This window comes from Kocuria rhizophila DC2201, from assembly GCF_000010285.1.
Lineage (GTDB): Bacteria > Actinomycetota > Actinomycetes > Actinomycetales > Micrococcaceae > Kocuria > Kocuria rhizophila_A.
In genome coordinates this window covers 1,438,706-1,496,376 of the sequence record NC_010617.1, presented here as the reverse complement: position 1 = coordinate 1,496,376, position 57,671 = coordinate 1,438,706, and the positions used below count along the sequence as shown (strand labels likewise).

Annotated in this window: 45 protein-coding genes (2 of these 45 running past the window's edge); 36 read left to right on the top strand and 9 right to left on the bottom strand. The window is 69.9% G+C overall.

All coding sequences use genetic code 11. The annotated features are described in order from the left end of the window. The 10 genes from gmk to KRH_RS06460 all read left to right on the top strand — a co-directional run. Window positions 1-365 carry the 3' portion of a guanylate kinase gene (gene gmk / locus KRH_RS06505; protein ID WP_041297367.1) on the top strand. It extends 211 nt beyond the left edge of the window, so 365 of the gene's 576 nt are visible here — the last part of the coding sequence; its start codon lies off the left edge, out of view; it ends in the stop codon at window positions 363-365. Between the two features lie 73 nt (window positions 366-438). Continuing rightward, complete coding sequence (gene rpoZ, locus KRH_RS06500; RefSeq protein WP_012398396.1) at window positions 439-909, top strand: DNA-directed RNA polymerase subunit omega; 471 nt, start codon at window positions 439-441, stop codon at window positions 907-909. Next, complete coding sequence (locus KRH_RS06495; RefSeq protein WP_012398395.1) at window positions 906-2,324, top strand: bifunctional phosphopantothenoylcysteine decarboxylase/phosphopantothenate synthase; 1,419 nt, start codon at window positions 906-908, stop codon at window positions 2,322-2,324. The genes rpoZ and KRH_RS06495 overlap by 4 nt, the downstream gene beginning before the upstream one ends. A gap of 9 nt (window positions 2,325-2,333) precedes the next feature. After that, the gene (gene metK / locus KRH_RS06490) at window positions 2,334-3,539 is read left to right on the top strand and encodes a methionine adenosyltransferase (RefSeq protein WP_012398394.1); all 1,206 of its coding nucleotides are present in this window, start codon (window positions 2,334-2,336) and stop codon (window positions 3,537-3,539) included. After that, window positions 3,536-5,941: a primosomal protein N' gene (locus tag KRH_RS06485; protein WP_012398393.1), complete on the top strand. Its 2,406-nt coding sequence runs from the start codon at window positions 3,536-3,538 to the stop codon at window positions 5,939-5,941. The genes metK and KRH_RS06485 overlap by 4 nt, the downstream gene beginning before the upstream one ends. Before the next feature lie 253 nt (window positions 5,942-6,194). Then, the gene (locus KRH_RS06480) at window positions 6,195-6,734 is read left to right on the top strand and encodes a DUF4242 domain-containing protein (RefSeq protein ID WP_012398392.1); all 540 of its coding nucleotides are present in this window, start codon (window positions 6,195-6,197) and stop codon (window positions 6,732-6,734) included. Window positions 6,735-6,821: 87 nt separating this feature from the next. Further along, entirely contained in the window at window positions 6,822-7,907 is a 1,086-nt protein-coding gene (locus KRH_RS06475; protein WP_012398391.1) for an acyl-CoA dehydrogenase family protein, read from the top strand. Continuing rightward, window positions 7,883-8,674, top strand: a complete 792-nt coding sequence (locus tag KRH_RS06470; RefSeq protein ID WP_226905874.1) for an ABC transporter ATP-binding protein — start codon at window positions 7,883-7,885, stop codon at window positions 8,672-8,674. Before KRH_RS06475 ends, KRH_RS06470 begins: the two co-directional genes overlap by 25 nt. Beyond that, window positions 8,671-9,849: an ABC transporter substrate-binding protein gene (locus KRH_RS06465; RefSeq protein WP_012398389.1), complete on the top strand. Its 1,179-nt coding sequence runs from the start codon at window positions 8,671-8,673 to the stop codon at window positions 9,847-9,849. Before KRH_RS06470 ends, KRH_RS06465 begins: the two co-directional genes overlap by 4 nt. Window positions 9,850-9,989: 140 nt before the next feature. After that, window positions 9,990-10,727: an ABC transporter permease gene (locus tag KRH_RS06460; RefSeq protein ID WP_041297366.1), complete on the top strand. Its 738-nt coding sequence runs from the start codon at window positions 9,990-9,992 to the stop codon at window positions 10,725-10,727. Window positions 10,728-11,189: 462 nt separating this feature from the next. Here KRH_RS06460 and KRH_RS06455 read toward each other — a convergent pair whose 3' ends face one another. Together KRH_RS06455 and KRH_RS06450 are read right to left on the bottom strand one after the other, a co-directional pair. Continuing rightward, window positions 11,190-12,293 (bottom strand): glycosyltransferase family 4 protein, encoded by a 1,104-nt coding sequence (locus KRH_RS06455; protein WP_012398387.1) that lies wholly within the window; start codon window positions 12,291-12,293, stop codon window positions 11,190-11,192. After that, window positions 12,290-13,345 (bottom strand): alpha/beta fold hydrolase, encoded by a 1,056-nt coding sequence (locus KRH_RS06450; protein WP_012398386.1) that lies wholly within the window; start codon window positions 13,343-13,345, stop codon window positions 12,290-12,292. Before KRH_RS06450 ends, KRH_RS06455 begins: the two co-directional genes overlap by 4 nt. A gap of 182 nt (window positions 13,346-13,527) precedes the next feature. Between KRH_RS06450 and leuS the strand changes: the two genes are divergently transcribed. The 8 genes from leuS to holA all read left to right on the top strand — a co-directional run bounded on the left by leuS (window position 13,528) and on the right by holA (window position 28,763). Next, window positions 13,528-16,038, top strand: a complete 2,511-nt coding sequence (leuS, locus tag KRH_RS06445; RefSeq protein ID WP_012398385.1) for a leucine--tRNA ligase — start codon at window positions 13,528-13,530, stop codon at window positions 16,036-16,038. Beyond that, a complete protein-coding gene (locus KRH_RS06440) occupies window positions 16,038-17,258 on the top strand; it encodes a DegV family protein (RefSeq protein ID WP_012398384.1) in 1,221 nt (406 codons plus the stop codon). The genes leuS and KRH_RS06440 overlap by 1 nt, the downstream gene beginning before the upstream one ends. Window positions 17,259-17,595: 337 nt before the next feature. Further along, on the top strand, window positions 17,596-18,603 hold the full coding sequence (locus tag KRH_RS06435; RefSeq protein WP_012398383.1) for an IS481-like element ISKrh3 family transposase: 1,008 nt from the start codon (window positions 17,596-17,598) through the stop codon (window positions 18,601-18,603). A 33-nt stretch (window positions 18,604-18,636) separates the two neighbouring features. After that, complete coding sequence (locus KRH_RS06430) at window positions 18,637-21,129, top strand: DEAD/DEAH box helicase (protein WP_012398382.1); 2,493 nt, start codon at window positions 18,637-18,639, stop codon at window positions 21,127-21,129. A gap of 1,263 nt (window positions 21,130-22,392) precedes the next feature. Next, on the top strand, window positions 22,393-23,412 hold the full coding sequence (locus KRH_RS12055; RefSeq protein ID WP_012398380.1) for a ComEA family DNA-binding protein: 1,020 nt from the start codon (window positions 22,393-22,395) through the stop codon (window positions 23,410-23,412). Then, on the top strand, window positions 23,409-26,150 hold the full coding sequence (locus KRH_RS11765) for a ComEC/Rec2 family competence protein (RefSeq protein WP_012398379.1): 2,742 nt from the start codon (window positions 23,409-23,411) through the stop codon (window positions 26,148-26,150). The genes KRH_RS12055 and KRH_RS11765 overlap by 4 nt, the downstream gene beginning before the upstream one ends. A 151-nt stretch (window positions 26,151-26,301) precedes the next feature. Further along, window positions 26,302-27,399, top strand: coding sequence for an NADH:flavin oxidoreductase/NADH oxidase (locus KRH_RS06415; protein WP_012398378.1), 1,098 nt, complete (start codon window positions 26,302-26,304; stop codon window positions 27,397-27,399). Window positions 27,400-27,749: 350 nt separating this feature from the next. Next, the gene (holA, locus tag KRH_RS06410; protein ID WP_012398377.1) at window positions 27,750-28,763 is read left to right on the top strand and encodes a DNA polymerase III subunit delta; all 1,014 of its coding nucleotides are present in this window, start codon (window positions 27,750-27,752) and stop codon (window positions 28,761-28,763) included. A gap of 259 nt (window positions 28,764-29,022) precedes the next feature. On the opposite strand, the gene rpsT is transcribed toward holA, so the two are convergent. Both rpsT and KRH_RS06400 read right to left on the bottom strand, forming a co-directional pair. Continuing rightward, the gene (rpsT, locus tag KRH_RS06405) at window positions 29,023-29,283 is read right to left on the bottom strand and encodes a 30S ribosomal protein S20 (RefSeq protein WP_012398375.1); all 261 of its coding nucleotides are present in this window, start codon (window positions 29,281-29,283) and stop codon (window positions 29,023-29,025) included. 296 nt (window positions 29,284-29,579) lie between these two features. Then, window positions 29,580-30,176, bottom strand: a complete 597-nt coding sequence (locus KRH_RS06400) for a type II toxin-antitoxin system PemK/MazF family toxin (RefSeq protein WP_012398374.1) — start codon at window positions 30,174-30,176, stop codon at window positions 29,580-29,582. A gap of 84 nt (window positions 30,177-30,260) precedes the next feature. Between KRH_RS06400 and lepA the strand changes: the two genes are divergently transcribed. Next, window positions 30,261-32,117 carry a translation elongation factor 4 gene (gene lepA / locus KRH_RS06395; protein WP_012398373.1) on the top strand — a complete coding sequence of 619 codons (1,857 nt, stop codon included), beginning with the start codon at window positions 30,261-30,263 and terminating at the stop codon, window positions 32,115-32,117. Beyond that, complete coding sequence (hemW, locus tag KRH_RS06390; protein WP_012398372.1) at window positions 32,117-33,361, top strand: radical SAM family heme chaperone HemW; 1,245 nt, start codon at window positions 32,117-32,119, stop codon at window positions 33,359-33,361. The genes lepA and hemW overlap by 1 nt, the downstream gene beginning before the upstream one ends. An 87-nt stretch (window positions 33,362-33,448) precedes the next feature. On the opposite strand, the gene KRH_RS06385 is transcribed toward hemW, so the two are convergent. Both KRH_RS06385 and KRH_RS06380 read right to left on the bottom strand, forming a co-directional pair. Further along, window positions 33,449-33,889 (bottom strand): DUF4870 domain-containing protein, encoded by a 441-nt coding sequence (locus KRH_RS06385; RefSeq protein ID WP_041297365.1) that lies wholly within the window; start codon window positions 33,887-33,889, stop codon window positions 33,449-33,451. A 103-nt stretch (window positions 33,890-33,992) separates the two neighbouring features. Next, the gene (locus KRH_RS06380) at window positions 33,993-34,871 is read right to left on the bottom strand and encodes a DUF3097 family protein (RefSeq protein ID WP_012398370.1); all 879 of its coding nucleotides are present in this window, start codon (window positions 34,869-34,871) and stop codon (window positions 33,993-33,995) included. A 174-nt stretch (window positions 34,872-35,045) separates the two neighbouring features. Here KRH_RS06380 and hrcA point away from each other — a divergent pair, with 174 nt between their 5' ends. The 3 genes from hrcA to KRH_RS06365 all read left to right on the top strand — a co-directional run bounded on the left by hrcA (window position 35,046) and on the right by KRH_RS06365 (window position 38,026). Next, window positions 35,046-36,059 (top strand): heat-inducible transcriptional repressor HrcA, encoded by a 1,014-nt coding sequence (gene hrcA / locus KRH_RS06375; RefSeq protein WP_012398369.1) that lies wholly within the window; start codon window positions 35,046-35,048, stop codon window positions 36,057-36,059. A 66-nt stretch (window positions 36,060-36,125) separates the two neighbouring features. After that, window positions 36,126-37,268: a molecular chaperone DnaJ gene (dnaJ, locus tag KRH_RS06370; RefSeq protein ID WP_012398368.1), complete on the top strand. Its 1,143-nt coding sequence runs from the start codon at window positions 36,126-36,128 to the stop codon at window positions 37,266-37,268. Continuing rightward, window positions 37,265-38,026 carry a 16S rRNA (uracil(1498)-N(3))-methyltransferase gene (locus KRH_RS06365; RefSeq protein WP_012398367.1) on the top strand — a complete coding sequence of 254 codons (762 nt, stop codon included), beginning with the start codon at window positions 37,265-37,267 and terminating at the stop codon, window positions 38,024-38,026. The genes dnaJ and KRH_RS06365 overlap by 4 nt, the downstream gene beginning before the upstream one ends. 298 nt (window positions 38,027-38,324) lie before the next feature. On the opposite strand, the gene KRH_RS06360 is transcribed toward KRH_RS06365, so the two are convergent. After that, window positions 38,325-39,266: a GerMN domain-containing protein gene (locus KRH_RS06360; protein WP_105590517.1), complete on the bottom strand. Its 942-nt coding sequence runs from the start codon at window positions 39,264-39,266 to the stop codon at window positions 38,325-38,327. A gap of 297 nt (window positions 39,267-39,563) precedes the next feature. On the opposite strand from KRH_RS06360, the gene KRH_RS06355 reads away from it, so the two are divergent. The 8 genes from KRH_RS06355 (at window position 39,564) to KRH_RS06320 (ending at window position 49,065) form a co-directional block, all read left to right on the top strand. Next, entirely contained in the window at window positions 39,564-40,673 is a 1,110-nt protein-coding gene (locus tag KRH_RS06355) for a PhoH family protein (RefSeq protein ID WP_012398365.1), read from the top strand. Next, window positions 40,670-41,176, top strand: coding sequence for an rRNA maturation RNase YbeY (ybeY, locus tag KRH_RS06350; RefSeq protein WP_012398364.1), 507 nt, complete (start codon window positions 40,670-40,672; stop codon window positions 41,174-41,176). The genes KRH_RS06355 and ybeY overlap by 4 nt, the downstream gene beginning before the upstream one ends. Window positions 41,177-41,228: 52 nt before the next feature. Then, entirely contained in the window at window positions 41,229-42,275 is a 1,047-nt protein-coding gene (locus tag KRH_RS06345) for a GTPase Era (RefSeq protein ID WP_012398363.1), read from the top strand. Between the two features lie 69 nt (window positions 42,276-42,344). Then, entirely contained in the window at window positions 42,345-43,946 is a 1,602-nt protein-coding gene (locus tag KRH_RS06340; RefSeq protein WP_012398362.1) for an LCP family protein, read from the top strand. 170 nt (window positions 43,947-44,116) lie between these two features. After that, window positions 44,117-45,871 carry a 2-isopropylmalate synthase gene (leuA, locus tag KRH_RS06335; protein WP_012398361.1) on the top strand — a complete coding sequence of 585 codons (1,755 nt, stop codon included), beginning with the start codon at window positions 44,117-44,119 and terminating at the stop codon, window positions 45,869-45,871. 293 nt (window positions 45,872-46,164) lie between these two features. Next, entirely contained in the window at window positions 46,165-46,923 is a 759-nt protein-coding gene (recO, locus tag KRH_RS06330; RefSeq protein WP_012398360.1) for a DNA repair protein RecO, read from the top strand. Between the two features lie 81 nt (window positions 46,924-47,004). Beyond that, window positions 47,005-47,796, top strand: coding sequence for an isoprenyl transferase (locus KRH_RS06325; protein WP_012398359.1), 792 nt, complete (start codon window positions 47,005-47,007; stop codon window positions 47,794-47,796). A 177-nt stretch (window positions 47,797-47,973) separates the two neighbouring features. Continuing rightward, window positions 47,974-49,065 carry a quinone-dependent dihydroorotate dehydrogenase gene (locus KRH_RS06320; protein WP_012398358.1) on the top strand — a complete coding sequence of 364 codons (1,092 nt, stop codon included), beginning with the start codon at window positions 47,974-47,976 and terminating at the stop codon, window positions 49,063-49,065. Window positions 49,066-49,238: 173 nt separating this feature from the next. On the opposite strand, the gene KRH_RS06315 is transcribed toward KRH_RS06320, so the two are convergent. Further along, window positions 49,239-49,796, bottom strand: coding sequence for a DUF3043 domain-containing protein (locus tag KRH_RS06315; RefSeq protein WP_050738047.1), 558 nt, complete (start codon window positions 49,794-49,796; stop codon window positions 49,239-49,241). 125 nt (window positions 49,797-49,921) lie between these two features. On the opposite strand from KRH_RS06315, the gene KRH_RS06310 reads away from it, so the two are divergent. The 5 genes from KRH_RS06310 to KRH_RS06290 all read left to right on the top strand — a co-directional run bounded on the left by KRH_RS06310 (window position 49,922) and on the right by KRH_RS06290 (window position 55,057). Continuing rightward, window positions 49,922-51,334 (top strand): dipeptidase, encoded by a 1,413-nt coding sequence (locus KRH_RS06310; protein ID WP_012398356.1) that lies wholly within the window; start codon window positions 49,922-49,924, stop codon window positions 51,332-51,334. Window positions 51,335-51,420: 86 nt separating this feature from the next. Then, window positions 51,421-51,789 carry a HesB/IscA family protein gene (locus KRH_RS06305; RefSeq protein WP_012398355.1) on the top strand — a complete coding sequence of 123 codons (369 nt, stop codon included), beginning with the start codon at window positions 51,421-51,423 and terminating at the stop codon, window positions 51,787-51,789. Window positions 51,790-52,117: 328 nt separating this feature from the next. Then, window positions 52,118-52,924 carry an aa3-type cytochrome oxidase subunit II gene (gene coxB / locus KRH_RS06300; RefSeq protein ID WP_012398354.1) on the top strand — a complete coding sequence of 269 codons (807 nt, stop codon included), beginning with the start codon at window positions 52,118-52,120 and terminating at the stop codon, window positions 52,922-52,924. Window positions 52,925-52,934: 10 nt separating this feature from the next. After that, window positions 52,935-54,656 carry an aa3-type cytochrome oxidase subunit I gene (gene ctaD, locus KRH_RS06295; protein ID WP_012398353.1) on the top strand — a complete coding sequence of 574 codons (1,722 nt, stop codon included), beginning with the start codon at window positions 52,935-52,937 and terminating at the stop codon, window positions 54,654-54,656. Then, complete coding sequence (locus tag KRH_RS06290) at window positions 54,653-55,057, top strand: cytochrome c oxidase subunit 4 (RefSeq protein ID WP_012398352.1); 405 nt, start codon at window positions 54,653-54,655, stop codon at window positions 55,055-55,057. The genes ctaD and KRH_RS06290 overlap by 4 nt, the downstream gene beginning before the upstream one ends. Before the next feature lie 1,350 nt (window positions 55,058-56,407). Here KRH_RS06290 and KRH_RS06285 read toward each other — a convergent pair. Then, a protein-coding gene (locus KRH_RS06285; RefSeq protein ID WP_012398351.1) for a cytochrome bc1 complex cytochrome b subunit crosses the window boundary here: on the bottom strand, window positions 56,408-57,671 show its 3' portion. The gene runs 404 nt beyond the window's last position; 1,264 of the gene's 1,668 nt are visible here — the last part of the coding sequence; its start codon lies beyond the right edge, outside the window — the gene reads right to left on this strand; it ends in the stop codon at window positions 56,408-56,410.

The window sequence follows — 57,671 nt, the reverse complement described above, 5'->3', positions numbered from 1 at the left end:
TCGAGTGGGCTGTGGTGCACAACCTCAGCCGCTACGGCACGCCGCGCCACAAGGTCGAGGAGGCGCTGGCCGCCGGGCGCAGCGTGCTGCTGGAGATCGACCTGCAGGGCGCACGCAGCATCCGCCAGGCCATGCCCGAGGCGCAGTTCGTGTTCCTGGCCCCGCCGAGCTGGGACGAGATGGTGCACCGGCTGGTCGGCCGGGGCACCGAGACCCCCGAGCAGCAGCAGCGCCGGCTGGAAACGGCTAAACTGGAACTCGCGGCGCAATCGGAGTTCGACCACACGGTGGTCAACGACACCGTGGAACGCGCCGCCGCCGAACTCGTGGCACTCATGGGACTGCCGGGTGAGCAGGGGCGCTGAGCGCTCCGCCACCTGACGCCGAACACCGCGCGGCACCCGCACGCCACCGACATCCACGTCCACCACAGGAGTCATGACACACGTGAGCACGAACAACGAAGGCATCGTCAACCCGCCCGTCGATCGGCTGCTCGACAAGACGGATTCCAAGTACGGACTCGTGATCTTCGGCGCCCGCCGGGCCCGCCAGATCAACGCGTACTACTCGCAGTTGCACGAGGGCCTGTTCGAGTACGTGGGACCGCTGGTGGACACCAAGCTCAACGAGAAGCCCCTGTCCATCGCGTTCCGCGAGATCGACGAGGGCCTGATCGAGGCGGACCACGTCGCGGACGCCGGGTTCACCCCCAACGGCCAGATGGTCAGCGACGAGCCCACCGCCACCGAGATGTTCACGGGCGACTTCTTCGCCCAGGGCGAGGAGCAGGACTCCACGGCCATGTTCTCCGACGGTGCCCAGCTACCGGCCGCCGAGGAGACCGTCGAGACCACGGAGACCGTCGAGGAGACCACCGAGGCCCCCTCCGAGTCCTCCGAGCAGTGACGCAGCCGCACTCCGGCCACGCCCCCGCTCCCGTCCGGCCCGCGCCCCTGCGCGTGGTGCTGGGCGTGGGCGGGGGCATCGCCGCATACAAGGCCGCGCTGGTCTCGCGGCTGCTGTCCGAGGCGGGCCACCACGTGGTGCCCATGCCCACGCGGGCGGCGCTCGAGTTCGTGGGCGCACCCACGTGGGAGGCGCTCACGGGGGAGCACGTCTCGGAGTCCGTGTTCGACCGCGTGGACACCGTCAACCACGTGGCGCAGGGCCAGGCCGCGGACCTCGTGGTGATCGCCCCCGCCACCGCGGACCTGATGGCGCGCCTCGCCCACGGCCACGCGGACGACCTGCTGAGCACCACGGTGCTCGCCACCTCGGCCCCGGTGCTGCTCGCCCCGGCCATGCACACCGAGATGTGGCTCAACCCCGCCACGCAGCGCAACGTGGCCCTGCTGCGGGAGCACGGCCACACGGTCATGGAGCCCGCCACGGGCCGTCTCACCGGCACGGACAGCGGCCCCGGCCGGCTGCCCGAGCCGCCGCAGATCGTCGACGCCGCACTGGCCCTTGCCGAGCGCGCGGCCCGTGCCTCCGGGACGGGACCGTCCGGTGCGGCCTCGTCGTCCGCCGGGACCCCCACGGACTCCGCCGCGGCCGGGTCCGCGGGTTCTGTCGCTCCCGCGCACGACGCCGCTGGGGCCCCTGCCACGGGCGGCGACGCCCCGCGCTCCGGTGCCCTGGCCGGGCGGCGCGTGCTGGTCACGGCCGGCGGCACCCGCGAGGCCCTGGACCCCGTGCGATTCCTGGGCAACCGCTCCTCGGGCAAGCAGGGCGTGGCCCTGGCCCGCGCGGCCCGCGAGGCCGGTGCGGACGTCCACCTGATCGCGGCCCACGTGGAGACCCCCCTGCCGGAGGACCTGCGGATCACCCGGGTGTCCTCCGCGCGCGAGCTCGAGGAAGCGACGCTCACGGCGGCGGCCGAGAGCGACGTCGTGGTCATGGCGGCCGCCGTGGCGGACTTCCGCCCGGACACCGTGGGCGAGCACAAGATGAAGAAGTCCGAGGACGGCACGGACCCCGTGATCCGGCTGGTGCGCAACCCGGACATCCTGCGCGCCGTGGTCGCGCGACGGGACGAGCGCGGGCCGGACCAGCTCGTGGTGGGCTTCGCGGCGGAGACCGGGGACGGCGAGCACTCGGTGCTCGAGTTCGGTCGCGCCAAGCTGGCCCGCAAGGGCTGCGACCTGCTCGTGGTCAACGAGGTGGGCACCGACAAGGTCTTCGGCCGGGACGACACCGAGGTGCTCGTGCTCTCCGCCCGCGGCGGGGAGGAGACTTCCGTGCGGGGCAGCAAGGACGAGGTCGCGCGTGCGGTCGTGCAGCGCATCGCGCGCGAACTGGGTGTCGGCGACGCCGGGTAATGTGGTGGCGTGAGCGCATCGACTGAGCACCTGAGAATCTTCACGTCCGAGTCCGTGACCGAGGGCCACCCGGACAAGATCTGCGACCAGATCTCGGACGCCATCCTGGACGCGCTGCTCAGCGAGGACCCCCAGTCCTCCGTGGCCGTGGAGACCATGGTCACCACGGGCCTCGTTCACGTGGCCGGCGAGGTCAAGACGGACGCCTACGTGGAGATCCCGCACATCGTGCGCAAGACCCTGCTGGACATCGGCTACAACTCCTCCGTGCACGGTTTCGACGGCGAGTTCTGCGGCGTGTCCATCAGCGTGGGGGAGCAGTCCAACGAGATCTACGACGGCGTCTTCAACTCGCTCGAGGAGCGCACCGGGATCGCCAAGGACCCGCGGGACGCCCAGGGCGCCGGGGACCAGGGCATCATGTTCGGCTACGCCTCGGACGAGACCGACGCCCTGATGCCCGCCCCGATCCTGCTCGCGCACCGGCTCTCCGAGCAGCTCACGCGCGTGCGCAAGACCGCCGTGCTGCCCGAGCTGCGCCCGGACGGCAAGACCCAGGTGACCCTGGGCTACGACGGCCAGACCCCGGTCTCCGTGGACACCGTGGTGGTCTCCTCCCAGCACGCGGAGAACTACGACCTCGACCAGCTCACGAGGGACATCACCGCGAGCGTGATCACCCCCGTGCTGGAGGACTCCGGGCTGGACCTCTCCGGCACGCGGATCATCGTGAACCCGGCGGGCAACTTCGTGCGCGGCGGGCCCGTGGGGGACGCCGGGCTCACCGGGCGCAAGATCATCGTGGACACCTACGGCGGCATGGCCCGACACGGCGGTGGCGCGTTCTCGGGCAAGGACCCCTCCAAGGTGGACCGCTCCGCGGCGTACGCGATGCGCTGGGTGGCCAAGAACGTGGTCGCGGCCGGGCTCGCGCGCCGCGCGGAGGTCCAGGTGGCGTACGCGATCGGCCAGGCCCACCCGGTGGGTCTGTACGTGGAGACCTTCGGCACCGAGACCGTGGACCCGGTGCGCATCGAGAACGCGATCACCGAGGTCTTCGACCTCCGCCCGCTCGCCATCATCGAGGACCTGGACCTCAAGCGCCCCATCTACGCCAAGACCGCGGCCCACGGGCACTTCGGCCGCAACGACCCCGACTTCACGTGGGAGCGCACCGACCGGGTGCAGGAGCTGCGTTCCGCCGCGGGGCTGTGAGCCCCGACCCCGCTGGGACGGAGCCCGCCACGCCGGGGTCTCCCAGGCTGGAGTCGACGGGCACCGCGCGCCCGGACTCCGCGACTGCGGGTTCCGTCCCCGCGGACCGGGACACCCCCGAGCGGGACACGTCTGGTGAGCAGCTCGCGCTCGCGGGTCTGCCCGAGGCTGCACCCCCGCTCCAGCCGCGTACTTCGCCCCGAAAGGCCCTGGGCTCCGAGGGCCGCGCGGCGCACGACCCCGTGGCCAAGGTCCTGCTCGAGGCCTACGTCCCGCACCTGGACCGGGTCTTCGACTACCGCGTGACCGCTGCCCTCAATGACCAGGCGGTCGTGGGGTCCAAGGTCTCGGTGGTTTTCGCGGGCCGGAAGATGTCCGGGTGGGTCGTGGATCGCGTGGCCCACACGGACGTCCCCGAGGACCGATTGCTGCCCATCCGCCGTGTGCTCACGCCGCTGCCGGTGGCCCGCCCCGAGATCGTCGAGCTCGCGCAGGCCGTGGCCGAACGCTGCGCGGGCACGGTCGCGGACGTCCTGCGGGTCGCGATCGCCCCGCGGGTCGCGCGGGTGGACAAGGAGTTCGCCGCTCCCGAAGCCGCCGAGACCTCCGAGACGGGCGTCGTGAATGCGGACGACGACGCCGTGGTGCCGGTCGGCATATCAGCGGGCCCCGCTTCCGACGGCGCCGCCGATGCGGACCCGACCGCGGCCCCCGAGCTCGAACACGCGTCGTCGTCCACCGGGGAACCCGTGACGACCGGCTGGCAGCACTACGCGGGCGGGCCGGAGTTCGTGGCGTCCGTGGGGCGCGGTGAGCCGGCGCGCGCGGTCGTGGAGGTACTGCCCTCGGCCGAGGACCACGACTGGGCAGGGCTGACCGCGAGCGCCATGGCCACCGCGTACGCCGCTGGCCGTGGGGCTGTGGGCGTGGTCGCGGACCACAAGGCACTGGAGCGGCTCGAACGGGCGCTGTGCGAGCTGGTGGGGGAGGACGCCGTCGTCCGCCTGCACGCCGACGACGGACCCACGCCCCGCTACCGGGGGTTCCTCGAGCTCGCGCTCGGGAAGAAGCGCCTGGCTGTGGGCACGCGCTCGGCCGCGTATGCGCCGGTGCAGGACCTCGCGCTCGTGTGTTGTCATGACGACGGGGACGTGAACTTCGTGGAGCAGCGCGCCCCCTACCAGCACACGCGGGACGTGTTGTTGCTGCGCACCCAGCAGCAGGGTCTGGCCGCGCTGTTCACGGGGTACGCGGTGAGTCCCGAGGCGCTGCGGCTCGTGGCCACAGGGTGGGCGGCGCGCGTGGCACCAGATCGCGCGGACCTGCGCCGGTTCTCCCCGCGCATCGAAGCGACCTCCGATTCCTACAACACTGCCCTCGACCCGCTCGCGGCCCGCGCCCGGTTGCCGCGCGAGGCGTTCCGGGTGGCACGCGAGGCCCTGAAGTCCGGGCCCGTGCTCGTGCAGGTGGCGCGCAAGGGCTATGCTCCCGTGCTCGCCTGCCAGCGGTGCCGTACGCCCGCGCGCTGCCAGGCATGCGACGGGCCCCTCGCGCTGGATTCCGCCCACGCCGTGCCGGTGTGCACGTGGTGCGGGCGTCACGCCCATGACTGGCGGTGCGTGGAGTGCGGGTTCACCCGGGTGCGATTGAGCACCGTGGGGGCGTCCCGGACCGCGGAGGAGCTGGGCCGTTCGTTCCCGCAGGTGCCCGTGATCTCGTCGAGCGACCGCACCGTGCGGCCCCGGGTGGGGTCCGCCCCGGCGCTCGTGGTGGCGACGCCGGGAGCGGAGCCCGTCGCGGACGACGGCTACGCCGCCGCGCTGCTGCTGGACGGCAACCGGATGCTTGCCCGGCCGTGGCTGCGTGCGGAGGAGCAGACCCTGCGCCGGTGGTTCAACGCCGCCGCCCTGGTGCGGGCGTCCTCCGACGGGGGCACCGTGGTGGTCACGGCGGACCAGGACCGTGCCGTCTCGGCGCTCGTGCGCTGGGACCCGGCTGGGCACGCAGAGCGAGAGCTGCGGGAGCGTCACGAGCTGGGTCTGCCACCGGCTGTGCGGACAGCGGCGCTGACCGGCCCGCGGGATGCCGTGGACGCCACCCTGCGGGACCTCGCCTTGCCCGAGCGCGTTCGTGTGGTTGGCCCCGCACCGGTGGAGCAGACTCCCGGCAATGGCGCCGACCTTGTAGAGGCCGTCACCAACGACGCCGCCACTCTGGACGGTGCCGACGCCGCCCGCTCCTCGGAGCGCGGCGGGAACCGGCCCTACCGTGCGCTGCTGTTCTTCGGCTTCGGGATCGCCCCGCGGGTCACCAGTGCCCTGCGGGCGGAGAAGGCGCGCGCTTCGGCGCTGCGCGAACACGCACCCGTCACGGTGCGCTGCGACGTCGCCGACCTGCTGTAGGGCGCGTCACAGCCGTCGTCGGCGAACCCTGACGTGCCGCGGATCGCGAGGCGGGGCCCGGACCGCACGCGTGCACCAGGACTGGCTGACCTGCTCAGTCAAATGTGTCGAACTGTTAATCCTCGTGCACGGGGTGGACGTGGCAGTCCTACGTTGGAGGGCACGTTCACGCGGGGTGGCACCGCGCACCGGGGCAGAGAGTCCCGGCGTGCGCCCGAGTCATCACCGCAGACCCGTTCCCGAAAGGATCCGCATGTCGCTGCAGCTCATTGAAATTGTTCCCGCCGTGGCCGAGAAGGAGGCCGTGCGCTCGATCATCGACGCGACGTCGAGCGCTGTCACGCAGGCCTCTGCCGAACTCATCGAGTCCCAGGTGACGGCGGACCACGCTCGCGTGTTCGTCATCGTGGAGACGCAGCAGGACACGCCCGAGGGTCTTGCGCAGACCGTGCGCACGGCGCTGGGGGATTCCGTCACCGAGGTCACCGGCCCGGACGAGGTGCGCCTGGTGGGCGCGGAGCTCGATGACATCAAGAAGCTTCGTGGCCAGACCGACTACCTCGTGGAGTGGGACATCCCCGCCGAAATCACCATGGAGCAGTACCTCACCCGCAAGAAGGCGAACTCGCCCAAGTACGCCGAGGTTCCCGAGGTGTCGTTCCTGCGCACCTACGTCCGCGAGGACACCGCCAAGTGCCTGTGCTTCTACAACGCACCGGACGAGGACGCCGTGGCGCGCGCCCGCGCGGCCGTGGACACCCCCTTCGACCGGATGTTCAAGCTCGAGGTCTGAGTCCCGCGCCCACCCATCACCACCACCGGGTGCCGCAGCCCACCACGGGCCGCGGCACCCGGCGCACGCCCCGTCAGAACGGAACCCATGTCCCAGCCCAGTGCTTCGGCAACCCTCGAGACTGCCTCCGACCAGGAACTCCTGGCCCCACTGACCGACTACCCGGAACACGGCCTGGTCCGGGCACGCGCGGCCGAGCGTGCCAGGGCCACCGACGAGGCGGACACCACCCCGTTCGAGACCCTGCGCGAGCTCGGGCAGCGGGGCCTGCTGGACCTGGGTCTCGGGGGCGGTGACCTGCGTGGACAGGCAGCCGTCGTCTTCGACCTCGCGTCCGAGTGCACGGCCACGGCGTTCTCACTGTGGGGCCACCGCTCTGGCCTCGAGTACCTCGACGCGGTGGGGGCGCCCGTCGCGTCTGAGCTGCGCACCGGTGACGTGCCGCTGTGCTCCGCCATGGCACCGGCGTTCAAGGCTGCGGCGGGCATCGGTGAGATCCCCGTGACGCTCACCCGCCGGGGGGACCACCTGGTGCTCGACGGCACCGTGCCGTGGGCCTCGAACCTGTACCCGGACGCCGTCGTGATCCTGCCGGTCGTCCGGGAGGACGGACGCCCCGCGATCGTCCGCACCCGCGTGGCGGCCCGCGGGGTCAGCGTGCGGCCGCTGGAGAACCTCATGGCGCTCAACGCCACGGCGTCCGGCATCCTGCGCCTGGAGGGCGTGGAGATCGACGCGGAGCAGGACGTCCTCACCGAGGACGTCCCCGGGTTCCTGGCCACGGTCCGCGGACCGTTCCTGCTGCTGCAGACCTCGTTCTGCCTCGGTCTCTCCGCGGCGGCGCTGACGAGCGCGCGGGAGAACCTGGGCGGCGTCGGCGAGATGTTCCGCGAGGACCTGGACGACGCCGTGGCGGAGCAGCAGCGCCTGCGCACAGACCTCGTGCGCCTGGCACGCGAGCCCCGCGCCGCCGCCCCTCGTGAGTTGCTGCAGCTGCGCCTCGACGCCGCGCTGCTCACGGGTGGAGCCACCCGGCTGGAGTCGAAGATCGTCGGGGGCCGCGGCTACGCCCTGACCTCGCCCACCGCCCGCCGCGCCCGGGAAGCCGCGTTCCTGCCGGTCCAGTCACCCACGGAGGGTCACCTGCGGTGGGAACTGCGCAGGCTCGGGTGATCCCCTCGCAGGGGCACGACGGCACCACGGGAGCCACAGGCTCGACCGGTGCCGCACTGTGCGTGCGCGGTGTCCGCAAGACCTATCCGGGCGCTGGGCGGCCCGCCCTCGACGGCGTGGACCTCACCTTGCACCGGGGCGAGACTCTCGCCGTGCTCGGACCCAGTGGCTCCGGTAAGTCCACCCTGCTGCGCGCCATCGCCGGCCTCGAAACCCTCGACGAGGGCACCATCGAGTTCGGAGACCCGGATGCCCGCCTGGCCGTCGTGTTCCAGTCCCCGGCGCTGTTCCCATGGCTGTCCGTGCGGCGCAACGTCGCCCTCGGCGGCAGGTACCGCCGCAATCGCGATCGCTTCGACGAGGAGCGCGTGGGCGAGCTGCTCGAGGTCCTCGGCCTCGACCAGCTCGCCCACACCCCCGTTCAGGAGCTCTCCGGCGGCCAGGCGCAGCGGGTGTCCGTGGGTAGGGCACTCGCCGTGCACCCGGACGTGCTGCTGCTCGACGAGCCCTTCAGCGCGCTGGACCCCGCCACCCGTGAGGACCTGCAGCAGTGGCTGCGGCAGCTGACCACTGACCTCGGGCTGACGGTCTTCCTGGTCACGCACGACGTCGCCGAGGCAATGTCCCTGGGGGACAGGATCGGGTTCTTCGCCGGGCCTCGGGGTTTCCGCCGCCAGTGGGTTCCCTCCCGGGACGCCACCACGGCCGAGCAGATCCTGGCAACGTACCGCGGTGTCGACGACGAAGCGGGAACCTGGGAGATATGAGCGGACCGCTCACCACTCGACGGGCCGTGCTGCATGCCGGGGCCATCGCGGCCACGCTGACGGGCGCGGCCTGGGGCGCGGGGTCCCTCTATACCGGCACCCGCGCTGTCAGCGGCGCGGACGGTGCCTCGCGGCCCGTGCGCATCGGCTACCTGCCCATCAGTGATGCCGCGCCCCTGCTGGTGGCCCACGCCAACGGCTACTACGAGGACGCCGGGGTTGCCGTCGCGCGGCCCGTCCTGTTCCGCAGCTGGTCCTCGCTGTCCGAAGCCTTCGTGGCCGGCAAGGTGGAGGCTATCCACATGCTCATGCCCATGGCCCTGTACATGCGCTACGAGCTGCAGGCGGACGTGCGGATCACGGCGTGGAACCACACGAACGGCTCGTCGCTGACTGTGCACCCGGAGATCACGGACCTGGCGGGGCTTGCCGGCCGCACCGTGGCGATCCCCGCGTGGTGGTCCATCCACAACGTGGTGGTGCAGAAGATGCTCCGCGCCGAGGGTCTGACACCCGTGATGCGTGAAAGCCCGTCCACGAGCGCCCGGACCGTGGCGCTGGTCCCGATGGCCCCCTCGGACATGCTGCCCGCACTGAACAACGGGGTGATCGGCGGGTACGTGGTCGCGGACCCGTTCAACGCGGCCGCAGAGGCGAAGCACGTGGGCACGATCCACCGGTTCCTGGGGGACGTGTGGCGGGACCACGCCTGCTGCGTGACCATGCTGCGCGGGGAGCTGCTGAGAGATCGTCCCGAGCAGGCGGCTGGTTTCATGGACGCGCTGGTCCGGGCCCAGGCGTGGGCGCGGACGAACCGCCCCGAGACCGCGGCGGTGCTGGCCTCCGGCTACCTCCCGCAGCCGAAGCCCGTGATCCAGCGGGCCCTGACCTACACCGCGGCCGCGCATGCCGACGCCCTGCACCACCCTGACTGGCACGGCGAGTCCCTGGACTTCCGGCCCTACCCGTACCCGAGCTTCACGCAGGAGCTGGTGCGCGCGATGCAGGACACGGTGGTGGATGCCCCCGCCGGGTTCCTCACCGGGCTCGATCCTGCCACCGCGCACCGCGAGCTGGTGGACGACGCACTGGTGACCCGGAGCATCGCAAGGGCAGGCGGCTGGGGTGCGTTCGGGATGCACGGCACCACACGCACCGAGGAGATCCAGGCATGAGTCCCACATCCCGCAGCACGCCCGAGAGCACCGGCACGGATCTCGCCGCCGCGCCGTCAGCGGGTGCGCACAGTGACCGGGCGAGTTCGCCGTCCCCGCCCCGGGGACGGGCGGGCGGGGGCGCCGGACGAGGTGCGGCCGTGGCCTGGGGCACGTTCGGCGTCCTCGTGACCGTGGCGGCGTGGTGGGCGTTCACCTACGCGGCCGCCGGCGGGTCCACGATGATCGCGGCCTTCCGCCCCGAGCAGCTGCCGGGTGCCGTTGGTTCGCTCCTGGAACGCGGAGTTGTGGTCCAGGACGCGGTCACGAGTCTGTGGCGCCTGCTCGGCGGTCTGTTGCTGGCGACGGCGATCGGCGTACCGCTGGGACTGGTGATCGGTTCCTGGCAACGGGTGCGGTGGGCGAGCGCGCCCGTGGTGCAGTTCCTGCGGATGGTCTCGCCGCTGTCGTGGGCACCGGTGGCCGTGGCCCTGTTCGGAGTGGGCAGCGCGCCGGTGGTCTTCCTCGTGGCCGCCGCCGCCGTGTGGCCGATCACCCTGAACACCGCGGCGGGAGTCGCCGCGCTGGACCCGGCCCACCTCCGCGTGGCACGTACCCTGGGCGCGACGCCGTTCGAGCGGCTGCTCACGGTGGTGTTTCCGAGCATCCGTCCTTACGTCATGACCGGGGTGCGCCTAGCGCTGGGCATCTCGTGGGTCGTGCTGGTGCCCGCGGAAATGCTGGGGGTCAGCACCGGGCTGGGCTACGAGATCCTCAACGCGCGGGACCGTCTGGCCTACGACGAGATGCTCGTGGTGATCCTCGTCATCGGGCTGCTCGGCATCGCGCTGGACGCCCTGGCCCAGTGGCTGCTGCGGGAACGGGTGGTGCGCGCCTGAGGGGGCCGACGACGTCGCCCCCGGTCACCACTCGGAGCGCTGTCTGCTCACACGTGCAGGGCTGAGTCCCCCAGGGCCGAGTACCGGGGAGCGGAGCACCGCGTCGCGTCACCCCGGACGGGACCCCGCGCTGTGGCGCGGAGAGGTGGTACCCATCGCCGAGGTGCAGGGGCCTGCCGGGGAATAAGACGGTCCGCAGCCACTCGGAAGTGAGCCCCAGGTAGTACCGCTGGTACATCTGCAGCATCTAGCACGCCAGCGAAACCAGCACGCGGGCGAGAAGAAGCAGCGACCACTTCACAGGGTCGGGCGGCGCACCCACCCGGTGCCGGGGCCGGTGAGTCACCTCACCATGGCCGGTCCTTCGACGGCCCGGACCACCACGGCCACCCGGGGTAGTAGACAGAAAACAGGACCCGGTTCTCGTGCCCCGGCCCACGCCGCGGGTGTTCACAGCCCAGCTCAGGTGCGTTGGTGCAGCTCCCACGCCAGGTCCAGCAGGTCCCGCGCGGAGTCCTCCCAGGTGTGCTCGCAGATCCGCTCCAACCCCGCGAGCACGCGCTCGTGGGCCACGGCAGGGTTCGTGAGTTCGCGCACCCGGGCGGCGAACGCGGCGTCGTCGTCCACCGGGGCGTAGCCCGCGGCGTCCCCGGCGACCTCGCGGAAGATCGGCAGCTCGGAGCAGACCACGGGCGCCCCCTCGGCGAAGGCCTCCACGAGCGGCAATCCGTAGCCCTCCGCGCGGGACGCGGTGACGAGGGCGGCGCACGTGGACAGCAGCTCGCGGTACTCGGCCTCGCCCACTCCGCCGTGGAAGACCACGCGGGCCCCGGCCGGGACGAGGGCCTGCAGCTCGGCGCGGCGCGCGGGGGAGATGCGCGAGAGCAGGTGCAGGGTGTGGCCGGGCAGGTGCGCCATGGCCCGCAGCAGGGTCTCCACGTTCTTGTACGGCAGGAACGAGCCCATGTACACGAGGTCCGTGCCGCGCTGCGGAAGCCGCGCGAGTGCCTTGTCCTCGGGGATTCCCGCCCACGGCGCCGCGTTGGCCACCACGCGCACGTCGCGCTTCGTGAGGCGGTGGGCCAGGATCTGCTGCCGGGAGGTCTCGGAGACCGTGGCCACGGCGTCCGCGCGGTTGAGGGTGAGCCGCTGCGGCCACCAGGCCCTGTGGTAGGCGCGCCAGCCCCACTGCACCGGTAGCGGCAGGTCGCCCGGGGGCTGGGGGTGCTCGTAGTAGATCAGGTCGTGCAGTGTGAGGATCAGCCGGTACCGGCGCCCCAGGGAGCCCATGGTCTGCATGGGGGAGAACACCACGTCCGGGTCGAAGCGGTTGGCCGCGAGCGCCGTGAGGACCTCGGCGGGGGAGGTGACCGGGGGTCCCGTGACCGTGGCGACGTCCTCGGGCACGAACGCCCGCTGGGCAGGGTCGCTGACCAGCGCGCACAGCCGCACCCGCGGATCCTGCCGCGCCGCGCGTGCGGTGGCGGCGAGCAGCTCGGTGCTGTAGCGGCTGATGCCGTCGTGGTGGTCGGTGCGGATGTAGCGGGCGTCGAAGAGCAGCTTCACCGCTCGGACTCCCCGGACAGTCCGCGCGCCCGGGTCTCCCGGCGGAACTGCGCGGCGCTCGCGTCGGGGTCCACGGCCGGCAGCATCCCGGTGAGCTGGTCCGGGGTGGACACGGTGGTGTCCGCGTGGGGCAGCTGGTCGTAGCCCTCCAGCGGCTCGGGAGCGGGGGACTCCAGGAAGTCCTCGATCATCCGCGCGGCGGTCTGCGGCGCCTCGTAGTGGATCAGGTGCCCCACCCCGGGGATGATCTGCAGGCTGTGGCTGCGGATCCAGGAGGCCATGGTGCGCTGGGAGTCCACGGAGCCGAGGTCGTCCAGCTCGCCCACGATCAGCAGGGTGGGCATGGTGAGCTTCATGGCCACCTCGGCCACGGTGCGGGAGATCGAGGCGTCGTAGGCCTGGGTGAGCACGTCCCGGTTGGCGAACGTGTTGAAGTACGCCTGGTGCTGGCGCAGCGCGTAGTGCTTGATCTCGGGGTCGTCGGACTTGATCATCACGTCCGTCATGAGCTTCACCACGGCGTTCGAGGACAGCAGCCGGGTGCCCAGCCGGCGGGGCATGGTGGCACCCGCGCCGTAGTACAGCCGGGTGAGCTTGGTCAGGGACTTCTGCGACCCGCTCAGTGCGGGCTGGGAGATCGGGTTGATGAGCACCAGGCGCTCGACCATCGAGGGGTGCTCGGCGGCGAAGTGCGCGGCCAGGATGGAGCCGAAGGAGTGCCCCGCGAGCACCACCCCCGTGCCGGAGTCCGGGGTCACGGCGCCGTCCGTGAGAGCGGTGATGAAGTCCCGGGTGAAACGCACGTACTCGTCCACCGAGTGCTCCCGCTCCGGGAACGGTTCGGAGCGGCCGAAGCCGGGCAGGTCCGGGACCACCACGTGGTACTTCTCCCGCAGGGCGGTGGCGATCAGCTGCAGCCCGTGGTGGTCACCGCGGAAGCCGTGGAGCATCACCAGCAGGGGCTTGCGCTGCTTGTCCGCGTCGTAGAACCAGTACCGCACGCGGTACCCGTCCAGTACCACGCTGCGGCGTTCTGCGTAGGGGTTGTCCACCGGGCCTCCATCCGTGCGTCATCGGGCGCCCCCATGGTAGCCGGGCCCCCTGCACGCGGGCGGTGACGGCCGCTGGTCTAAACTGGGAGGGATCCCCACACATCCACGCGGGGGACCGCGCTGCCGCCCCGGAACCCCGGCCCCGGCACCTGCCCGGCCCCGTGAACCTGAAGGCGAGGCACGTGAGCGAGCACAGCACCCCGGAGGCGGGCACGGAGTACGACGTCCAGCGCATCGAGGCCACCTGGTCCGGCTACTGGGACGAGAACCGGGTCTACGCGCCCGCCGACGACGGCTCCGCCGAGCGGCGCTACGTGCTCGACATGTTTCCCTACCCCTCGGGCGACCTCCACATGGGCCACGCCGAGGCGTTCGCCATGGGTGACGTGGTGGCCCGCTACTGGTGGCACCGCAGCTACGACGTGATGCACCCCGTGGGCTGGGACTCGTTCGGGCTGCCCGCGGAGAACGCCGCGATCAAGCGCGACGCCCACCCCGCGGAGTGGACCTACCGCAACATCGACACCCAGCGCGAATCCTTCAAGCGCTACGCGATCAGCGCGGACTGGGACCGGGAGATCCACACCTCGGACCCCGAGTACTACCGCTGGACCCAGTGGCTGTTCCTGCAGTTCTACTCCCACGGTCTCGCGTACCGGAAGGACTCCCCGGTCAACTGGTGCCCCAAGGACCAGACCGTGCTCGCCAACGAGCAGGTGGTCAACGGGGCCTGCGAGCGCTGCCACACCCCCGTGACCAAGAAGTCCCTGAACCAGTGGTACTTCAAGATCACCGACTACGCCCAGCGCCTGCTGGACGACATGACCGAGCTGGAGGGCCACTGGCCCGAGCGCGTGCTGGCCATGCAGCGCAACTGGATCGGGCGCTCCGAGGGCGCGCACGTGAACTTCGTGATCGAGGGCGCCCCGGCCGAGGGTGCCGAGCCCTCGGACACCTCCGGGCGCACCGTCACGGTGTTCACCACTCGCCCGGACACCCTCTACGGCGCCACGTTCTGCGTGGTGGCCGCGGACGCCCAGATCGCCCAGGACGTCGTGGCACCGGAACAGGCCGCGGCGCTCGCCGAGTACCGCGAGCAGGTCAAGGCGCTGTCGGACATCGAGCGGCAGTCCTCGGACCGGGAGAAGACCGGTGTGTTCCTGGGCCGCTACGCGGTGAACCCGCTCACGGGCGAGAAGCTGCCGGTCTGGGCCTCGGACTACGTGCTCGCGGACTACGGCACGGGCGTGATCATGGCCGTGCCCGCCCACGACCAGCGTGACCTGGACTTCGCCCGCGCCTTCGACCTGCCCGTGCGCATGGTGGTGGACACCGGCGCCGAGGACCCCGCCGAGACGGGCGTGGCCACCACCGGTGAGGGCACGCTGGTCAACTCCGGGCCCCTGGACGGGCTGCCCCAGGCCGAGGCGCTGGCCAAGGCGATCGAGATCGTCACCGAGGCCGGCACCGGCGAGCGGTTCGTGAACTTCCGGCTGCGGGACTGGCTGCTGTCCCGGCAGCGCTTCTGGGGCGCGCCCATCCCCATCATCCACTGCACCTCGTGCGGCGAGGTCCCGGTGCCCGAGGACCAGCTACCCGTGCGCCTGCCCGATGACCTGCGCGGCGAGCAGCTCGCGCCCAAGGGCCAGAGCCCGCTCGCCGCGGCGTCGGACTGGGTGAACGTGACGTGCCCCGCGTGCGGCGGCCCCGCGCAGCGGGACACGGACACCATGGACACGTTCGTGGACTCCTCCTGGTACTACCTGCGCTACACGTCCCCGCACGACGACGCCGCCCCGTTCGACCGTGCCGCGGTGGACCGCTGGCTGCCGGTGGACCAGTACGTGGGCGGTGTGGAGCACGCGATCCTGCACCTGCTGTACTCGCGGTTCTTCACCAAGGCCCTCTACGACTTCGGCCTGGTGGGCTTCACCGAGCCGTTCAAGGCGCTGCTCAACCAGGGCCAGGTGCTCAACGGCGGCAAGGCGATGTCCAAGTCCCTGGGCAACGGCGTGGACCTGGGCGAGCAGCTGGACGCCTTCGGCGTGGACGCCGTGCGCCTGACCATGGTGTTCGCGTCCCCGCCCGAGGACGACGTGGACTGGGCGGACGTGTCCCCGCAGGGCTCCCAGAAGTTCCTGGCCCGCGCGTGGCGCCTGGCCCAGGACTGCACGGCGGACCCGGCGGCGTCGTTCGCGGACGGTGACAAGGCGCTGCGCAGCGCCACGCACCGCACGGTCGCGGACGCCGAGCAGCTGCTGGACTCCGGGAAGTTCAACGTGGTGATCGCCCGCACCATGGAGCTGGTGAACACGGTGCGCAAGGCCATCGACACCGGCTGCGGCCCGGCGGATCCGGCGGTGCGCGAGGCCGTGGAGGCTGTCGCGATCCTGCTGAGCCTCGTGGCGCCGTACACCGCCGAGGACATGTGGCACCTGATCGGCCACGAGGACACCGTGGTGCGCGCCCCGTGGCCCACGGTGGACCCCGCGCTGCTCGTGGAGGACACCGTGACCGCCGTGGTCCAGGTCAAGGGCAAGGTCCGCGACCGTCTGGAGGTCCCCGCGGACATCTCCGAGGCGGACCTGGAGACCGCGGCCATGGCCTCGGAGACGGTCCAGCGGCTGCTCGCGGACGCCACGGTGCGCAAGGTGATCGTGCGCGCACCCAAGCTCGTGAACATCGTGGTCTGATGACCGCCCACGGTTGCCGGAGCCCGTCCCCAGACTCGCACGAGTGGCAGGGCGGGCTCCGCCCGTTCCCGGGGCTGCGCACGGACGGCAGTGGTCTGCAGGAGGACGCACCCGTCCCGCCCGCCGCCTCGGACGCCCCGGACGACGACGCCGCGCCGCGCCGCTCGGACGGGGGTCACGGTGCTGCCGCCGGCCCTTCGGAGGACCGCGCGGGTTGCGGGGCGAACGCCGCCGCCGGTGGGGGGCGCCTTGCCCAGCCGGTCGACCGGAGGGGCCCGCGCGGGGGCGGTCGCCGCAGGGTCGCGGTGGTCACCGACAGCGCCGCCGCGCCGCCGCAGGGCTGGCTCGAGGACTGGGAGGCCACCGGCGGGTTCGCGCTCGTGGACATGCCCGTGCTCATCGGGGGGCAGCTGCACACGGAGGACGAGGCGGACCGGCTCTCCACCCTGGTGGTCGCGCTGGCCGAGGGCCGCCCCGTGACCACCTCACGCCCCGCACCGGGGCGGCTGCGCGCGGCCTACCGCGGCTTCGAGGACGCCGGGTTCGAGGCCGTGGTCTCCGTGCACCTCTCGGGTGAGCTCTCCGGCACGGTGGGAGCCGCGAGGATCGCGCGGCAGGACATCGGGATCCCGGTGCGCATCGTGGACACCCGCAGCGCCGGTCTGGCGCAGGGACTGGGCGTGCGCGCCGCACTCGAGGCGGCGGCGTCGGGAGAGGGCATCGACGACGTCGCCCGCGCGGCCACCGAGGCCGCTGAACGGGCCCAGGTGCTGATCCAGGTGCGCTCCCTGGACACCCTGCGCCGCGGCGGGCGGGTGAACCCGACCACGGCGATGGTGGGAACCATGCTGCAGATCAAGCCGCTGCTGAGCCTGGCCGAGGGCAAGATCGTGACCGTGGAGCGCCCGGTGTCCCTGCCGCGGGCGAAGCAGCGGTTCATGGCGCTCGCGGGGGAGGCCCTGGAGCACTCCGAGGCGCAGCGCCCGGTGCTGTGCGTGCACCACGTGGCGGATCCGCACGGGGCGCGGGAGATCGGGGAGGTGCTCGTGGACCGCCACCGCCCGGACGCCGAGCTGGTGGTCAGCGAGCTGCCCCCGGTGCTCAGCGCCCACGTGGGGCTGGGGACGAAGGCTGCGGTTATAGAGAATGCCATTTCCGCAAAAATATTTGCAGATCGGAACGCTCGTCTCCACCACCCTGTGCTCGATGAAGATGTCTAAATATCCAATTTCCGTAACTCAAGAACTAAGTTTAGACATGCCCGCAGTTATAGTGATTCTTTAAAATTAAGAACATATCATAAGCAGGCGGAAAGCTCCCTAAAAATACACAAGCGTTGGACCCAATTAGTGGGGTCGTGTAAAATCGCGCGAGATTTCGAAACGTGAAATTTTATCATGACACCGCATGGTACGTCAATAACAAGAAAATTTATGTCGGCCCTAGATGTTGTGGGTCATGACGTTGTAGTCACCGATCAGGGATGAAGGAACGGGCCCCTGGACTGCACGATGGGTGGTGTCGAAGCAACCATCCAGCAGAAAGAGACCCGTTCCGATGGCTCACGCTAACGCCCCGCTGACCCCGGAAGGAAGACAGCGCCTCGTCACCCGCGTCCTCGACGATGACCGGCCCATCTCCCACGTCGCCACTGAAGCCGGCATCGCGCGTTCCACACTGACCAAATGGGTGGCTCGCTACCGGGCCGACGGCCCCGAAGGACTCGGGGACCGCTCCAGCGCACCAGTTGAGCGCCCGACCCGGGTATCTCTCGAGGTGCTCGAGCTGATCGACCGGTGGCGTCGCGACCACAAGTGGTCGGCTCGGCGTATCCATCTCGAACTGACCGAACGCGGTCATCACTGCTGCATGCGCACGGTATCCCGCTGGTTGAAGCGGCTCGGGATCAGCCGACGTCGTGACCTGGACCCGACCGGAGAGAACAACCGTACAGTCGGGAAGATCACCGCCCGGTTCCCCGGCCACATGCTCCACCTGGACGTGAAGAAAGTCGGGAAGATCCCTGACGGGGGCGGCTGGTGGGCTCATGGACGCGGCAGCAGCAAAGCACTGGCATCCAAGCGCGCGCATAAGCAGCGCGTCGGCTACACCTACTTGCACTCGGCAGTCGATGGATACTCCCGGCTGGCGTACACCGAAGCACTCGAAGACGAGACCGCCCAGGCCACGATCGGGTTCTTCGCCCGGGCTCGCGCATACTTCGCAGCCCACGGCATCACGCGCCTCATTCGCGTCGTGACGGACAACGGGGCCAACTATCGAGCGGCACGATTCGTGGCCGCTGTGCAGTCGCATGCCTCACGGCATCAGCGGACACGGGCGTACACGCCGAGGCATAACGGGAAGGTCGAGCGGTACCAGAGGCTGCCTTCCGAGGAATGCCTCTATGCCCGCGTCTACGACTCCGAACAGGCTCGTCGGAAGGCGATCGGGGTGTGGGTCCATCACTACAACTATCATCGGCCTCATACCGCCTGTGCAGATCAGCCACCGGCCAGCCGCGTCCACGAACGTGTAGACAACGTCATGACCTCATACACCTAGACAGATCTAAGCCGATAGCGGATAATCTTGAGCATGGTTAACTTTGAAGAGATGCTCGCCTCTGAAGCCGATGGCGTGCCCACGGAACCGAGAGAACTTTATGCGTCCCTTAGCAAATCGTCGGGATATGGCAGATTATGGGATGTTCAGGGCCAGGTACTCAGCCGTTGGTACGAGCACAAAAATAAAAAAGATATCGTAATTAAAGTAAATACCGGCGGCGGCAAGACTATTCTGGGCCTTTTAATTCTGCAAAGCTACATGAATCAAGGAGACGGCCCTGGATTATACGTAGTGCCAAATAAACAACTTGCAAAACAGGTAGCGGAAGATGCGCAAAACTTAGGTATTCAAACCACCTCCAACGTAGATAGTTCTCAATACTTGGCCGGTGAAGCTATTGGGATCATAAATATCTACGAATTAATAAACGGTAGAACTAAATTTTCCGATAATCGTCAGTCACGACCGCCCGTCCCTATCGGGTCTGTCGTAATCGATGATGCCCATGCGGCTCTTAGTACCACGCGGACGCAGCTCTCGTTCACCATTAAACGCAACTCGGGAAATGGCGCCTATGATAAATTGCTTCAATTGTTCTCAAACAGTCTTAGCGAGCAATCACGAAACGGATATCTTGATCTCCTGGAAGAACGCCGTGGACAACCAATGCGTGTGCCGTTTTGGGAGTGGCGCAAAAAGTTTTCAGACGCATTATCAATACTGCGTGAGATATCCAAGGAGGACGGGGAACTGTATTGGTCGTGGCCTGCTTTGGCGGAAACCTTGCAATACTGTAGGGTAGTATTTTCTGAAAAAGAAGTATGTATTACTCCGTACTGCCCACCTATTGATCATGTAAGCTCATTCGTGAAAGCGAATCATAGAGTCTTCTTGACCGCTACCCTTGCTGATGCGAGTATTCTCGTTACAGATTTCGACGCGGACCCGAGAAGTGTGGAAAACTGCATTACCCCGATTTTGGCGGGCGATATTGGTGAGCGCATGATTCTTGTTCCGCAAGAGATAAATCCATCTCTTCGCGTAGACAAATTACGCATGAGAATTGCTCGGTTTGCCGAGCAATACAACATGGTCGTGATAGTGCCAAGTGAAAAAAGTGCGAGAGCATGGAATGGCCTCAACGGCAAAATAGCCGTCGGCGACGAGGTAGACGCGGTTGTTTCTGAGCTCCGGAGTGGACAGCATATCGGCCTCGTAGTTATAGTAAATCGGTATGATGGCATTGACTTACCTGACGATGCTTGCCGTATTCTCGTGCTCGATGGTCTACCGGAAGCTTTTAGCCCAGATGACCAGTTGAGTGCCTCCTTGGAAAAAAATTCGGGAAGCGTTACCAATCAGCAAGTCCAACGAATTGAACAAGGTATGGGCCGTGGTGTCCGAAGCAATGAAGATCATTGTGTAGTTTTCTTGCTTGGAACTCGATTGGCCCAGCTTACCGCTGATCCAAGCAGTCTTCAAAAATTTAGCCCGGCTACTCGCGCTCAGTTGAAACTATCGCGTCAAGTTGCCGCGAAAATAGAAAACGTTCCCCTAGAAAAAATAATGCAAACGGCGGAACAAGCGTTAATGCGAGATCCTGGGTGGGTTAAACTTGCCGCAAATAAATTGCGAAATATTCAACCAGAATCTGAATCCGTTTCCCCAGTCGCAATTGCTAAACGTAGATCTTTTAATAGTTTGCAAAGTGGCGATGAACAGACTGCCGTCCAAATTGTCGCGGAGGCTGTAGAAAAGGTCTCTGATGATACTAATGTAGGTATTCTTTTAGAATTGCAAGCGACGTATGCTGATTTACACGATCCAACCATGGGGCAGCAGCTCCTTAGGCAAGCTCGGGCAAAAAATCCTCGTGTAACAAGACCATTAGGTGGGGCACCATACGTTGCACTGGAGTCTCCCGGAATACAAACTAATAACTGCAGCGAAAGACTCTTAAGAAGGTTCAACAACAAAAATTCATTTTTGCTCGAAGTTGAAAATATATCTGATGACTTAGTGTTCGACGAGGATAGAGTGCAACAGTTCGAGGAAGCGTTGTATCGGCTTGGGAGTGTAATAGGACTTGGCTCGCAACGCCCTGAGTTCGATATTGGTTCGGGCCCCGACAACCTGTGGGCTCTGGGCGATCAAAAATACTGGGTAATAGAGGCCAAATCTGGGGCAAAGAGCGTGGCCATTGGGAAGCGCGACATGGGTCAGCTCGCAGAATCGATGATGTGGTTCCAAGCCCGCTATGATCCCCAAGCCATTGCGACGCCCGTCATGGTTCATCCCGCTAATATGATATATTCCGATGCCACAGCCGTTCCTGAAATGAGAATTATCAACAAACGGAAGCTTAGTGAACTAGTAAAAGCGTTTCGTGAATTTGGACGCGCCCTTAGCCAAGCTAATTGGGAGGACTTGGAGGAAGTGAATCGACTTCTGCATGGACATGGATTACAGGCCTCGGATCTGGAAAAATATACAGTCCCCCAAAAGGGTGTCAAAAATAGCTGATTTGGTCGAATGAGCATATGGCTGAATCAAGGCGCTAATCAATTTTATTTCTTAAAATTGCCGCAATCCCATCCGACACGTTTGAAGTAGAAGCTGCGGCGGTGGTTCTTGGGTTTTTGTGAAGCGGTAAGGGCCACCGCCGGTGAGGTTGGTTCGGTGTAACAAAGATGTGTTTGGATCCTGGATTAGAACACGTCGGAGTGGCATCGAACCGCAACAGCGCTGGAGTGGTTGTGATGTTGGCCGTGGTCTTTGTTGCGGTCATGGTAGGTACGGGAGGGGGGCGTCGATCAAGACCAACGCAAAGAAGAGAGGGGTACGGTAACGTTTTAGGGGTTTATTGCCTGCCATGCCGGTGAATTATCCCGGGTGGACGAACCTGACCTCTATGTGGGGGACGATACCGGATTAGGAAGCCAGGTGCGTAGCGCGTTTGAAGTCCTTGCCCACGACATCGGTGAAGATTCGTGATGCTGTTCTGACACCTACCCCGGGTATAGGTGACGGGACGTCGGTGAGAGCATAACGATTGACCTGGTTGAGGATCTCGGTCTCAATCTCCACGTGTTGCGCGCCGAGTTGGCCGAGTTGTTCAGTGAGCGTGGTGAAGATCCTCGCAGTGAGGTTTTTCGGCGAGTTGGTCTTCAGCAGGGCTTATACGTGGCTTGACCTGACGGTGCGAAATCGGGCGTGTAAAGGGCGGCGGGTAAGCAGAGCGATCCTTTTGAAATGACCTAGTTCTCGGTTGGCGCAGTAAGGTGCGAAGAGTAATTGCGGTAATCGTTCGATTGGACGCCCTGTCGGGAAAGGAAAGGCAATCGGGAGATGCCTGCGGCCCGGTACTGCGCGGACCCAGAGCTGGTGCTCAGTGCCCACGAGTGGCTGGGGGCAAAGGCGGTGGTCGTGGAGGGACCCACTTCGCAGCCGGTGACGCACGGTGCGAGGGCTCCATAGCTACCGGCCTGAAACCCGTGACGGCGACCGTGTCCCCAGCCGCCGGGGTCGTACCCCGCTGGACAAGGACCGGCCGGTGGAGTGTTGCCTATGACGGGTATTGATTTCAGGGGACGGCACAGGTTCCGGGACAGTGACGCCACCGAGCGGCTAAGCGCGCTGCTGGGGGAGAACCGTGCGGCCGGTGGGTCGCCCGCCGCGCGCGGACGGGAGGTGTGGGCTTCGGGCACACCCGCGCAGGAGGCCGCCGGACCGGGTTCGGCCCCACCGGACGAGTCGCCAGAGGCATGGCCGCCAGGCGAGGCGTTCGTGCCGGGCTCGTCGGCAGGGCATGCCGGGGCCACGGGTGCCGCGATCCACAAGGCCGCTGTCGCGGGTGCCGAGGCGGAACCCCTGCCACCGTCCGGGGAGCGCTCCGACGGCCCGGAGCCGCCCCCCGCGGCGCACTTCGATCCGGAGGCGCTCTCCGCTCCCCACATGCACTCCCGGCACCGTGAGGACGTGACGGTGCGCAGGAGCCTGAGCCGCCCGGCCCTGGTGCTGCTGTACGTCATGCTGCTCGTGGCACTGGGCGCAGGATGCGCCGCCCTGCTGCGTGGCGGCGAGGACCAGGACGCCGTGATGGTGTCCGCCACCACGTCCGCTGAGGAGAGCTCGCCAGGTGGGGACCCACGGGAGTCCTCTGGCGCACCCGAGGGTCGCCCCGCCGGAGGCACGGCAGCGGACAGGACCGCCTCCGCGGACGGGTCACCCGGCGCCTCGGGATCTGCGGGCCCGCCCTCTCCCGTGTCCACGGGCGGTGTTCTGACCGTGCACGTGGTGGGGGAGGTCAAAGTTCCTTCCGTGGTCACCCTCTCGCCCGGGGCGCGGGTCATGGACGCGGTGGAGGCCGCCGGGGGATTCACTCCCGCCGCAGTGAAGGACCGCATCAACTTGGCGGAGAACGTCGCGGACGGCGCGCAGATCGTGATCCCCAACAAGGGGAACGTGGACGAGGTGCTGGCCGGGCGTGCAGCTCCCGGTGGCGGGGCCGGGGCAGCCGGTGCCACCGCCCCGAACGCCGTGAGCACACCCGCGGGAGCGCCCAACGGTGCCCCCGAGCCGGATGCCCGGGGCGGAGGCACTGCGGCCACAGGTTCCCTCGTGAACCTCAACACGGCCACCGAGGCCGAGCTGGAGGAACTGCCCAGGGTGGGCCCGGTGCTCGCGCAGCGGATCGTGGAGTTCCGCACCCAGCACGGGCCGTTCGCTTCACCCGAGCAGCTGGACGACGTCACCGGTGTGGGGCCGGCGGTGCTGGAGGCGCTGCTGCCCCTGGTCACGGTATGACCGTCACGTGGGACCTGCGGTTGCTGCCCGTGGCGCTCGCGGTGTGGGTCACGGCGGCGGCGACGCTCGCGGGGCAGTGGCAGGCCGGTGTCGTGTCTGTGCTGCTGTGCGCGGCCGGACACCTGCTGGTGTGCCTGGCCCCGCACGGGCGGCGGTGGCTGCGGGGCCGTCGACCGTCCCACACGCTCACCTCCGCCAGGGAAACACCCGCGCTACAGTGGCGGTCTCGCGTGCGGCCCTCCCCGCGGAGCACCTGGGCGGCTCGCCGCCGCGGCCCGGACACCGCGCCCCGCCCCCACGCGCAGAACGCCGTGGCCACCGGGCGCCGCGGAACCGCGGTGCTGACCCTGGTGGTCCTGCTGGCGGGGTCCGCCGCGCTCGTGAGCGCCCTCGCGGCCACGGCACCGGCCCGGGCGTTCCTGGTGCAGCACCCGCAGGGATCGGTGGTCCGTGTGGCGGCCACCGTGGCCGGGACGCCGTCCCCCTACACCTCCCACGCGGGCGCGGGGGAGCAGGAGGCCGGGCACGGGGTGGCCGTGACCCTGGACGTGCAACGCGCTGACGGGACCCCCACCGCCACGGAACTCACGGTGTTTGCCACCCATCCCGGCTGGGAGGGTATGCGGGACGGGGAGCCCGTGAACGCCGTCGTGACGGTGGCGGACACCGCAGCACCCGGACGGCTGCTCGCCCGTGCGACGTCGCCACCCGTCTCCTCAGGACACGGCGGGCAGGACCCGGGGCCGCTGGAGGCCGTGCGTGCCGACCTCACCCGCGTGGCCGGCGGCTTCGGCGCCGTGAGTGCGGGACTCGTCCCCGGGATGACCGTGGGAGACACCTCCCAGCTGCCGGACGCGCTCGCCCAGAGCATGAAGGACACCGGGCTCACCCACCTCACCGCGGTGTCCGGGTCAAACTGCGCGCTGGTGATGACCCTGACCGGGTTCACCGTACTGTCCCTCGGCGCGGGCCGGCGCACGTGCGTGGGGGTGGGGCTCGTGGCGCTCGCGGGCTTCGTGGTGCTCGTGGGCCCGGACCCCTCCGTGCTGCGCGCCGGGGTCATGGGGGCCCTGGGCGGGCTTGCCATGCTCAGCGGACGCGCCGGGGTGAGCCTCAACGCGCTGTGCGCGGCGGTGACCGCGCTGGTACTGGTTCGCCCGGACCTGGCCACGGACATGGGATTCGTGCTCTCCGTCCTGGCCACGGCGGGCATCGTGGTCAGTGCCCGTCCCGTCACCCGGGTGCTCAGCGCCCGCCTGCCCACCGTTCTCGCCGTGTGCATCGCGGTGCCGCTCGTGGCCCAGCTGTGGTGCGGGCCCGCACTGCTGCTGCTCAACCCCGACCTGCCGCTGTACTCCCTGCCCGCCAACATGGCCGCCGCACCCCTGGTGCCGGTGGTCACCGTGGCCGGACTGCTCGCGGTGTGCGTCCTGCTGGCCGGACACCTGCTGAACCCCGTGCTGTCCTGGGCGTGGCCGGATGCTGCTGATCCCGCCTCGTTCGCGGGCTGGGACCGGGCCGCGAGCCTGCCCGTGGGAGTCGCGTCCTACCCGGCACGTGGCCTCGGCTGGCTCGCCGACACCTTCGCCGCCCTGCCCGGCGCGCACGTCCCCTGGCCACCCGGGGTGCCGGGATTCCTCCTCCTCACCCTCGTGACCGTCCTCGCGCTCGCCGCGCTGCACACGGTGGACGCGCACATGCGCCGGCCGCGGCCAACCGCTGGCACCGTGGACCCCACACCCGCCGAACGCCCGGTGCCCGACGCCGTGTGGCGCGCCCGCGCGCACTGCACCCGGGCACGACGCCGCCTGCTCGCCGTCACCGCGTCCCTCGCCCTGGGCATGCTCCTGGTCACCGCCGTCCTGTGGTGGTTCCGGCCTGCACCGCCGTGGGAATCCGTGGTGTGCGACGTGGGGCAGGGCGACGCCGTCCTGCACCGTACGGGGGAGCACAGCGCCGTGCTCGTGGACGGCGGCCCCGACCCCCGGGCACTGACCCAGTGCCTCCGGGACGCTGACGTCACCCACCTGGACGCGGTGATCGCCACCCACGACCACGCCGACCACGTCGCCGGGCTCGAGGGGCTCGCCGAGACCGTGGACGTGGACCGCGTCTGGTACTCCGCCGCCGGGGACACCCCACCGGACGAGCTCAGCCAGTGGGCGGACATCGCCACGCGCCCCGCTCCCGGCGAGCAGCTGCGCCTGGGGCCGCTCACCGTGGAGGTTCTCGCCCCCGCACCTCCGCCCACTGTCCCTGATGGCTCCCCGACGGCAGGCACGGCGCCGCCGGGCACCGGGGCAGGCGGCTCCGGCGGCAGCACGACACCACGCCCCCCGCACCGGAAGGTCACCTCCGAGGACGAGAACAACGCCTCCCTCGTCCTGCTGCTGACCCTCGACGGCCCCGACGGCACCACCACCTGGCTCAGTGCAGGCGACCTCGAAGCGGACGGCTACCGCCGTACGCTGCACACCCTCCCCGGCGGACACCCACCCCCGGTCGACGTCCTCAAGGTCTCCCACCACGGCGCCCGCAACGGCGGCACCGACATCATTCGTGACACCCACCCGGCGCTCGCCGTGATCTCCGTGGGGGAGGACAACAGCTACGGCCACCCGCACCCCGAGACGGTCGCCGGGTTGCAGGAGGTGGGCGCTGCAATGGCCCGCACCGACCAGAACGGCGCGCTGTGGGTGCACCGCGAAGGAGATCGCGTGGTCGTGTCACGGCGCTGAGCCGGGGAGCACCAGCAGAAATATCGCGAGGGAAAGATCCGTTGTGCACCACGAAACACCGGGCATCCGCGCCGGTCACCCCGGGGTCGTGCGTCGTCAGGAGCCCGCCCCCCGGCGCCCCGTGCTCGTGCCACTCAATGGAAGGACTCCCATGCGCTCCACCCTGTTCGAACCACTCACCCTCCGCGGCCTCACGGTCCGCAACCGGCTGTGGATCCCGCCCATGTGCCAGTACTCCGCGTTCGAGGAGGACGGCGTGCCCACGGACTGGCACCTCGTGCACTACGGATCGCTCGCCGCCGGTGGGGCGGGGGCCGTGATCGTGGAGGCGAGCGCCGTCGTGCCCGAGGGCCGGATCAGTCCCCGGGACCTGGGACTGTGGAACGACGAGCAGCGGGACGCCCTCGTGCGGATCGTGGACTTCGCCCACCAGCAGGGCGCGGCCATTGGCGTGCAGCTGGCCCACGCGGGGCGCAAGGCCAGCACGGAGGCCGCCTGGGGCTCCGAGAACCCCGGCCGGTCCATCGCGCCGCAGAACGGGGGCTGGCAGACCGTGGGCCCCTCCGCCGTCGCCTTCCCGGGGCTCGCCGAGCCCGTCGCGCTGGACGGGCAGGGCATCGATGACGTCGTGGCCGCGTTCGCCGCCTCGGCCCGCCGTGCCGTGGAGGCCGGCATGGACTTCGTGGAGCTCCACGGCGCCCACGGGTACCTCCTCCATGAGTTCCTCTCCCCGCTGAGCAACGAGCGCACGGACGAGTACGGCGGCACCCTGGAGAACCGCGCCCGGCTGCTGCTGCGCGTCACCGACGCCGTCCGCGACGTGATCCCCGAGGACATGCCCCTGCTCGTGCGCCTCTCCGCCACCGACTGGACCGAGGGCGGACTCACGGTCGCCGACACCTCCCGCGTCTCCGGGTGGCTCGCCGAGCACGGCGCGGACCTCATCGACGTCTCCTCCGCCGCCAACGTGCCCGCCGAGATTCCCGTGGGCCCCGGCTACCAGGTGCCCCTCGCCACCGAGATCAAGACCACCGCCGGAGTCCCCGTGGCCGCCGTCGGCATGATCGACACCGCCTGGCAGGCCGAGCAGATCATCGCCACCGGCCTCGCCGACGTGGTGCTCATGGGCCGCGAAGCCCTCCGCGACCCTCATGCGGCCCTCACCGCCGCCCACACCCTCGGCGTCCCCGACGCCCCCGTCCCCGGCCAGTACGAACGCGCCTACCGCCGCCCACCCCGCACCCGGTGAGCCCCGGCGCTCGCCGGACGACGAGGCGAGCGTGATCCGGCGGTGAACACCGAGCACGTGAGCCCGGGCGCTCGCGGGACACCGCTTGATCTGCGATGCGGAGTGGAACGACGAGCAAGGGTCGGGGTGGACCCGGGACGACGACGCGGCCCCGGCACGCGTCCGCGGTGCCGCACGCGGCTGCGCCGGCTCCCGCCCTGCACAGACCCTCCGGGGGTGTCTGCACCCACGGCTAGCATGGGGACGCAGCGTCGGCGTCCCGACCCCGCACCTTCCGGTGAGGGGGCTCGCTCGCACCCGGTCCCGGGCGGCGGCGTCGCCCGAGCAGTCGGCCACGATCGAGGAGCACCATGACCCCGGCACGCACGTCTTCCCGCCGACAGGCGCCCACGGCCCCGCAGACCTCCTGGCGTGAGGCCGTTCCTCAGCCGCTCGTGCTGGCCTCCGGCTCGGACGAGTACATCCTGCAGCGCATCAGGGAGACCCTCCGGGACACCATCCGTGCGGAACGGGGTTCCTGCGAGGTCACGGACATCGCGGCCGGGGACTACGAGCCGGGCCAGCTCGCCGTGGTCACCAGCCCGTCCCTCTTCGACGACCCCAAGCTCGTGTGCGTCCAGGAGCTCGCGGGCATGAACGAGCACCTGCTGGCGGACGCCCTGGCCTACGTGGCCAACCCGGATCCGGACGTCACCGTGCTGTGGCAGCACTCCGGCGGGAACCGCGGCAAGAAGCTGCTGGACGCCCTCAAGGAGAAGGCTCTCGTCCTGGACTGCGCCCCGCCCAAGTCGGACCGGGACAAGTCCTCGTTCGTCCTCGGGGAGTTCCGTGCGCAGAACAAGCGCATCGAGCCCGACGCTGCCCGCGCCCTGGCCGCGGCGGTCGGCACCTCCACCGCCGAACTGGCTGCCGCGTGCGCCCAGCTGATCGCGGACGGCCCCGTGACCGTGGACCTCGAGCTCGTGGAGAAGTACTACGGCGGCCGCGTGGAAGTCACCGCGTTCCGGGTGGCGGACGCCGCGGTGGCCGGCAACGCGGAGCAGGCCCTGAAACTGTGGCGTCAGGCCGTGGACGTCGGGGTGGACCCGGTGCCCATGGTGGCCACACTGGGCTCGAAGATGCGCCTGATCGCCCTCACGGCCGGTTCCCGCGGGGGAGCGGGGCAGATCGCCCGTGACGTCGGGGCCGCGCCGTGGCAGGTGGAGCGCGCCCAGAACGAGGCGCGCCGGTTCACGGCCCAGGACGTCACCCGGGCGCTGCAGGCCATCGCCGAGGCCGACGCCCAGGTCAAGGGGGCCTCCCGGTCCCCGTACTTCGCGGTGGAGCGGGCCATCACGGTGATCGCCACCTCCGGGCACCGCTGAGCGGGCACCACAACACCGACAACGGCGGGGTCACCGAGGATCGCGAACCCGGGCACCGTGAAACCGCACGCCGCGGCACCGCGCGCAAGGGTACGGGGCCACCGTGACCTGAACGGTCAGTCCTGGGTGGCGCTGAGTAGCGACTCTGCACCGACGGACCGCTGGCGGGACACGACACTGTCCTCACACGAGAACGGGCCCGGCACTCGCGAGGAGTGCCGGGCCCGTGTGCTCCGTCAGTGAGACGGTGTCAGCCGACTCAGATCTTGGCGACCTTCTTGGCCAGACCGGACTTCTTGTTGGCCGCGGTGTTCTTGTGCAGAACACCCTTGGACACGGCCTTGTCGAGCTTGCGGGACGCGGTGCGCAGGGTCTCGGCGGCGGCGTCCTTGTTGCCGGACTCGACAGCGGCATCCACCTTGCGGATGAGCGTCTTGAGCTCGGACTTGTACGAGTTGTTGCGCAGGCGAGCCTTCTCGTTGGTGAGGATGCGCTTCTTCTGCGACTTGATGTTGGCCACGTGTAACTCCTAGAACGATTGCGGAAGTAGGTCAGTGAGGGCTCACGGATGGTCATCGACTGAGTTGTGAGAGTGGGGATGCTCGGTGGCAACCATCCGCTGTGCCCGACGACCAGCGCGGACACACAGCGGACCACTTTAGCAGACCGGAGCCCCGGATGCCCGCTGCGGCGCGTCGGCGTCGGGGTGTGCCGCCCGGTCCGTGCTGGGGTGACGCTCCGCGGCACGGGCGGGTACGGACCGAGTCGAGAGCGGGCGTCCGGCGCCGCCCCGGTGCCACCAGGACTCCACCCGGCTCAGCGCCGCCGCGTCAGCTCCGCGGCCACGGCCTCGAACCGAGCGCGGTCCAGCACCGCCCCCTCGCGCCGCACGTCCTCCGGCCGCACCGGGATGATCCGGTCGATCCGCGCCTCCGAGGGCCGCCCGGAGCGGTCCCAGCCGCCCACGCCCACCTCCACGTAGGAGGGGTCGTCGTGACGGGCGGTGTCGTGGTCCTTGGAGGTCAGCATCACGCACAGCAGGTGCTCGCCGGCCCGGTCCACGATCAGCACGGGCCGGTCCTTCCCGTGCGAGTGGTCCTCCTGGTAGGGCACCCAGGTCCACACGACCTCCCCGGGATCGGGCCGACCGTCCGGTTTCGCGGCCCACCGCGGGTTCACGGGCCCCGTCCAGTCACCGGGGTACGGCGCGGAGGTGCCGGGTGCGCGGGTGCCCGGGGACGACGTCGGCGTGCCCGGCCGGGCGCGCGAGGTGCCGTTCTCGTGGGCCACGGTGGGCGGCGTCGTGCCCCGGGAGCGAGACGAGCGAGAGGCTGGACCGCGGGAGCCCGCGTAGCGCTGGTACATGCGGAGGAGGCGCAGCCCCTGGTTCAGCAGTCGAGTGATGTCGGCCATGGGGACATCGTAGGGGGACCGGTTCGCCCCCGGCCCGGGATCATGGGAAACTGGGGAGTCATCCTGAGAACGAAAGGACCGCCCGTGTCACCGTTGGCCGTCAATCCACCGGCACCTGCCTCGACCGACCCCTCGGTGATCAGGAACTTCTGCATCATCGCCCACATCGACCACGGCAAGTCCACGCTGGCGGACCGGATGCTGCAGGCCACGGGGGTGGTGACGCCGCGGCAGATGAAGGCCCAGTACCTGGACCGCATGGACATCGAGCGCGAGCGCGGGATCACCATCAAGTCCCAGGCAGTGCGCATGCCGTGGAACGTGGACGGCACGGACTACGCGCTGAACATGATCGACACGCCCGGGCACGTGGACTTCACGTACGAGGTCTCCCGCTCCCTGGCGGCGTGCGAGGCCACGATCCTGCTGGTGGACGCCGCCCAGGGCATCGAGGCGCAGACGCTCGCCAACCTGTACCTGGCCATCGAGAACGACCTCACGATCATCCCGGTGCTCAACAAGATCGACCTGCCGGCCGCCCAGCCGGAGAAGTACGCCGCGGAGCTCGCCAACCTCATCGGTGTGGAGCCGGAGGAGGTCCTGAAGGTCTCCGGCAAGACCGGCGAGGGCGTGGAGGAGCTGCTGGAGCGCATCGTGCGGGACGTGCCCCCGCCCCAGGGTGTGAAGGACGCGCCGTCGCGCGCCATGATCTTCGACTCCGTCTACGACACCTACCGCGGCGTGGTCACTTACGTGCGCGTGGTGGACGGCACGCTGGTGCCGCGCGAGCGGATCCAGATGATGTCCACGGGTGCGACCCACGAGCTGCTGGAGATCGGCGTGATCTCGCCGGAGCCCATCCCGTCCAAGGGACTGAGCGTGGGGGAGGTGGGCTACCTGATCACGGGTGTGAAGGACGTCCGCCAGTCCCGCGTGGGCGACACCGTGACCAACCAGCAGAAGCCCGCGCAGGAGTCCCTCGGCGGGTACGAGGACCCCAAGCCCATGGTGTTCTCGGGCTTGTTCCCCGTGGAGGGCTCCGACTACCCGGTGCTGCGCGACGCCCTGGAGAAGCTGCAGCTCAACGACGCCGCCCTGGTCTACGAGCCCGAGACCTCCGCCGCGCTGGGCTTCGGCTTCCGCTGCGGCTTCCTGGGTCTGCTGCACCTGGAGATCACCCGGGACCGCCTGGAGCGCGAGTTCAACCTGGACCTGATCTCCACCGCGCCCTCGGTGTCCTACAACGTGACGCTCGAGGACCACTCCGAGGTGGAGGTCACCAACCCCTCCGAGTTCCCCGAGGGCCGGATCCTGGAGATCCGCGAGCCCATGGTCTCGGCCACCATCCTCGTGCCCTCCGAGTTCATCGGCGCCGTCATGGAGCTCTCCCAGTCCAAGCGCGGCGAGATGAAGGGCATGGACTACCTCTCGGAGGACCGCGTGGAGCTGCGCTACCGACTGCCGCTCGCGGAGATCGTGTTCGACTTCTTCGACCAGCTCAAGTCCAAGACCCGGGGGTACGCGTCCCTGGACTGGAAGGCGGACGGCGAGCAGGCCGCGGACCTCGTGAAGGTGGACATCCTGCTGCAGGGCGAGCAGGTGGACGCGTTCAGCGCGATCACCCACAAGGACAAGGCGTACTCGTACGGCGTGCTGATGACGGGCAAGCTGCAGAAGCTCATCCCGCGCCAGCAGTACGAGGTGCCCATCCAGGCCGCGATCGGTTCCCGGATCATCGCGCGGGAGAACATCCGCGCGATCCGCAAGGACGTGCTCTCCAAGTGCTACGGCGGCGACATCTCCCGCAAGCGCAAGCTGCTCGAGAAGCAGAAGGAGGGCAAGAAGCGCATGAAGATGGTGGGCCGCGTGGAGGTCCCCCAGGAGGCCTTCGTGGCCGCGCTGTCCTCGGACGAGGACAACGGCAAGGACAAGAAGAAGTAGTGCCCGCGCAACCGGAAGGTGATCCGGCTCCGGAGGACGGTGCGCTGCCCGCCGGTGCGGTGGCCCGCGCCTCGGAGCGCACCCTGAGCCTGTACGTCCACGTCCCGTTCTGCGCCGTGCGCTGCGGGTACTGCGACTTCAACACGTACACCATGGAGCAGCTCGGTGACGGCGTCTCCCGTGCGGACTACCACGCCGACGCCGCCGCGGAGGTCCGCTTCGCCCGCTCGGTGCTCGACGCCGCCGGGTCACCGCCGCGGCCGCTGCACAGCGTGTTCTTCGGCGGCGGCACCCCCACGCTGCTGCCGGCGCGGGAACTCGCCGCCATGCTGCACCAGGCCAGGGAGAGCTTCGGGCTGGCACCGGGCGCGGAGGTCACGGTCGAGGCGAACCCGGACTCCGTCACGCAGGAGACCTTCGACGTCCTCGCCGCGGCCGGGGTGACCCGCGTGTCCTTCGGGATGCAGTCCGCGGTGCCGCACGTGCTGGCGGTGCTGGAACGCACGCACACCCCCGCGAACGTGCCGCGCGCCGTCGGCTGGGCCAAGGAGCGCGGGCTGGGCACGAGCGTGGACCTGATCCACGGCACGCCGGGGGAGAGCCTGCGGGACTGGGAGACCTCCGTGGAAGCGGTCCTGGCCATGGAGCCGGACCACGTCTCCGCGTACTCGCTGATCATCGAGGACGGCACCAAGCTGGCCGCCCAGATCCGCCGCGGCGAGGTGCCCGAGGTGGATCCGGACGACCAGGCGGACAAGTACACCCTGGCGGACCGGATGCTGCGCGATGCCGGGTTCGCCTGGTACGAGGTGTCCAACTGGTCGCGGGACGCGCACGGTCGCACCGCGCAGCAGAACCGCAGCGCGCACAACATCGCCTACTGGCGCAACCAGGACTGGTGGGGCATCGGGCCCGGGGCCCACTCCCACGTGGACGGGGTGCGCTGGTGGAACCTCAAGCACCCTCTGCCCTACACGAACAGGGTCCGCGCGGGGGTCTCACCCGCGGTGGGGCGCGAGACGCTGGACGCGGACACCCAGTACGTGGAGCACGTGATGCTCGGCATCCGGATCAGCGAGGGCCTCCCGGTGGCCTCCCTACGCCCGGAAGGTCGCCGCGCCGTGGCCGGACTGATCGCGGACGGCTGGCTGGACGGCCCCGCCGCGCTGGCGGGCACCGCCGTGCTCACGGACGCCGGGCGCCTCATGGCCGACGCCGTGACGCGGCGGCTGCTGGACTGGTGAGCGCCGCGGGGCGGCGGGCAGTGCGGAGGCACTGACCCGGGGCGTCGTCGCCGAGTGCGGGCCGTCGGGTGCGCCTCCGCGGGCGCCTCAGCCGCGTCGGGCGGAGAGCGTGTCGTAGAGGTGGGTGTTGTACCGGTACTGGTGCGGCTCACCGCGGTTGACCTTGATCCCGGCGCGCACCGAGGTGACGGCCAGTGCGAGCCACGTGAGGGCCGCGATGACGGAGAAGACGCCCCCGACCACGGGAACCAGGGACAGCACGATCCCGGCCAGGACGATGATGCTGGGCAGCAGCGTGTAGTTCGCGGCCTCCCGGGACTCCTGGGCGGTGAACGGGCCGCGGTCCTTGAACACGCGGTGGATCACGTAGCTGGGGAGTACGCCCACCACGCCGCCCAGGTGCGCGAGCGTGGCCCACTGCCGGTCCTGGTCCACGTCCAGGGGCTGCGCGACGGCGGCCACGGAGTCGAACGGGGCGGGAGCGGTGGAGCCGGAGGATGCGGGGCGCGCGGGGGCAACGTCAGTCACGAGTGGGTGTCCCTTTCAGGGGCGGTGGCCGGTCCAGACGTGGATGCGGGGGTCTGGTCCGGCCATCCTACCGGCGCGGCCCCGCCCCGTGCCACGGCGCACATCACATGGCGGGACCGGCCTGCGCCGTGAGGAAGTCGATGAGCTCCTCCACGCGCCCCAGCAGGGCGGGCTCCAGGTCCGCGTAGCTGTCCACGCGCGTGAGGATCTGCTGCCAGGCCCGTCCCACGTCCTGCGGCGTGCGGTGGGGCAGTCCGAGCGCCTTGGCCATGCCGGTCTTCCAGTCCACGCCGCGCGGGATCACAGGCCACGCGGGGATCCCGAGGGCGGAGGGCTTCACGGCCTGCCAGATGTCCACGTAGGGGTGCCCGAGGATCAGCACGTTGTCCACCGCTCCGGGCACGCGCATGGCCTGCTGCGCGATGCGGGACTCCTTGGACCCGGGCACCAGGTGGTCCACGAGGATCCCGAGGCGCCGCTGCGGGCCCGGGGCGAAGTCCCGGATGGCCCCGGGGAGGTCGTCGATGCCGTGCAGCGGTTCCACCACGATCCCCTCCACGGCGAGGTCGTGGCCCCACACCTTGGCGACCAGCTCGGCGTCGTGGTACCCCTCGACCCACACGCGGGACTCCTTGGCGACCGAGGCGCGCAGGTTCTCCACGGCCACGGACCCGGAGCGGGTGATGCGCCTGGCGGCGGGGGCGGGCGTCGTGGCCGGGGGAGTGAGGCGAACCGGTTCGCCGTCGAGCAGGAAGCCCGGGCCCAGGGGGAAGGTCTTGACGCGCCCGTGGCGGTCCTCAAGGCCCACCACGCGCATCCCGCCGATGGTCTCCACGCTCACGACGGCGCCCACCCACCCGGTCTCGACGTCCTCGAGCACCATGTCCCGCTCCACCGGCAGCTCCCGGGACGACGGGCCGGTGCGGGAGACCTCGGGGCTGCTGAGGTCCTGGGGGCCCCAGCCCCACCCGGGTGCGTTCACGGTCTGCTCCTCGTGCCGGTGGCTGGATCAGCGGCGAGCGTACCAAAACCCGGGGCCCTGCCCGGCCCGTGGCGGGCACCGGGATTAGCACTGTGCGCGGATGAGTGCCAAAATTAGTGGTCGGCCACGGCGGGCACGGACCCGCCGACCCACGAGCCACGGGAGGTGAGGAGCATGGAGAACCCGCGCCGGGTGCAGATCCTGCGGGCGATCGTGGAGGACTACGTCCACTCGCGGGAACCGGTGGGCTCCAAGGCCCTCGTGGAGCGCCACCGGCTTCCGGTGTCCTCCGCCACCGTGCGCAACGACATGGCTGCCCTCGAGGAGGCCGGGCTGATCGTGGCTCCGCACACGAGCTCCGGGCGGATCCCCACGGACCGGGGGTACCGCGTGTTCGTGGACCAGATCGCCGCGCTGCAGCCCCTCACGGGTGCCCAGCGCCGGGCCATCCAGGTGTTCCTAGAGGGCGCCCACGACCTCGACGACGTCATGGAGCGCACCGTGCGGCTGCTCGCCCAGCTCACGCACCAGGCGGCCGTGATCCAGTACCCCGTGCGCGCCGGGATCACCGTGCGCCACGTGGAGCTCGTGGACGTGGGTGCCGGCACCGTGCTGGTCATCCTCATCCCCACGTCCGGGCGGGTGGCCCAGCGTGCGGTGGAGCTCGCCGAGCCCCTGGACGAGGTGCAGCTGCTCGAGCTGCGGGCCCGCGTGCTCGCGCGCGTTCTCGGCAGCACCCTGGAGACCGTGCCCGGCCGTGTGGCCGGACTGGCCGAGGAGCTGCCCGAGGCGTTGCGGCACGCCGGGGACCGGGTGAGCGAGGCACTGGCGGTGCTCGCGGCGGCGTCGGACGAGCACCGGCTGGTGATGGCCGGCACCGCCAACCTGGCCCGCTTCAGCGGGGACTTCCCCCAGAGCATCTCCCCGGTGCTGGAGGCGCTGGAGGAACAAGTCACCATGCTGCGGTTGTTGTCCGCGATGCAGCAGGACGAGCGCGGGGTGGCGGTGCGCATCGGCTCCGAGGAGTGCGACGACCCGCTGGCAGAAGCCTCCGTGGTGGCCACCGGCTACGGTCCGCACGCCGCCTCCAAGGTGGGCGTGGTGGGGCCCACCCGCATGGACTACCCCACCACCATGGCCGCCGTGCGCGCGGTGGCCCGCTACCTGTCCCGGAACCTCGGGGACTGACGCGCCCGCGCGCAGACCGTACGAACCACAGACCACAGACCCGACGAAAGCAGAAGCGACGACATCGTGAGCGACCACTACGAAACCCTCGGCGTGAGCCGTGACGCCAGCGCCGAAGAGATCAAGCGCGCCTACCGCAAGAAGGCCCGCTCGCTCCACCCGGACGTGAACCCCTCCCCGGAGGCCGCGGAGGAGTTCAAGCGCGTCTCTCACGCCAACGACGTCCTCTCGGATCCCGAGAAGCGCCGTGTGTACGACGCCACGGGCAACGAGAACGGCACGGACACCGGATTCGGCGGGGGCTTCCCCGGTACCGGCTTCGGCTTCTCGGACATCTTCGAGACCTTCTTCCAGGGCGCCGGCGCCGGTGGCCAGCGCGGCCCCCGCTCCCGCACCCAGCAGGGCCAGGACGCACTGATCAACGTGCGGGTCTCGCTCAAGGACGCCGTGTTCGGTGTGGAGAAGGACATCACGGTGGACACCGCCGTGGTGTGCCCCACGTGCAACGGCTCCTGCTGCCAGCCCGGCACCAGCCCCACCACGTGCAGCATGTGCCACGGCTCCGGCCACATGCAGTACCAGCGCCAGTCCATCCTGGGCATGGTGACCACGCAGGCCCCGTGCTCGCAGTGCAACGGCTTCGGCACCGTGGTGGAGCACCCGTGCCACGAGTGCTACGGCGAGGGCCGAGTGCGGGACCGCCGGCCGCTGAGCGTGAAGATCCCGGCCGGCATCCAGTCCGGCAACCGGATCCGGCTGGGCGGGCAGGGCGAGGCAGGCACCGCCGGTGGCCCCAACGGGGACCTCTTCGTGGAGCTGAAGGTGGACCCGGACCCCACGTTCCACCGCGAGGGGGACGACCTCCACGCGCGGCTGCGCATCCCCATGACCGCCGCGGCCCTGGGCACCACGGTGACCCTGGAGACCTTCGACGGCACGCGCACCGTCTCGGTCGAGCCCGGGACCCAGTCCGGGGCCACGGTCACCCTGGACCACCTCGGCGTGACCCACCTGCGCGGCAAGGGCCGCGGGGACCTGCAGGTGCACTTCGAGGTGGAGACGCCCCGCAACCTCACCGGTGAGCAGCGTGAGCTGATGCAGCGTCTCGCCGAGCTGCGCGACGAGGACTCCGCGGACGGCACCACGGTGAGCACCTCCCACTCCGGCGGGTTCTTCTCCCGGCTGCGCGGCCGGTTCAACGAGCAGTGACGAACCCGGTCTTCCACGTCCCCGCCCCGGAGCTCGCTGCGGCGGCCCCGGGCGGGACCCTGGAGGTCACGGGCCCGGAGGCCCGGCACGCGGTGACCGTGCGCCGGCTGCGGGCCGGTGAGCCCCTCGACCTCGTCGACGGCAGGGGCACCCGCGCGGGCTGCATGTTCACGGCGGGGGAGCGGGACCGGATGACGGTGGCCGTGGACTCCGTCACCCGGGAGCCGGTCACCGCGCCCTCCCTCACCCTCGTGCAGGCCCTCGCCAAGGGTGACCGGGACCTGCAGGCCGTCGAGTCCGCCACCGAGCTCGGGGTGGACCGCGTGGTGGCGTGGCAGGCCGAGCGCAGCATCGTGCGGCTGCGCGCGGAGCGCGCTGCCAAGACCATGGCCAAGTGGGAGGCCACCCTCGCGTCAGCCGCCAAGCAGTCCCGGCGCGCCCACTGGCCCGAGCTGGCCCCGTGGGTGGACACCGCGGGTCTCGCCGAGCTCGTGCGGGCGGAGCCGGAGACGCTGTGGCTCGTGCTGCACGAGAGCGTCGCGACCCCCTGGTCCACCGCCCACGCCGCCGCGTGGCGGGACCGCGAGCGGATCGCCGTGGTCGTGGGACCCGAGGGCGGCATCTCGGACGGTGAGCTGGCCGCGCTGCAGGGGGCCGGTGCCCGGCCGGTGCGGCTGGGCACCACGGTGATGCGCTCTTCGAGCGCCGGACCGGCGGCCCTCGCGGCGCTCAACGCCGTGCTCGGCTTCTGGGACTGACCTCACCACGGGCGAACGTGCCAGGTCCGGCCGGCCCGGGTTCCTGGGCCGCGCCTGACTGTGCCCGTCTCTCGGATCGAGGGGTCTGGTGCGCGGCCGCAGCTGAAGCCGCCGCGGGGCACCGCGGCGAGCGGGCGGCCTCGTGATCCTCGACGGGACGCGGCGCCGAACGGGCGCGCTCCCGGTGCCGCGCGCTGACGACGCCGCCCGGTCACCTCGTTCCCGCGGGCGCCGGGATCAACGCGTGACCTCGTTGGGCGAGGACACCTCGATGGCCTCGTTCCCGCTGGCGCGGGGATCAGCGGCCCGAGGAGACCGTGACCTCGTGGTCGTCGGTCAGGGTGGTCCCGTGGTCGTCGGTGCCGACCACCCGGAACGTGTACTTCCCGGGGGCGAGGTCCACGGTGGTGCGCAGCTCGGTGCCCACGGTGGGATCCGTGCCCGGGCTGGCCGCCTTGACGGAGTCCCCCTTGACCCGGCGCTCGCCCGAGACGATCTCCCAGCGCACGTTGTGCACCGACGGCAGGACGCGCGCGAACACCGTGACGGGGCTGCCCGGGTCCGCGCCGGTCTGCGGGTCGACGAGCCAGATGGGCGCGGCCACCGCGGGATCGCGGGTGAGGGGGTCGTTGAGGTCTACGGAGCCGAACGCCCGGTAGCCGGTGCGCCCGTCCACCAGGATGCGGACCTCCTTGGCCGTCGAGGCGTCCAGCAGACCCGCGGTCACGGCCGCCGCCGAGACGGTGTACACCATCTGCTGCAGCGCCATCCGCGCGTCCTCTTCCGATAGCTGCGCGGCGACCGCGGCGGCGGGAAGGTCCACGGTGACCGTTCCGCTCGGGGACACGGACGTGCCCACGCTGTCCACCGCGGTCCACAGGGTGCGGTAGTCGGGATCGGACGGGGAGGAGGCCGTGACCGTGATGGCGGCGCGCGCCACCGGATCCGCCACGTCCGTGGTCTCCGGAGTGCGGAACTCGCGGAAGAGGTAGCCGGCCTGGTCCCCGGTGCCCACCCAGTACACGGGGGCCTGCTCGGTGGCCACACCGTCCACGGAGTTGTCCGTGGCCAGGGGGGCCGAGCCGATCCCAGGAGCGGCCGCAGAGTTGTTGTCCGGGCGGTCCGCGGCGTTGCCGCACGAGCACAGCCCCACGGCGAGCGAACCCGCGAGCGCCACGGTGGTGGCACGCGTGAGGGCACGGTGCAGCGTGCGGCGCGGTGCGCGGTCGGCAGTGCTCATGCGTGCTCCTTCCCCCTCGTGCTCGAGTCTCGTGCAGTGGTTCCTGGCGCGCCCCTCGTGCGCCCCGGCCCTCGCACACGCGGGCCCAGTGGTGGGCAGCCGGAGCGGCGCGGGCAGTACTTGCAGCAATGCGGTCCCGTGGGACGCGGTGTGCGCGACCGTGCGGTGGACAGGCCAGGCACCACAACCTACCCAGTGGAAACGTGTGCTCGCCAACCCTGGGGCCCGTGCGGGACGACCGTTACCTGATTGCAACCCGACACCCCGGCCCGGCCCGGAACGGATAGGCTGGGAGGGATGACCGAACGACTCGAGGGGACCGACACCCTGACTACTGCACCCCGTGAGACCACCCGCGTGAGCGTCCACCTGCCGGACCGGGACACCGCCGTCCGCGCCCTGGGCCACTCCGACTCCACCCTGCGGCTGCTCGAGCAGCAGTTCCCGGCCGTGCGCATGACCGTGCGGGACCTCGACGTCGCGCTCGAGGGGCCGGTCGTGGACACCCGTCTGGCGGCGTCGCTGCTCGAGGAGCTGCTGGCCATGGCGCTGCGCGGCACCGAGATCACCGAGCGCACCGTGCTGCGCGTGGCCCGCATGATGCGCGATGCCCAGGACATGCGGCCCTCCGGCGCGCTGTCCTCGAGCATCCTCTCCACGCGGGGCAAGACCATCCGCCCCAAGACGGTCAACCAGAAGACGTACGTGGACGCCATCGACGAGCACACGGTGGTCTTCGGCATCGGCCCGGCGGGCACCGGCAAGACCTACCTGGCCATGGCCAAGGCCGTGCGCGCGCTGCAGGCCAAGGAGGTCAACCGGATCATCCTCACCCGTCCCGCGGTGGAGGCCGGCGAGCGGCTCGGGTTCCTGCCGGGGTCCCTCAACGACAAGATCGACCCGTACCTGCGCCCGCTCTACGACGCGCTGCACGACATGATGGACCCCGAGTCCATCCCGCGGCTCATGGAGGCGGGCAGCATCGAGGTGGCGCCCCTGGCGTACATGCGCGGACGCACCCTCAACGACGCCTTCGTGATCCTGGACGAGGCCCAGAACACCACCCCGGAGCAGATGAAGATGTTCCTCACGCGCCTGGGCTTCGGCTCCCGGATCGTGGTCACCGGGGACGTCACCCAGGTGGACCTGCCCGGGGCCACGAAGTCCGGGCTGCGCCAGGTCCAGCACGTGCTGGGCGGGATCGACGACATCGCCTTCTGCGAACTGACCGCGGCGGACGTGGTGCGCCACGAGCTCGTGGGCGAGATCGTGGCCGCGTACGACCAGTTCGACACCACCAACAGGCACCGCGTGGAGCGCTCGCGCCGCAAGGAGGACCGCCGGGCGGCCCGGGCGCCGCACGGGGCGGGGGAGCGCACGTCGGACGCCGAGGGAAGCCTCCGGTGAGCGTGGCCTTTGACCTGCCGTGGGGGGGCCCCGAGGAGCTCGTCCAGCTGCCGGACGCCTACCGCGCGGTGGACACCGAGCAGCTCTCGGCGCTCGTGGCGCTGGCCTTCGAGCGCTGGCACCTGCACCCGGACACCGAGGTGAGCATCGCCGTGGTGGACGAGGAGCGCATGACGCAGCTGCACGAGCAGTGGCTGGACTTGCCCGGTGCCACGGACGTGATGTCCTTCCCCATGGACGAGCTGCGCGAGGGCACGCCCGAGAGGCCTTCCCTGGGGGTGCTCGGGGACGTGGTGCTCTGCCCGCCCGTGGCCGCGCGCCAGGCGGCCGCCGCAGGGCACAGCACGCAGGACGAGCTGTGCCTGCTCACCGCCCATTCCCTGCTCCACCTGCTGGGCCACGACCACGCCGAGGAGCACGAGCGCGCGCGGATGTTCGCCGCCCAGCGGGGCCTGCTGGAGGAGTTCCTGGGCCGGGACGCCCCCGTGGAGACCATGTCGTGAGCCGCACCCCGCTCCCGGCCACCCGCACCGACCGCACCACCGAGGACACCCCATGACTCAGGACCCTTCCGAGCACGCGCAGGACTTCCGGGCCGGCTTCGCCGTGTTCGTGGGCCGCCCCAACGTGGGCAAGTCCACGCTCACCAACGCGCTGGTGGGCCGCAAGGTGGCGATCACCTCCAACCGGCCGCAGACCACGCGGCACACCATCCGCGGCATCGTCCACCGCCCGGACGGGCAGCTGATCCTCGTGGACACCCCCGGGCTGCACCGCCCGCGCACCCTGCTGGGCCAGCGGCTCAACGACGTGGTCGCGGAGACCCTGGGCGAGGTGGACGTGATCGGCTTCTGTGTGCCCGCGGACCAGAAGGTAGGACCCGGTGACCGCTACATCGCGCAGCAGGTGGTGGCCGCCGTCGGACGCACCCCCGTGGTCGCGATCGTGACCAAGGCGGACCTCGTGCCGCAGGACCGGCTCATGGAGCAGTTGCTCGCGGTCAGCGAGCTCGGCCGGGAGGTCGTCTCGGCCGAGCGCGTCCAGCGTGAGGCCCGCCGACGACGCCGCGACGCCGCGTCGTCGGGGCCGTCCGCCCCCGCGCGCGACCGGGACGCGGCCGAGGAGGAGCCCGGCTGGGCGCACGTGATCCCGGTGAGCGCCGCGGACGGCTTCCAGGTGGACGAGCTCGGCGAGCTGCTGGTGTCGCTGATGCCCGTCTCACCGCCGCTGTACCCCGAGGGGGATCTCACGGATGAGCCCGAGGTGACCATGATGGGCGAGCTCATCCGCGAGGCCGCCCTGGAGGGGGTCCGTGACGAGCTGCCTCACTCGCTCGCCGTGGTGGTGGACGAGGTCTCCGAGCGCGAGGGCCGCTCCGCGCAGAACCCCATGCTGGACGTGCACGCGAGCCTCTACGTGGAGCGCCCCTCCCAGAAGGCCATCGTGATCGGCAAGCGGGGGGCTCGGCTGCGGGAGATCGGCACCCGTGCGCGGAGTCAGATCGAGGCCCTGCTCGGCACGCGCATCTACCTGGACCTGCACGTGAAGGTGGCCAAGGAGTGGCAGCGGGACCCCAAGCAGCTGTCCAAGCTCGGATTCTGAGCCGCGGCACACCGCTCCCGGGCGGTGACCGCCTCCCGCACCGCGCCACACACACCACAGGAGCCATCGGTGGATTCCAGCCCAGCCCCCCGCAGACGCCGCGGCGGTGACGACCCCGCCACCCCGTGGGCCGCGCACCCCGCGCGGCGCACGGACAGCTCGGGAGAACCGTACGAGCTGCGCCAGACCGGGCGTCACCACCGGGCGCGCGTGCACCGCTCCTCCACCCGGAAGATCGCGGTGATCCTCGCGGTGCTGGCCCTGCTGGGCGTCGTGGGGCTGGGAGGCATCGCCGCGCTGCGGCTCACCGGCAACCTGACCTCGAGCCCGCTGAACCTCTCGGAGGAGGGGAGCACCTCGGACGACGGTCCGCTGGACATCCTGGTGATGGGCTCGGACACCCGCCGCGGCAGCGGCAACAGTGCCTACGGCAGCGAGGACGACGCCGAGGGCCGCACGGACGTGATGATGCTCGTGCACGTGACCCAGGCGCGGGACGCCGTGACCGTGGTGTCCTTCCCCCGGGACCTGATCGTCAAGATCCCTTCCTGCACGGACCCCGGCACCGGCAAGGTGTACCCCGCCGAGACGGACATGCTCAACAGTGCGGTGGAGCGCGGCGGGCCGGGCTGCACGGTCGCCGCGATCAACGAGCTCACCGGCGTGAGCATCGACCACTTCATGCTCGCGGACTTCAACGCCGTCAAGGAGCTCTCCACCGCGGTGGGCGGCGTGCAGGTGTGCGTCAACGAGGCCGTGGACGACCCCAAGTCCGGCCTCAAGCTGCCCGCGGGGATCTCCTCGGTGGAGGGGGAGCAGGCCCTCGCGTTCCTGCGCTCCCGCGCGGCCTTCGGCAACGGCGGGGACGAGGCGCGGATCCGCTCGCAGCAGTCCTTCCTGGCCTCCCTCACCCGCAAGATCCAGGCGGACGGCACGCTCACCAACCTGCCGCAGCTCTACCGCATCGCCGAGGTCATGACCCAGAACCTGCACGTGGACCAGGGGCTGACCTCCATCCCGGAGCTCGTGAGGATCGCCAAGACGTTCAACGGCATCGACCCCGGGAGCATCGCGTTCGTCACCGCACCCACCGAGCCCTACCCCGCGGACCCCAACCGGCTGCAGCTGGACCGGGCCCCCGCGGACAAGCTGTTCGCCACCCTGCGTCGGGACGTGTCCGTGACCGGTTCCGAGGACGCCACGGGCGAGCCCTCGGCCTCGGCGGGCACCGCCTCGCCGGACGCCGCGGCACCGGGCGGCCCCGCGGCGTCGTCGCCCACCTCGAGCGCCACCGGGCCTGCGGTGGACCCGACCCTGGTGCCGGTCACCGTGAGCAACCGATCCGACGCCGGTGGGCGGGACGCCCAGGTGGCGCGCGCGCTCGGGGGCAAGGGCTACGTGAAGGCGCGCACCGGCTCCTCCGGCCCGCAGCTGGCCGCCACGCAGATCTTCTACCACCCGGACTGGGCCCTGGCCGCCGACGACGTCGCCCGCGCCCTCAACGTCTCGCCGAGCCAGCTCGTCGCGGACTACGGGGTCACGGGCGTGCAGGTGGCGGTGGGACAGGACTTCCGCGAGGGGGACCGGATGACGCGCGAGAAGGGCCTGCCGGACGGACTCGAGGGCCAGACCGCGGAACAGTTCACCTGCCAGGCCACCGCGGACGGGTGACGCGGCGGTGGCCCGCGCCACGGATGGTACGTTGGGTCACATGCGGTCCGACATGCAGCGACTCCTGCTTACGTGCCGCAGCGGGGCCTGAGGCGATCCGACACGGCCGGCCACCCGCTGCGGAGTCTTGTGATGCCGGCTGTCTCGTCTCAGTCCGAAAGGCCCCACCCGTGAAGAACCTGCAGCGCCCCTCCGGAATGCCCGCCCACAAGTACACGCCGTACCACCAGAACTTCCCGTTCGACATGTCCGACCGCACGTGGCCGGACAAGGTGGCCACCACGGCCCCGCGCTGGTGCGCGGTGGACCTGCGCGACGGCAACCAGGCACTGATCGACCCCATGGACTCCGAACGCAAGCTGCGCATGTTCCAGCTGCTCGTGGGCATGGGGTACAAGGAGATCGAGGTCGGCTTCCCGTCCGCCTCCCAGACGGACTTCGACTTCGTGCGCACCCTCGTGGAGGGCGGACACATTCCCGAGGACGTCTCCATCCAGGTGCTGACGCAGTCCCGGGAGCACCTGATCGAGCGCACGTACGAGGCCATCGACGGCGCCCCCAACGCGATTGTGCACCTGTACAACTCCACCTCCACCCTGCAGCGGCGCGTGGTGTTCCACCAGGACATGGACGGGATCGTGGACATCGCCCTCACCGGCGCCCGGCTGTGCCGCAAGTACGAGGAGCAGCTCAGCGGCACCGCCGTCACGTACGAGTACTCCCCGGAGTCCTACACCGGGACCGAGCTGGAGTTCGCCGCCAGGATCTGCAACGAGGTGGCCGAGACCTTCGAGATCGGCAACGGGCGGAAGATGATCGTGAACCTGCCCGCCACCGTGGAGATGGCCACCCCCAACGTGTACGCCGACTCGATCGAGTGGATGGGCCGCCACCTGTACCAGCGCGAGGACATCATCCTGTCCCTGCACCCCCACAACGACCGCGGCACGGGCGTGGCCGCCGCCGAGCTGGGATACCTGGCCGGGGCGGACCGCATCGAGGGCTGCCTGTTCGGCAACGGCGAGCGCACCGGCAACGTGGACCTGGTGACGCTGGGACTGAACCTGCTGACCCAGGGCGTGGACCCGCAGATCGACTTCTCGGACATCGAGGAGATCCGCCGCACCGTGGAGTACTGCAACCAGCTGCCCGTGCCCGAGCGCAGCCCCTACGGCGGGGACCTGGTGTTCACGGCGTTCTCCGGCTCCCACCAGGACGCCATCAAGAAGGGCTTCGAGGCCATGGAGCGCGACGCCGAGCAGCAGGGCGTGGGCGTGGACGAGCTCGAGTGGGCGGTGCCGTACCTGCCCATCGACCCCAAGGACGTGGGTCGCAGCTACGAGGCCGTGATCCGCGTGAACTCCCAGTCCGGCAAGGGGGGAGTGGCCTACCTGCTCAAGAGCGAGTACGGGATCGACCTGCCCCGCCGCGCGCAGATCGAGTTCTCCGGCGTGGTGCAGAAGTTCACGGAGACCTCCGGCTCCGAGGTGTCCGCGCAGCAGCTGTGGACCATCTTCCGCGACGAGTACCTGCCCTCCCGGGACGGCAGCGGGTCCACGTGGGGCCACTACCGGATCACGTCCATCTCCACCCACGCCGAGGACCAGGCCAACACGGTGCTGGAGATCGGCCTGGACGTGGGCGGGGAGCACAAGGAGCGCACGGCGCAGGGGACCGGCCCCATCGACGCCCTGATCAACCTGTTCAACCGGGAGGGCATGGACGTCCGGCTGCTGGACTACACGGAGCACACCCTCTCCGCGTCCGCCAACGCGCAGGCAGCGAGCTACGTGGAGCTGGCCGTGGGTGACCGCGTGCTGTGGGGTGCGGGCATGGACTCCAACACCACCCGGGCCTCGCTGAAGGCCGTGATCTCCGCGGTGAACCGCGCGGTCCGCGACGCCCAGGAGGCAGCGCAGGACTGACACGATCCACCTCAGGGGCCCCGATCGTCGGCATCGGTCGGGGCCCCTGTGCAGTGCGGGATCCCCGTGCCGTGCGCAACCCCCTGCACCGCACGCGGCCCCCTGCTTTGTGTCCAGCCCCCTGCGTCGTGCGGAGTTCCTGCTGCCTGCCGCAGCCTCTCGGGTGGCCGGGCGCAGCGAGGGCTGCTGTCGCGCAGGCCTGTCGCGCAGGGGTGCGGAACGGCTGGGCCGCGACGGTGCGCTCCGCCGCTCACGGGTGGGGCGCACCGTCGCGGAGGTGGCACAATGGCGCGGTGGCCCGTTCAACCTTCGCCTCGCGCAGCTACCGCGACGACGCCGTGGTGCTGCGCACCTACACCCTGGGCGAGGCAGACCGCATCGTGATCCTGCTCAGTGCCCAGCACGGGCAGGTGCGGGCCGTGGCCAAGGGTGTACGGCGCACCACGTCCCGTTTCGGGGCGCGGCTGGAGCCGTTCAACGTGGCCGAGGTGCAGCTGGTGCACGGCCGGTCGCTGGACATCGTCTCGCAGGCCATCGGCAAGCGCTCCTACGGGGAGCGGATCGTCTCGGACTACGAGCGCTTCACGGCGGCCGCCGCGATGGCCGAGACCGCCGAGAGGCTCACGGCCGACGACCACGACACCGCCGCCCAGCACTACCGTCTGCTCGTGGGCGCACTGTCTGCCACGGCCAGGGGTCTGCACCGCCCGGGTCGCATCCTGGACTCGTACCTGCTGCGCGCGGTCTCCCTGGCCGGGTGGACCCCCAGCTTCGTGGACTGCGCGCGCTGCGGGGCACCGGGCCCGCACCGGTCCTTCTCCGCGCCCCTCGGCGGCGCGGTGTGCCCGCAGTGCCGCCCCCCGGGCTCGGCCGCGCCCAGTGATGCCACGTTCGTGCTGCTGAACGGCCTGCTCCACGGGGACTGGCCCACGATCGACGCCGCCGATCCCCGCACCGCGCGCGACGCCGCCGGTCTCGTGGCGTCCTACGTCCAGTGGCACATGGAGCGCACGGTGCGGGCGCTGGCCCTCGTGGACCGCGGGGACGGCTGAGCGGTTCCGGTGCGCGCCCTCGTGTGTGCGGTCAGGTCCTAGGGTGGGGGAGTACCGGACGCCCGTCGAGAGGACCCCCTCGTGAACCGCTTCACCCCGCCGCCCCCGCACCCCAGTGGTGAGACGGCCCCCGTGCTGGACCCCGCGCTCCTGCCCCGGCACGTGGCTCTCGTGATGGACGGCAACGGCCGGTGGGCCAACGAGCGGGGACTGCCCCGGACCGAGGGTCACCGCGCGGGCGAGCGGGCCCTCATGGACGTGGTGGCCGGGGCCATCGACCTCGGGATCCCGTACGTGTCCGCGTATGCGTTCTCCACGGAGAACTGGAAGCGCTCCCCCTCGGAGGTGGCGTTCCTCATGAACTTCACCGGGGACGTCATGGCCCGCCAGCTGCTCACCTTCCAGGAGTGGGGGATCCGGATCCGGTGGGCGGGGCGGCGCCCCCGGCTGTGGGGCTCGGTGATCAAGCGCCTCGAGACGGCTGAGCGGGAGACCCAGGACAACACCGTGCTCACGCTGACCATGTGCGTGAACTACGGGGGCCGGGCGGAGATCGCGGACGCCGCCGCGGCCATGGCCCGGGACGCCCGGGAGGGGCGGCTGAAACCGGGGTCCATCACGGAGGACACCGTGCAGCAGTACCTGGACGAACCCACGCTGCCGGACGTGGACATGTTCCTGCGGTCCTCGGGGGAGCAGCGGCTGTCCAACTTCATGTTGTGGCAGTCCGCATATGCGGAACTGGTGTTCCTGGATGTGCTGTGGCCGGACATGGACCGCCGGGTGCTGTGGCAGGCCGTGCAGGACTACGTGGAGCGGGACCGCCGGTACGGGGGAGCGGTGGACCGCCTCGCGGGGCCCGACGCCACGTAGCGGTTTGCGGCTATCAAGATGCCAACTCTCGGCTGAATGTTCAATCACTGCATTCAATGTTCAATGACGAGTTGAAAAGATGGCCGACGGTACGCGAGTCAGATTGGTGAGGCCCGTGCCGCCCGAACCCACCCGGCACTCCGAGTCAACCCGGCACCCGTGTGGAAAACTGGCCCCATGCGCCTGTACCCCGCCTTCTTCAAGGCCGCCTTCTCCTGGATGGACCCCGAGCTCGCCCACACCCTGGGCTTCGCCGGCATCAAGCTGGCCCACCGCACCGGTCTGGGCCGTGTGCTCTCCCGCGTGACGGCTCCGGATGAGGGGGCGGAAGTCAACGTGATGGGTCTCACGTTCCCCTCGCCCTTCGGTCTGGCCGCGGGATTCGACAAGGGGGCCACCGGGACCCACGCCCTCACCCAGCTGGGCTTCGGGCACGTGGAGATCGGCACGGTCACGGGCCAGGCCCAGCCCGGCAATCCTCGCCCCCGGCTGTTCCGGCTCGTGCGGGACCGTGCGGTGATCAACCGCATGGGCTTCAACAACGACGGCGCCGAGGCCGTCGCGCCGCGCGTGGCGGCCGCCCTGCAGACCCTCGCCCAGGAGTCGATCCGCACCGGGCGGCGTCGACCCGTGGTGGGCGTGAACATCGGCAAGACCAAGGCGGTGGGACTCGAGGATGCCGCGGCCGACTACGTGCGCAGCACCCGGGTGCTCGCCCCCTACGCCGACTACCTCGTGGTCAACGTGTCCTCCCCCAACACCCCCGGGCTGCGTCAGCTGCAGGAGCTCGACGCCCTACGGCCGCTGCTGCTCGCCGTGCGGGCCGAGGCGGACCGGGTCACCGGCCGACGGGTCCCGCTGCTCGTGAAGATCGCCCCCGACCTCGCCGACGAGGACGTCACAGCCGTGGCGGACCTGGCTCTGGAGCTCGGGCTGGACGGCATCGTGGCCACGAACACCACGATCGCGCGGGAGGGCCTGGGCCTGCGCACCAACCACGACGACGTGGCGGCGTGCGGTGCCGGCGGGCTCTCGGGGGCGCCGTTGCGGCGTCGTTCGCTCGAGGTGCTCCGGCTGCTGAAGGAGCACGCGGGGGAGCAGCTCGTGCTCGTGTCCGTGGGAGGGGTGACCACCGCCCGGGACGTGATGGAGCGCCTGGACGCCGGGGCGTCCCTGGTGCAGGGGTACACCGCATTCCTGTACGAAGGTCCGTTCTGGGCCGGGCGCATCAACCGCGGTCTGCGCCGGGCCGCGCGCGAGGGCCGCTGACGGATCCGGTCGTCGTCGATCCCGCCGGTCCCCGGACGGAGCGGCAGCGGGCAGGTGTGCGCGGGCGGCACCGTGTCCTGCACCGGGCACCGGAGCTGCTCAGCGGACACGGACGAGGGCCCGCACCGCTGACAGCGGTGCGGGCCCTCGTGACGTCGACGGGAAGCCGAGCGCTACTCGGGACGCTCGCCGCGCCGGACCTGCGGCTTGGGCAGGCGCAGCCTGCGGATGGTGAAGGCGCGCATGGCCGCGTACCAGCGCGTGCCGCGCTGGACGGAACCGAACTTGCGCTGCATCACCGAGTGCATCCGGGTGGTCATGATGATCGCGTCGATCACGCAGAGCCCGATGTACCCGTAGACCACCCAGATCAGGGTCATGGCCACGGACTGCACGGGCAGGAAGAGCAGCAGGAAGACCAGCACCAGGAAGATCAGCACGTACTCGCCGATGTTGAAGCGCGAATCCACCCAGTCCCGCGCGAAGCGGCGCTGGGGGCCGGCGTCACGGGGGCCGAGGTAGCGCTCGTCCCCGGCCGCCATGCCCGCCTGGGCCTGCGCGCGGCGCTCACGCTCCGCCTGACGCGACTCGATCTTGGCGGCCTTGCGGTCCTCGGGGACGAGGGGCCTGCGGCGTGCGGCCTCCTGCTCCTTGCGGGTGGGAGTGGGGCGGCCCTTCCCGGCCCGCGCCGAGGGGGCCGCGGGCGCCGCGGTCCCGGTCGAGGCGCTCACGGCGGTGGATCCCGTGGATTCATCTGACTTCTTGCGTCCAAACACCCGCCCAGCCTAACGGAGTCCCGGTGTGCCGCTGTCCGTGTGTCCGGGCGGCGCACACGGAGCGCCGCTAGGCTGTCGGCATGAGCACAGACTTCACACGCCCCAGTTCCGAGACGGTCGAGGCGCTGCGCGTCAGCGTTCAGAACTCGCGGAGCACGCTGCTGGCCGAGCTCGGTGAGCTCGTGGCCATCCCGGGCATCGCCTGGGACTCCTTCGACGCCGCCGATCTGGACCGCAGCGCGCAGGCCGTGGCCGAGCTGCTGCGCGGGCTGCCGTTCGACTCCGTGGACGTGCTGCGGGTGCCGTCCGCGGACGACTCCGGGCACCCCGCGGTGGTGGCCCGCAAGGCGGCCGCCCCCGGACACCCGACGATCCTGCTGTACGCCCACCACGACGTCCAGCCCCCGGGCAAGCGAGAGCTGTGGGACACCGAGCCCTTCGAGGCCGTGGAGAAGGACGGCCGGCTGTGGGGGCGCGGCGCCGCCGACGACAAGGCCGGCGTGATGGCCCACGTGGGCGCCCTGCGGGCCTTCTTCGCGCAGCACGGCAGCGAGCCCGGCCTGGGCGTCACCGTGTTCGTCGAGGGCGAGGAGGAGGCCGGCTCGCCCGGGTTCGAGGCGTTCCTGGCGGCCCACCGGGACAAGTTGGCCGCGGACGTGATCGTGATCGCGGACTCCGCCAACTGGGAGGTGGGCGTACCGGCACTGACCACGAGCCTGCGCGGCGTCGTGGGCGGCGTCGTCGAGCTCAGCGTGCTGGACCACGCGGTGCACTCCGGCATGTTCGGCGGCCCCGTCCTGGACGCGCCCACGCTGCTGGCCCGCCTGATCGCCACGCTGCACGACGACGACGGCGCCGTGGCCGTGGCCGGGCTGCTGAGCGAGGACGCCACGGACGTGGACTACGACGAGGCCCGCTTCCGCGCGGACGCGGGCGTGCTCGACGGCGTGCAGCTCGCGGGCCGCGGTTCGCTGGCCTCACGCCTGTGGACCCAGCCGGCCCTGTCGGTCACGGGCATCGACGTCACGGACGTGGACCACGCGTCCAACACCATCGCGGCGTCGGCCCGCGCGAAGCTGAGCCTGCGCATCGCCCCCGGACAGGACCCCCGGGAGGCCGCCGACGCGCTGCGCCGGCACGTGCTCGAGCACGCGCCCCTGGGGGCGCACGTGAGCATCGAGATCGAGGAGGCCGGCCCGTCCTTCCGTGCGGACCACGACGCCGTCAGCTCCAGGATCGCGCTGTGGGCCTTCGAGCAGGCGTGGGGACGACCCGCCGTCACCTCGGGGCTCGGAGGCTCCATCCCGTTCACGGCCACCCTCACCGAGGCGTACCCTGACGCCGAGATCCTCATCACCGGCATCGAGGACCCGGACACCCGGGCCCACAGCGCCAACGAGTCCCTGCACATCGAGGACTTCCTGCACGCGGTCACCGCCGAGGCCCTCGTGCTGAGCGCCCTCGCCGAGCAGGGCACGCGCGGGACGGAATGATTTCCCGCGCCCCCGCGTTCCACCGTGGAGAAGGGCCGACCCCGATCTGAGTGGTGCGACCACGCGTCGCACGGAAAGTGAGCACCATGAGCGTCACCACCGAGAACGAGACCATCCAGGACCTCCCCGCCCACGAGGTCCTGCTCACCGACAACGCCGCCCAGAAGGTGCGCGACCTGCTCGAGCAGGAGGGTCGCACGGACCTGCGGCTGCGCGTGGCCGTGCAGCCCGGCGGCTGCTCGGGCCTGATCTACCAGCTCTACTTCGACGAGCGCGTCCTGGACGGGGACCACGTCCGGGACTTCGGCGGCGTGGAGGTGATCGTGGACAAGATGAGCGTCCCGTACCTCAGCGGCTCCACCGTGGACTTCGAGGACACCATCTCCAAGCAGGGGTTCTCGATCGACAACCCCAACGCGCAGGGCTCGTGCGCGTGCGGCGACTCGTTCCACTGAGCCGAGTCACCGGCACCCGGGAGAGGGGTGCGCGGGGTCCCACGGGGCCCTGCGCACCCCTCTTGCGCTGTCCGCGGGCGACTGCTCCCCCGGGGCTCGGCACCCGGGGCGTGACGGCCCGCACGGGCACGACACGGCAGCTGACACGGTGTCAGCACATCCCGGGCCTGAGGGGTAAACTTCCTGGAGAGAACCATTAACGGGCAACGTGTCCTCTGTGCCCCGCGCAGGACCGATGCGGAACCCACGTACAGAAGAGGAAGGGCCGTCTGTGAGTTCGCAAACCCGAACCGGCAGCCGCCACGGCCGGACGCTGAAGGTCTCGGCAGTGGCAGTCCTGGCGACGAGCTCGCTCACCGCGTGCTCGGAGCAGACCAAGGTGGGCTTTCTGCCCACGCAACGTGGCACCACCGACAACGCGGACCAGATCATGGATCTGTGGATCGGCTCCTGGGTGGCGGCGTTGTGCGTCGGCCTGCTGGTGTGGGGTCTGATGCTCTGGTGCATGGTCGCCTACCGCCGACGCAAGAACGAGACCGGCTACCCGCGGCAGCTCGCCTACAACGCCCCGCTCGAGATCTTCTACACGATCGTGCCCATCGCCATGATCGTCTCCCTCTTCTTCTTCTCGTTCCGCACGCAGACCGAGATCACGGACCGCTTCGAGAACCCGGACACCAAGATCCAGATCTACGGCAAGCAGTGGGCCTGGGACTTCAACTATCTCGACGACAACGTCCACTACCAGGGTGTGCAGGCGCACCTGACCGGTGAGCCCGGCGTCGAGAAGACCCTCCCCACCCTCTACCTTCCCGCCGACAGCAAGGTCGAGCTGGAGATCACCTCCCGCGACGTCATCCACTCCTTCTGGGTGCCCGCGTTCCTCGAGAAGATCGACATGATCCCGGACCGCACCAACTACATGAGCTTCACCACCGGCCGCGAGGGCACCTTCGCCGGCAAATGCGCGGAGCTGTGCGGCGAGTACCACTCCGAGATGCTGTTCAACGTGGCGGTCGTGAGCCAGGAGGAGTACGACTCGCAGATGCAGAAGCTGCGCGACGAGGGAAACACCGGCATCGTCGGCGACGAGTACAACCGCAACCCGAACCGCAACGCAACCTCCAACAACTAGGGGATAGGCAATGTCTACGCTCGAATATTCGCGGGACGACGCGGCAGCAGCCGCACCCCGCGTTGTCCCACGCTCCAAGGGTCGGGTGATCGTCAACTGGCTCACCTCGACCGACCACAAGACCATCGGGTACATGTACCTGATCTCTTCTTTCGTCTTCTTCTGCGCGGGCGGCGTCATGGCGCTGCTCATCCGTGCCGAGCTGTTCCAGCCCGGCATGCAGATCCTGGAGACCAAGGAGCAGTACAACCAGCTGTTCACCATGCACGGCACGATCATGCTGCTGATGTTCGGCACCCCGCTGTTCATCGGCTTCGCCAACGTGATCGTCCCGTTGCAGCTCGGCGCCCCGGACGTGGCCTTTCCGCGGCTGAACGCACTGTCCTTCTGGTTCTTCCTCTTCGGCTCGCTGATCGCGGTGTCCGGCTTCATCTCCCCCCAGGGCGCAGCCTCCTTCGGCTGGTTCGCCTACGCGCCACTGAACAGCACCACGTTCAGTCCAGGGGTGGGTGGTGACCTCTGGGTCTTCGGCCTGGGGCTGCAGGGCTTCGGCACCATTCTCGGTGCGGTGAACTTCATCACCACCATCGTGTGCATGCGCGCGCCCGGGATGACCATGTGGCGCATGTCCGTGTTCACCTGGACCACCCTGATCACCTCCATGCTGGTCATCATGGTCTTCCCGCCGCTGGCCTCCGCCCTGTTCGCACTGGGCATGGACCGCCGCCTGGGCGGGCACGTGTTCGACCCCGAGAACGGTGGCGCCATCCTCTGGCAGCACCTGTTCTGGTTCTTTGGCCACCCCGAGGTATACGTTCTCGCGCTGCCGTTCTTCGGCATCGTGTCCGAGATCATCCCGGTGTTCTCCCGCAAGCCGATCTTCGGTTACAAGGGCCTGGTGTTCGCGACGATCGCCATTGCCGCCCTGTCCGTGACCGTGTGGGCCCACCACATGTACGTCACCGGCGCCGTGGCGCTGGGCTTCTTCTCCTTCATGACCATGATGATCGCGGTGCCCACCGGCGTGAAGTTCTTCAACTGGATCGGCACCATGTGGCAGGGCTCGCTCACGTTCGAGACGCCCATCCTGTGGGTGCTGGGCTTCCTCTTCACCTTCCTGTTCGGCGGGCTCACCGGCATCATCCTGGCGACGCCGCCGCTGGACTTCCACGTGTCCGACACCTACTTCGTGGTCGCGCACTTCCACTACGTGATCTTCGGAACCATCGTGTTCGGCATGTTCGCGGGCTTCTACTTCTGGTGGCCCAAGTTCACCGGCAAGATGCTCAACGAGCGCATCGGCAAGATCCACTTCTGGATCCTGTTCGTGGGCTTCCACATGACGTTCCTCATCCAGCACTGGCTGGGCGTGGACGGCATGCCGCGCCGCTACGCGGACTACTTGCCGGAGGACGGCTTCACCTGGATGAACCAGTTCTCCACCATCGGCTCCATGCTGCTGGCTGTGTCCATGATCCCGTTCTTCTGGAACGTGTACACCACCCACCGCAACGCCAAGAAGGTGGAGGTTGACGATCCGTGGGGCTTCGGTGGCTCCCTCGAGTGGGCGACCTCCTGCCCGCCGCCGCGCCACAACTTCACCTCCCTGCCTCGGATCCGTTCCGAGCGCCCCGCGCTGGATCTCCACCACCCGGAGCTCTCCGCGTTCTCCAGCCAGCAGTTTGACGCCGAGACCCCCCTGGTCGGCGGCACCGGAAGGAACGGACGATGAGCACCACTATCAAGACCTTCCTGATGCTCGGCGTGTTCTGCACGATCGTGGGTCTGGTCTACGGCTACGTCACGGAGTTCCAGGAGCTCGCCGGGTTCCCGGCGCTGCTGGCCGTTGCAGCCATGAGCTTCATGCTCGTGATCTACCTGTGGCTCGTCCAGCGTTCCACCGGCGGCACCCTGCCGGAGGACCGTGAAGACGGCGAAATCGTGGAGATGTCCGGCGAGTACGGCGCCTTCTCCCCGTGGAGCTGGTGGCCGTTGCTGCTGGGGCTCGGGTGCGCGCTGTTCGTGACGGCCCTCGCGGTCGGCTGGTGGATCATCGGCCTGGCCGTTCCCGTGGCCCTGCTGGGCCTTCTGGGCCTGGTCTTCGAGCACTCCCGCGGAGAGCACGCCCACTGACCCCTGATTCGTTGAGGTTGCTTCGAGAGCCCGCGTCGTCTGCGAACGGCGCGGGCTCTCGTCGTATCCGCACTGTGGCCGCACGAGCTCCGCAGCCCCGCAAGGTTGAGGAGCATCCACCACCGGGTGATGGGGATTGCCCCCTGTTTTTCGGCTGTACAGACCCCCTGCGGCGCTACTAACGGCCCGTTTTCGCACCGGTTACGCCCGCTGTGTGGGAGTCCCTGAGATTCAGGTCTCAGACGGTGCGTCCCGCCCGTCAACGGGCGGAAACGTCTCGCCGAGGGCTGTCTCTGCCAGGGGAGAGTTCGGAAGCTCTCGGGCAGTGGGGGGAGAAGTGCTCGGGCTGAGGCCGCCCAGGGGCTTCCCAGCGGCATTCTGATGCTGACCCAGGACGCGCTGCGACTCTGCCGCGATGTCGGGATGCAGTTCCGCGTGGCGCTCGGTGCCACGGCCTTCTGGCGTCGGGAGGTCCGACGTGGAGCGTCGCGCTGCGGAGGAGCTCACGATCCACGACCCTTGTGCCAGGGGAATGCGCGGGCCCCCACGACCGGCAAAGACGCGGCCCATCCTCAGTCGTCTATCGCGTTCGCACGACATGTGGGCCAGGCCGACGTCCGGGATTCCATGCCGGATCCGGGGTGCCGTTGCGCCGATGGGCCGGCAGCCCCTCCAACCCTCCCTCCTGGGCTTTCGGAGCCCAGCACCTGCCCCGCGTGAACCCACCGGCCCACCTGATGGTGGGGCCAGCCGAGCCCTCGGCCTGCAGCCGAGGGAGCACGGGCTACGCGACCGCGCGTGGTGCGGAACTGGGACTAGGTGCAGTGTCCGTCCGCGCACCACGCCCGGTGCTCGCTCCGGATGACGACGGGTGCGGGGGCTATAGGGCTACGCACTGGTCAGGGCTCGTGGGGTCCTTCCAAGGGGCTCATAACCTGGCCCCGCCTCGGGTCCCGCGCGTGGGGCGTCCATCGGGTCCAGCGCGTGGGGGGCGTCCATCGAGTGCAGCGAGACTCCAGGCCGCCCCAAGGCGGGGGAGGTCGCTACTGGCAGGTCCTACACTCCGTGTCCGGCTTTCGTCGCTGACTCAACGAGCGCTCCCTCTCAGCCACCGTCCGGTGCGGGGTGCTGGTCTACCCCCGAGGAGGGGCCATGGGCGACAGGCCGCCCGAGAGCCTCTCCGAGAGCCATTCATGCCTCTCAGCGTGCGTGAGGGATGCATGCGCTGGCGGTCTGTTCCCGGCGCCACCTCGTCGGCGGCCCGGTGCTCCAGGCAAAGAAGAGGGCCCGCAGCGATCATCTGATCGCTGCGGGCCCTCCCCAGGGGAGCGGGTCAGTGCTCCCGGTGACTCACCGCTCGAGCTGCGTGGTGTGCGAACCCGCACCCACGGCAACCGGCTCGGCGTCGTGGTGGCCGTGGGCCGCCTCGAGCTCGGCGGGCGTCACGGGCGCCACACGGTCCTCGAAGAAGAACCTGCTCAGGCGGCCGCGCATCTTCTCGGAGGACGTGATCTTGCCCTTCGCGTTGGCCCGCGCCGGCTGGACCTGGCGGTCCTCGAAGTCCACCAGCTTGTAGCGGCGGTACTCGTCCAGGGGCTCGTGGACCTCCACGAACTCACCGTGGGGCAGAGCCTGGATGCGGCCGGACTCACGCCCGTGCAAGACGATCTCGCGGTCCTTGCGCTGCAGCGCAAGGCAGAAGCGCCGCACGATGATGAACGCGAGGATGGGGCCGAGGAAGTACAGCGCCCGCAACCAGTAGATGACGTCGTTCACGGCCACGTGGAAGTGCGTGGCGATGAGGTCACCGGAGGCGGCGATCATCTGCACCGCGTAGAACGTGACGCCAGCGGCACCGACGGCCGTGCGGAACGGCGCGTTGCGCGGACGGTCCAGGATGTTGTGCACGCGGTCGTCGCCGGTGACCCACCGCTCGATCCACGGCCACGCGAACATCACGCCGAACATGCCCGCCATGGGGATCAGCGGTAGCAGGATGGCCAGGGGGATGGCCAGGCCGAAGATGTCGATCTCCCAGGAGAACGGCCACGAGCCGGGCATCAGGCGCAGGCCGCCGTCCGAGAAGCCCATGTACCAGTCAGGTTGCGAACCGGCCTGCACGGGGGAGGGGTCGTACGGCCCGTAGTTCCAGATCGCGTTGATGGTGGTGGTTCCCGCGATCAGCGCGAGGATGCCGAAGACGATGAAGAAGAAGCCGCCGGCCTTGGCCGCGTAGATGGGACCCACGGGGAAGCCGACCACGTTCTGCTCGGTGCGGCCCGGACCGGGGAACTGGGTGTGCTTGTGCACCACGACCATGAACAGGTGCACCACGATCATCATGAGGATCAGTGCCGGGATGATCAGCACGTGCACGATGTACAGACGCCCGATGATCGCGTGGCCGGGGAACTCGCCGCCGAACATGAACATCGAGATGTAGGTGCCGACCACGGGCACGGACTTCGCGATCGCGTCCGCGATGCGCAGGCCGTTGCCGGAGAGCACGTCGTCGGGGAGCGAGTAGCCGGAGAAGCCCGCCACGATGGCCAGGATGAAGAGCACGCAGCCCACCACCCAGTTCAGCTCACGCGGACGGCGGAACGCGCCCGTG

Coding starts and splice junctions, on each gene's coding strand:
- KRH_RS06320 (WP_012398358.1), top strand. CDS start 47,974: ATGCGCCTGTACCCCGCCTTCTTCAAGGCCGCCTTCTCCTGGATGGAC.
- hrcA (WP_012398369.1), top strand. CDS start 35,046: ATGGAGAACCCGCGCCGGGTGCAGATCCTGCGGGCGATCGTGGAGGAC.
- KRH_RS06465 (WP_012398389.1), top strand. CDS start 8,671: ATGAGCGGACCGCTCACCACTCGACGGGCCGTGCTGCATGCCGGGGCC.
- KRH_RS06310 (WP_012398356.1), top strand. CDS start 49,922: ATGAGCACAGACTTCACACGCCCCAGTTCCGAGACGGTCGAGGCGCTG.
- holA (WP_012398377.1), top strand. CDS start 27,750: ATGACCCCGGCACGCACGTCTTCCCGCCGACAGGCGCCCACGGCCCCG.
- KRH_RS06290 (WP_012398352.1), top strand. CDS start 54,653: ATGAGCACCACTATCAAGACCTTCCTGATGCTCGGCGTGTTCTGCACG.
- KRH_RS06415 (WP_012398378.1), top strand. CDS start 26,302: ATGCGCTCCACCCTGTTCGAACCACTCACCCTCCGCGGCCTCACGGTC.
- KRH_RS06355 (WP_012398365.1), top strand. CDS start 39,564: ATGACCGAACGACTCGAGGGGACCGACACCCTGACTACTGCACCCCGT.
- KRH_RS06435 (WP_012398383.1), top strand. CDS start 17,596: ATGGCTCACGCTAACGCCCCGCTGACCCCGGAAGGAAGACAGCGCCTC.
- KRH_RS06480 (WP_012398392.1), top strand. CDS start 6,195: ATGTCGCTGCAGCTCATTGAAATTGTTCCCGCCGTGGCCGAGAAGGAG.
- KRH_RS06430 (WP_012398382.1), top strand. CDS start 18,637: ATGGTTAACTTTGAAGAGATGCTCGCCTCTGAAGCCGATGGCGTGCCC.
- KRH_RS06475 (WP_012398391.1), top strand. CDS start 6,822: ATGTCCCAGCCCAGTGCTTCGGCAACCCTCGAGACTGCCTCCGACCAG.
- KRH_RS06400 (WP_012398374.1), bottom strand. CDS start 30,176: ATGGCCGACATCACTCGACTGCTGAACCAGGGGCTGCGCCTCCTCCGC.
- ctaD (WP_012398353.1), top strand. CDS start 52,935: ATGTCTACGCTCGAATATTCGCGGGACGACGCGGCAGCAGCCGCACCC.
- rpoZ (WP_012398396.1), top strand. CDS start 439: ATGACACACGTGAGCACGAACAACGAAGGCATCGTCAACCCGCCCGTC.
- KRH_RS06360 (WP_105590517.1), bottom strand. CDS start 39,266: ATGAGCACTGCCGACCGCGCACCGCGCCGCACGCTGCACCGTGCCCTC.
- KRH_RS11765 (WP_012398379.1), top strand. CDS start 23,409: ATGACCGTCACGTGGGACCTGCGGTTGCTGCCCGTGGCGCTCGCGGTG.
- KRH_RS06305 (WP_012398355.1), top strand. CDS start 51,421: ATGAGCGTCACCACCGAGAACGAGACCATCCAGGACCTCCCCGCCCAC.
- KRH_RS06345 (WP_012398363.1), top strand. CDS start 41,229: ATGACTCAGGACCCTTCCGAGCACGCGCAGGACTTCCGGGCCGGCTTC.
- KRH_RS06440 (WP_012398384.1), top strand. CDS start 16,038: ATGACCGCCCACGGTTGCCGGAGCCCGTCCCCAGACTCGCACGAGTGG.